Below are 57,342 nucleotides of genomic sequence, written 5' to 3'. Positions count from 1 at the left end.
CTTTGCCGCCCCCCTCGAGGCCAAATCCATTCGTTTTCGCGCCCGTTCCTTCGTCGCTTTCACATTGACTCCGGAAGATCCCTTGGCGGCCTGGCTGGAGGGGCTGGATCACTGGATTGGCAACTCGCCCGGCTATTTCGCCGGGCGGCCGGTGGTGCTTGATCTCAACACCTTGAAGCCCGATGTCGCCGCGATCGAATCGCTGGTCGACGTGCTTGGCCATCGCGGCATCCGCATCTACGCCATCGAGCTCGACGGCCACACCGCACTCGAGCCTAACCTGCCGCCGGTGCTGGTCGGCGCCAAGGAGGCGACGACGGATGGGTTGCTGCCCGGCCGTAAGGCGCGGGAGGATGTTTCCGGCATGTCAGAGGGCAAGGCCGAGGGCAGGGCGCCTGAAGCCGGCCCGGACAAGGACAAGGGCGGCAAGGCTGGCGCAAGCAAGGTGGACGAAAGCGAGCCGCAGCTTGCGCAGGAGGCTTCGGGCACGCTGATGATCAAGGCGCCGATCCGCTCCGGCCAGGCGATCGTGCATCCGCATGGCGATGTCATCGTGCTCGGCTCGGTCGCGTCCGGCTCGGAGATCATCGCGGCGGGCTCGATCCATGTCTACGGCACGCTGCGCGGGCGCGCTTCGGCGGGTGCGCTGGGCAACACGGGCGCGCGCATCTTCTGCCGCAAGAACGAGGCGGAGCTGCTGGCGGTCGACGGCTGGTACGTCACCGCCGAGGAGATGGAAGGCATTTCGCGCGGCAAGCCGGTGCAGGCGTTTCTCGACGGCGAGGGCCTGCGCGTCGCGACACTGAGCTGACATTCGACTGATATCGGGCGGCCGGGCCGCCCGCTAAGAACAACAAACCAACAACGGAGGCTTTTTTCATGGGCAAGGTAGTGGTGGTCACCTCGGGCAAGGGGGGCGTCGGCAAGACGACCTCGACGGCGGCCCTTGGTGCCGCGGTCGCCAAGACCGGCAAGAAGGTGGCGCTTGTCGACTTCGACGTCGGCCTGCGCAACCTCGACCTGATCATGGGCGCAGAACGCCGCGTGGTGTTCGACCTCGTCAACGTCATCCAAGGCACGGCGAAGCTGTCGCAGGCGCTGATCCGCGACAAGCGTGTGGAAACGCTGTTCCTGCTGCCGGCCTCGCAGACGCGCGACAAGGATGCGCTGACCGAGGAGGGCGTCGGCGAAGTCATCGACAAGCTGCGCTCGGTGTTCGACTACGTGTTCTGCGACAGCCCGGCCGGCATCGAGCGCGGCGCGCAGCTCGCCATGCGCTTTGCCGACGAGGCGGTCATCGTCACCAACCCGGAAGTGAGCTCGGTGCGCGATTCCGATCGCATCATCGGCCTGCTCGACGCCCGCACCATGAAGGCCGAGCAGGGCGAGCAGATCGCCAAGCACGTGCTGGTCACGCGCTATGACGCGGCGCGTGCCTCGCGCGGCGAAATGCTGTCCATCGACGACGTCTTGGAAATCCTGTCGGTGCCGCTGCTCGGCATCATTCCCGAGAGCCAGGATGTGCTGCGCGCCTCCAACCTCGGTTCGCCGGTGACGCTTTCGGAGCCGCTCAACACAGCGGCCCGCGCCTATCTCGACGCCGCCAGGCGGCTTGAGGGCGAGGAATTGCCTGTTATCGTGCCCTTCGAACGCAAGGGCTTCCTCGATCGTCTTTTGGGAAGGAGGGCGGCATGAACCTGCTCGACATCTTCAAGCGGCGCTCCAGCGCGCCGGTGGCGCGCGAGCGGCTGCAAGTGCTGCTCGCCTATGAGCGCCGCAACCGCAGCCAGCCCGATCTCGTCTCCATCCTGCGCGAGGAGATCATGGCCGTCATCGCCAAGCACGTGCAGATCGACCAGGATTACATCCAGGTCTCGATGGACCGCGGCGAGACCATGTCGACGCTGGAAATCGACATCCAGATCCCCAACAAGAGCGCCGTGCCGCTGGCCATGGCGGGGTGAGGCCAAGGTAGGGGAGCCGCGATCCTTCGCGCCCCCCTCTGTCCTGCCGGACATCTCCCCCACGGGTGGGGAGATTGGCAGTTTCGGCGCCCCACCTTTTCTTGCGACGCTGGCGATTGGCGAAAGCCCGCATGACGTCCAATCTCCCCCCGTGTGGGGGAGATGTCCGGCAGGACAGAGAGGGGCGCTGTCCCGCCGGCAGCACCAGCCTCGCACCCTCACATCGCGTCGCTCGCACCCATCCCACCCCAAATGTCCCAAATTAACTTCGTGCCAACGGGGGGCTTCCCCTGCGCAATTAGTGGATGTAGGCTATATTAGTAATTCGTTAAGTTCCCAGTTGAGGTGTGCGTAAGGGGAGTTCGGTCATGAACTTCAGAGGCCTGATCAAGCGTGCTGAAGAGGTAGATAAAGCAGTCCAGGACCTGCAGTTCGAATTGGCGGACCAGGATCTGCAGATCGAATTGGCGGACGCGCTGGATGCAAGTCTCGACGCCGAGGATCTGGCGTCGCCAAAGAGCGACGATGTCCCCGATCCCCCCGCAGGACCAGACGACCCGCCACCCGAGGCCAATGCGGCAAATGCGGATGGTGCGAACAACGCGGTCAGTACGGACGATACGGAAGGGTCCGAAACCGCGCCACGACTGACGCCCCATACCCAGACCCGACTGGCTGCATTGAGTGCCTTTGAAGGGCTCTTCCATGACGCCAGGGATTATCTGGAGGAGATCAACGACAAACTGTCGGAGATCGGGACCTCACACCATTTGACGCGCGAATTCCTCAACATCCTTCACAGCGACATTCTTCGCGCCAACGAGCTGGAGCTGGTAAATGCCGGCCTGGCCGCCGAACAAAGAACGCTGTCGGAAAAGCTGCACGACGCGGTGAGAAAGCTGCGCGAGCGTGAAGGCGCTTTCGACCTGCTGCAACAGCGCGAGACAAGCCTGGTTCAGGAGAGGGAGGCGCTTCGTGCGGCGGTTGCCGCGACAAGGCTGGAACTCGTGGAGACAGCCAATGCGAACGCAAAACGCGAGGCGGAGTTCGGCGACATCGCCAAGCGGCTGACCGGCAGAACGGTCGAGGCCAACAGGCGCCTGCGCGAGAGCAAGATGCTGCGGGAAAAGCATGTCAGCCTGTCGATCGAGCTCGACAAGGCGCTGAAGCGGGAATCCCAGGCGCGCCACAGGCTCGACGAACTCTCGACGATCCATGCCAGCGAAGCCGCGCGGCTTGCGGAACTGCTGGCCGCGCTCGGCAAGAGCGAGAAGGAGGAGATGCGGCTCCAGAAGTCGCTTGAGGCCGCACAGGCGAAGCTGTCGGAAACAACCGAAGCGGCCCGCATGATGGAAGGCGACAGGGAAGCCGAGCTGGCCCGCAGTCAGGCGGAAATACGCGGGTTGGGTTCGGAGATCCAGAATCTGCAATCGCGACTGGAGCAAACCTCGAACGAGAACAGCGACGCCGCCAGCGAGATCGCCAGGCTCAAGAGTGAATTGAACGACACCCTGGCCGAAAAGAAAATCGCCGATGAAAGATTGTCCGCTCTCACCAACGAGAACGAAAGCGACAAGACAAGCCTTTCGAAGTTGAACGCCAATCTTTCACAGCTTGCGCTGCAACAGGCATCGGAACAGATACAGTTCGATGTCCAGAGGCAGGAGTGCGAGGACCTCAGGGCCGAAATCGTGTCGCTCAATGCCCGGATCAAGGAGTTGCTGCCCTACGAGCGGCTCCACAAGGCCACCAACGGCAGACAGCGCGAGGGTGAGGTGGTCGAGATTGCCGGCGTGATGGCGGAGAAGGCACGGGCAACGGGCAGGCGGCGCACCCGCAGGACCCTTCGCGCGGCGACTTAGCTCGTCATTCCAAGGTTCTCCGCGACGTCGCTTCGCCGGCCGGAGGTGGCCTGGACGACAGCGCCACGAGGGGAGGCCGGCACCTCATCCGGAGAGTAAACCAATGGGGCACCGGCCAGGCGGATCGACAGGTCCGCCGCACAGGCAAGCTAGCGTGCCTCAACTCCGCAAGGCATTGGTGCGATCACGGAAGGTGTCAGCGGCAATCTCCTGGACTTCTGATTCGAACCATGCGGCGACCGCCCAGCCGGCAGGCCACGAACGCCTGCGGGAAGCGATCGCGTGGCCCTCGTTTTAATGCATGTCGTTGATCCAAAAACCGCTGCGCACTTTTGCGCGACATGCATCAGTCGAGCGGTTCGTGCTGGTAGAGCTCGTCCATGCTGAGCGATGCCAGGGCGCCGAAAGGTGCCTGCTTTTTCACCCGGCCGCCGCTGAGGATAACCACATCGTCGCAGAACGAGATGGTGCTGTGATGGTGGCTGATGACGATGGTCGTGCGGCGGCCGGCTCTCGACTTCAGGGTCTCGACGATTGCCGCTTCCGACAGCCCGTCCACCGCATTGGTGGCTTCGTCCAGGATGAGGAGATCGGGATCGCGCACCAGCGCCCTGGCCAATGCGATCCGCTGCCTCTGTCCCGCCGACAAATTGACACCCCTGTAGCCAACCAGCGTCTCGTAGCCCTGAGGCAGCCGTTCGATGAATTCATGCGCTTCGGCCAGTCTTGCTGCGCCCTCGGCGTCGCCGACTGTCGCCGCGTCCTGCCCGTAGGTTATGTTTTCAAAAATGGTGCCATCGACCAATTCCAGCTCCTGGCTGGCCAGGGCGATGTGCCGTCGCCACCGGCTGGCGTCGATCCGGTCGAGCGGCGATCCATCGACCAGAATCCTGCCGGTGTCCGGTTCCACAAAACGGCACAGGAGGTTGACGATCGTCGTCTTGCCGGCGCCCGAGCGGCCGATCAGCGCCGTCGAGCGGCCACTGCCGACTTCGAACGTCGCCGAATGCAGCACCACTTCACGCCGGTCCGTGCCGGAATAGGTGAAGGTCACATCCTCGAACCTGATGCCCTGGCGCAGACCGTGGAACGGCCCGTCGCCTTGCGGTGGTTGCGGCTTGCCAGTGGGATCCAGCATCCATGTCACCTCTTCGAGCGATCCGCTCAGGCCTTGCAGCTGGCTCCACGACCCTTGCAGGGCCCGCATATGCGGCTGCAGCCTGTAGAGCAGTATGACGAACGCGATGATCAGCGGGAAACTCACTTGCGCCAACCAGGCGCCGATCACCACCGCCAGGAACAGCATGGCGTGGAGAACCTCCGTCAGCGGCGGCAACGCTCCCTGGCGTACAAGCAGGGCGAAAGAGGCGCGGCGAACAGCATCGGACGCTGTATCGAATATCGCCTTCTCCCGGTTCTCCTGTCCGAAGATGCGGATCAGCCGTCCGGCATGCACAAGGTGGAGCATCTGCGAGGCGAGGTGGCCGTTGCGCGAAGCGACGCTGCGGCTGGGCTCCTTCAGATTGGCCGAGAGGATGGCGTGCGCGATCTGGACAATCGCCAGTCCGAGCGTGACCAGCAGCGTCATGCGCCACGAAAGCAGCAGCAGGAAAGCCAAGAGGATGATGGCGGCCGATGCGCTGACGATGGCCGACAGCATGATCTGGATCGCATCGGACGCCCGCCAGGATTCGTTGGAGATGATGTTGAGCAGCCGTCCCGGACTCTGCCGCAGGAAGAAGGGGTAACCGACCCGCAAGAGCTGCTCCGACAAGGCGCTGCGGATCGAATGACTTGCCTTGCCGGAGATGAAGGTCGTCAGCAGCGTGTTGGCGAAGGCGAAGACGTTCTTCAGGACGATCGAGCCGAGGATGGCGACCGAAATGGTGACAAGCCGGTCGCGTTCGCTCAAGCCCGATCCGACGTGCTGGAGGACAGCGGAGAAACCGGCCATTCCCGCCGCATCCCCGTGTCCCATGATGATGCCCAGCAACGGGATGATCAGGCCGATGCCGAACCCTTCGAGGGCAGCGCTGACCAGACCGAGAACCACCACGGCCGGAAGCAGTCGCAGTTGCCGCTTTCCGAACGCTCGGAACAGCATCGGCAGGCTTGGCGGTAGCAATGGCATTATAGCATTTCACCTCGCCTGGGCATTGGCTTGTTGATCTTGCCGCAGCGGCTCAGCCTGCGGCCGTCTCGCCAGCAGGAGAACCGCGAATCTGGCCGCGCCGAGCAAATTCATGGAGACGATCGGCCAGTGCGACAGGTTGAGTTCACGATCGAACGCAGGCCCGCCCGCCAATTCGCGAAAAGCCCCTCTTGCGGCCCAGTAGAAATGGCGAAGCAGCCAGGGCGCATGGCGAACATGCTTCAGGCAGAGCCCGCCATTGCCCAGGCTATAGTCGCGATGCAGCTTTTCGATGGCCTTGCGATCCCGCCGGCCGTGATGATGGAATATCGTCATGTCAGGCACATACTCGACCGGGATGCCGAGCAACATCGCTCGCACGAGGTAGTCGGTATCCTCGGCCGACCGCAATGGTCCGCCGGCGCCGAAGCGTTCGTCGAAATAGCCGATGCGGGCCGCGACATCGCGGTGCATCGTCATGTTGCAACCCAGCACAAAACCGCCGGGATGGACATCCGGTGTCAGCCGCTCGCGCACAAGCGACCGCTTGATGGTGAACGGCAAATCCCTGGGATCGCCAAGCTCGACACGGCCTCCCCGGATGAGCCATCGTTCCCCGGACGCATAATGTCGCTCCAGATCGCGCAAATAGTCGCAATGGACCGCGCAATCATCATCGACGAAGACCAGCACGTCGCCCCGCGCGCGCCTCAGCCCGGCGTTGCGGGCAGCCGCCAATCCTGGGCGCGGCTCGTAAACGGGCGTGAATGGAATGTCCGACAGTTCGGCGATGCTGGCGAGGCGTTCGGCCGTGCGGTCGCTCGAACCGTTGTCGACGACCACGAGTTCGGCCGCGAAGCCGGCATGTGCACGGCACGCGGCCTGCACCGACTTGATGCAGGCCTCCAGCACTGCGACACGATTGCGCGTGCAGATGATGAAGCTGACTTCCGGCGCCGAGCGTTCCGGGCGAGGACCGGCCGGAGCAAGGCCAAGCGCCGTCGAACGATCGCGCTGCAGGGGTTGGTGGGTTTTGACGATCATCCTTCAGCCCGCCTGATAAGGTGCCAAAACCGCCGCGGCGGGCGCGGATTTGAAGAAGTATGCCATGGCGTCCGCTTGCCTGCTGGCCGACAGCGAGGCAAGGCTGAGCCAGGGCGCCCAGGCGCCGGGCCGCAGTGCATATTGCTCGCGGCGCCGGATGACGTTCCACTTCGCGGTCCGCGTCAGCAATTCATGCGTCAGCGGAGGCTGCCTTTCGTCGGCTACGAGCTGGTAGAGGAAATAGAACAGGTTCAGCGCGCCGGCCTCGAAGCTCGGCCGGGTCCCGGCCGGCAGCGAGCGAATCTCCTCCTCCAGCGCGACGATGAAGTTGGCCGCGCGGGTAACCGTATCGTGGCTGACCGCATCGCCAATGTCGCGCAAGTCCCGCGTGGTTTGCGCCAGGCCCTCGCGCTCGAGGTTCTCGGCCACGATCCGCAAATGCGTCCTGCGCATCTCCTTGACGTGCCGGCTGGTCACGCTTGCCTGATGGACGCGGTACACGACCAGGTTCTCGGGCATCATGGCTGCCGGGTAACGGCCGGCCAGCCGCCTGAAAAGATCGAAATCCTCGGCGTGCCTGTAGGTCTGGTCGTAGTGGAGAACGCCGTCGTTGATGATCTTCCTGTTGTAGACCACCGTCGGGTGCATGAAGATCGTGAAGAACATCGCCAATATGGGGATGCGGCCGAACTGGAACACCGGATCGGGCTTGCCCCTGGCGATGCGGCCGCGGATCAACATGTCGACGCCGGCGCCGCAGAAGCCCAACTCGGGCCGCCGTTCAAACAGCGCCACCTGGCGCGACAAGCGCCAGGGATAGGCGACGTCGTCGGCGTCCATCCGCGCGACCAGCTCGCCCCGGGCGACCGCCAGCCCTTCGTTGAGCGTCGCGACGAGGCCGCGGTTTTCGCGCGAGATGATCGAGATGCGGCTGTCGGCCTCCCGGCATCGCTCGAGGATCTTGAGCGAATTGTCGGTTGAACCGTCATCGATCGCGATGATTTCCAGGCGGCCGTAATCCTGCCGCAGGATGCTTCCCAGTGCGGCGGCGAGATAGGGCCCGGCATTGTAGACCGGCAACAGGACGGAGACGAGCGGCGCGGCGGTCATTGTCTTGCATCCGTTCGCTGGAGGTCGAGCGATGGCGTCCGGCCATCGGGCGATCCGCCGGCCGCCCTCGCGAGCCAGCCGCCATGGCCGGCCTGCGCGGCATGGACGCGTGCGACATAGGGGAAGTGGCGCTTGAGGCTATTGAGCGGCCTTTCGAAAACCGCCCAGGAAATCGAGGCCACGACGATCGTGGCGGCGCTTGCAACCAGGAACCGCCCTGGCCCTTGCTCCGAGACGTTGAGCGGAATCCAGGGCTGCGACTTGACGGCGAGCGACAGCAATATCGGATGATAGAGATAAACGCCGTAGCTGATGCGGCCGAGACCAAGCAGTGGCGGCAGTTCGGCAAGCTTGCCGATTGTGCCGCCAAGGCCGCGCGAACAGGCGGCGACGATGACCATCAGCGGCACCAGGGGCAGGACTTGCCGCACCAGCCAATGGACCCATTCCAGGGTCGGATCGGCAGGCGCCGGGACAAACCACTCGATCATCAGGAATGCGGCCGCGAAGGCAGGCCAGCCGAGCCGCATCCATTGCGGCAGGCCGGCGCCCCTGGACCGCCAGCAGGCAAGCAGCGCCCCCGACGCCAGCGCATCCATGGACGCAGGCGGCAGCAGGTCGCGCGCCAGCGCCGGGGTGGCGGTGACCGGCCAATAGAAGCGATAGGCCAGCGACAGCGCGATGACGCCGATGCAGATCATCTCGAATCGACGGCGTGGGGCCAGCAGGACGACCAGCGGCCAGGCGAGATAGAACTGCTCCTCGATGCTCAAACTCCAGAAATGGCACAGCACCCAAGGGTTCCAGTCATTGCGCAGCGCATACCAGAAATTCGACAGATAAACCGCATGCCAGACCAGCGATCCCCTGGACTGGTCCAGGTCGACCAGCCAGACGAAACCCAGGACGGCAAAATAGGGCGGGAATATCCGCAGCGCGCGCCTGATGTAGAAGGATCGCAGCGCGGGGCCGGTTTCAAATTCGGCCGCCGAACGCGCTTCCAGGAGCAGGCGCGTGATCAGGAAGCCGCTCAGCACGAAGAACAGCCGCACGCCGATATGACCCCAGAAGGAAGATCCTCCCGCCGCGAAGAAATGGGAATACAACACCATCGTCACGGCGATGGCTCTCAGTGCATCCAGTTGGATGTCGCGGGCGTTTCCCATCAGCGGCTTCCGCCGGCGTTACGCCAGCCGGCCGTTTCGAGCGGCGGGCCAAGGCGGACGAGACCCGTCAGGGCGCCGGCACCGTCAAATCCGCGCCTTTCGAGTCCGATCGGGGCGAGTCCGATCGGGCCGGGCTCGAAATCGACGGACGGACAGCACAAGTTGGTCAACCTGGTGGGCTCCTCCACGGCGTATGTCCAGTCGCAAACGAGTCCCCCGGGGAATGGTTCGGCTATGGCATTGTGCGGCGCAACACAAAAAATCTACCCGGCTGAAATACTTATGTGAGCAAGCGCTAAAAATTGACATAACCGGTCATCTCTCGCCGGTTTTGGCGATTTTTCTCAGATTTTAAATCCTATGGTTTAAGTCGTGTCGATATTCCCGCTTCGGTTGATTGGGAATATGTCTTGGCCTATGGGAACAAGAAAGCCCTGGCTCTTTGGCAAATCACCGAAATTTCGCAATCTATATTTATACTATATGGATTCGATCATGTTTCCGCGGAGAAATTAGTCGAAGTCATTGGCTTGCGCGGTGCAGCATGGTCGCCGGATTTTCGTCGGTTGCCGCACGGCCCGCGGCTGAGCGGGGCTCTGCCGTGGGCCGCCAGCCCTCACACAGCCTCGAACACCACCGTCTGCTCCAGCCCGCCGCCCCGGCGGTTTTCCAGCGTCACCGTGCCGCCGTAGCGCTCGATGATTTCCTTGGCGATGGCGAGGCCGAGGCCGGCGCCCGGAATGGATTGCAGCCGGCCGGGGTCGACGCGGAAGAAGGGTTCGAACGCTTTGTTCAGCAGCTCCGGCGGAATCCCCGGCCCATGGTCGGAGATGGTCAGCACGGCGCGGTTGTTCGCCACGGCAAGGTCGATGCGGCACGCCTTGCCATGGGTGGCGGCGTTGACGATCAGATTGCGCAATGCGCGGCGCAGGCCGAGCGCGCCGGCCCGCACGCAAACCTTGTCCAGGTGCCCGATGGAGACGGGATGGCCGAGCGACACCATCTCGGCTTCGATATCGCGCACCGTCTTTTCCAGGTCGACCGGTTCGACGGCGTCCTGGTTCACCTCTTCGCGCACCAGGCGGATGGCGCTGTCGGCGATGCGGTCGAGCTCGTCGAGGTCGTGAAGCCATTTATCGCGCTCGTCGTCGAGGAACTCGGCGCGCAGCCGCATGCGCGTCATCGGCGTGCGCAGATCGTGGCCGGCGGCGGCGACCAGCCGCATGCGGCTTTCCATGGCGGTTCGCAGCCGCGACGAGAGCTGGTTCAGCGCATGCGCGGTGGCCTTGACCTCGGCCGAACCCACTTCCGGCACCGCCGCCAGCACGCCATCCGATCCGATCTTGGAGACGGCGGCCTCCAGCATCTCGAGCGGCCGGATCAGCACGGAGGTGAAATAGACCGACACCGCCGTGGCGCCGGCCACGATCAGCGAGATCCAGCCGGCCAGAACCAGCCATTCGCGCCGTGGCGGATTGATGTGGGGAACCTCCATGATCGCCCAGCGATTGTCGGGCAGGCGCACCGATGCAAGCTGGCCGGGTTCATCCGCCTTGTCGTTGACGACGGCCAGGACATCGAGGCCCCGGCGGCGCAATATGTCGTTGAGCATCGCCGTTTCCGCGCGATCCACCTTGCCGCCGGCCGGATGGTCGCTGAATTGCACCCGCAGGACGTCCGGGATCGGGCCGGGCAGAAGCCCCACCACCAGTTCCATCTGTTGGGCGACCCAGGGCACGGTCAATTCCGGAGGCGGCCCGCCGCCCCGAACGCTGATGACGGCGGCCGTCGCCAGGGCGACCACGCCGACGATCGAGGCGACCAGCAGCAGGATGAGGCGCCGGCGCAGCGAGTTCACGCCTGGCTCTCCACCGTGTCGACGCGCGCGGTGAGCTGGTAGCCGCCGTTGCGCACCGTCTTGAACAACGGCCCGTCACCGGTATCGCTGAATTTGCGGCGCAGCCGGCTCACCAGCACATCGACCGAACGTTCGAGCGGGTCGCGCTCGCGGCCTTGCGTCAGGTCGAGAAGCTGGTCGCGTGACAGCAACCGGCCGGGACGGTCGAGAAACACCTGCAGCAGGTCGAACTCGGCGCCGGTGAGGTCGACGGACACGCCTTGCGCGTCCGTCACCTTGCGGGTGTCCGGCTCCAGCCTGTAGCTGGCAAAGCGGTAGACACGGGCGCGCGGCGGCGCAGGCACTTCATCGGGCGTCGAACGCCTGAGCACGGCGCGGATGCGGGCGGTGAGCTCGCGCGGATTGAACGGCTTGCCGAGATAGTCGTCGGCGCCGAGTTCCAGGCCGATGATGCGGTCGACATCTTCCTTCAGCGCCGTCAGCAGGATGACCGGGATGTGCGGCTTGCGGTCGCGCAGGCTACGGCAGATATCGAGTCCCGAGCCGTCCGGCAGCATGACGTCGAGCACGATCAGGTCGAATTGGCCCTGGCCAAGCTTCTGTTCGCATTCGCGCCGGTCCGCCGCCGCCGAGACGCGAAAGCCCTGGCCGTCGAGATAGCGCTGGAGAAGCGTCCTGATCTCGCGGTCGTCGTCAACGACGAGGATATGGGGTTGTGACTGCATCATCGTGCCCTTGCCCGTGATTGTAGGGGCTTGGCCGCGATTATAGGGAGAGCCGCGCCCAAGCGGCATGGAAAATTGCAACTGAATGTTTCCGGCCGGCGCGTGGAAACATTCGGAAACAAATTGCCCTTTTGCGGAAACCTTCGGCAACACGCCGACGCGAAGCGGACAAACACGCTTCCTATCCTCTCATTTGTCCGAAGCATGAGAGAAAGGAACACCGTCATGCGAAGCAGACTTCTTGCGCTCGGCCTGTTTTCCATCGCCGCAATTCACCCCGTGCTGGCGGCACAGCCCGATCGGGGCCTCGGCGAGGCGCCACCGGTCATGGCAATGCAGGATGGACCCGACCATGGCCCAATGGCTTGGTTCGGCCAGAATGGGCCCGGACCGCATGGACCGATGCGGCATGGTCCGCAGGGTTTTGGCCCGCAGGGTTTTGGACCGCAAGCTTTTGGACCACAAGGTTTTGGCCCTCGCCGCATGGGGCCGCCGCCGGAATTCATGCTGGCGGCCCGGCTGGCCGCGCTCGAGACCCGCGTCGGCATCCGCACCGAACAGCTCGACGCCTGGCGCGACTATACCAGCGCGCTGCAGGCCGTGCTTTCGCCGCCGCGGTCCGACCATGGGCGGCCCGATGATCCTGATCGTCCCGGAGGTCCTGAAGCGAAGGTTCCCGACGCGGTGGGTCTCGGCGGCAAGCCTGATCCCTTCGCCTTCCAGGAAAAGCTGGCAGACGACGTCACTGCTCGCGCGGTCTCGGCCGGCAAGCTGAAGGAGGCGATCGCTGAACTGCGCGCTAAGCTGACGCCCGAACAGCTCGAACTCCTCGCTTCGGCGGAACCTCCGCATGGATCCCCCCCCGGTCCCTGGGACGGCTCGCCGAACGATGCAGCCGGCCCCAGAGGCCTGCCCAACGATGGCAGGCAGCTCCCGTCCCAGCCCGGGAACGACTGATAACCCTGACCGGCTGCACCGGCCGGTCCGGTACCCAACCCGTTCTCGGGCCGGCCGGTTCTTCAGGGATGGCGGCTCCGCCATCCCTCGTTTCAGTCCAATTCGAATCACGCATGGAAGCACGACAATGTGGGAAGCCATGATGATGCTGCGACTGCTCGCGTCCGCCAGTCCGAGATTGTCGCTCGGCCATGCCGGACGCGGCCTTCCGCTGTCCGAGCGCGCCATGCCGCTGGCCCTGCCGGTCGACACGCTGAAGGGCGCGATCCGCCTGAGCTTCGCCGCCTGGCGGCTGTCGCTTCCGCTTTCAGGTTCGCCAAACAGCCACGGAAACCATGACCGCAAGATCGCGTGAGACTCCGGCAAGGTGGTTGGCATGTCGCCGCTGATCGGCATAATGACGCGAAGGGGCATCGCGGCCGGCTATTCGATCCTCGGGTACGCTCCGGCCGCCGAGAAGGAGCGCGCGACATGAGCCGCTTCGAAGCATCGCTCGACGTTGCCCGTAAGTGCGCGCGGCTCATCGTCATGACATCGGCCGGCATGCCCTCGACCGAGCGGCCCGACGCCAACGCGCACGCAACTCCAAGGAAAGATCCAGGCCATGACTTTCAAGCCTAGCCAGTTTCGTTTGGCCAATCCACGCCGTCTCGCGCCCTGGGCCGCCATGCTCGCCGCTACCGTTCTGCTGGCCGCCTGCTCGCAGGAGACCAGCGCTCCCGCCGGCATGGGCGCGGCCGGCAAACCGGAAGTCGGTTTCGTCACCTTGCATCCGCAATCGGTCGCGATCACAGCCGAATTGTCGGGGCGCACGGCGGCCTCGCTGGTTGCCGAGGTGCGCCCGCAAGTGAACGGCATCATCCAGCAGCGCCTGTTCAAGGAGGGCAGCGAGGTTGCGGCGGGGCAGCCGCTCTACCTGATCGATCCGGCAAGCTACAAGGCGGCCTATGACAGCTCGGTCGCGGCGCAGCAGAAGGCGGAAGCGGCGGTGCCTACGGCGCAGGCCAAGTTCGATCGTTATGCCGGCCTGTTGAAGCAGAACGTCGTTTCCAAACAGGATTATGACGATGCCGCCGCTACGCTGGCGCAGGCCCAGGCCGATGTCGCCTCGGCCAAGGCGAGTGCCGAGACGGCGCGCATCAGCCTCGACCGCACCTCGATCACCGCGCCGATCGCCGGCCGCATCGACAAATCCACGCTGACGCCTGGAGCGCTGGTCACCGCCAACCAGGACACGGTGCTGACCACCATCCGCGCGCTCGATCCGATCAATGTCGATGTCACGCAATCGAGCACCAATCTGCTCAATCTGCGCCAGGCGATCTCGGAAGGGCGGCTGAAGTTCAGCGGCCCCAATGTCAGCGTCAAGCTGAAGCTCGAGAACGGCACCATCTACACGCAGACCGGCAAGCTGGAATTCGCCGGCGCCAATGTCGACCAGACCACCGGCACCTTCGCGCTGAGGGCCGAGTTCCCCAACCCCGACCGCCTGCTGCTGCCCGGCATGTATGTGCGCGCGCTGGTCGAGGAAGGTGTCGCCCAGAATAGTTTCTTGGTGCCGCAGCGCGCGGTCAGCCGCAACACCAAGGGCGAGGCGACGGCCATGGTCATCAATGCCGCGGGGAAGGTCGAGACGCGGGTGCTCGCAATGCGCAACAGCGTCGGCAACAACTGGCTGGTGGATTCGGGTGTCGGCGACGGCGATCGTGTCATCGTCGAGGGCATGCAGCTGGTGCGCCCCGGCGGCGATGCGACGGGTGTCGAAGTGACGATCGACGAGACGACCGGCGAGGTCAAGGATCGCGGGCAGACGTCGGCCATACCCGGCTCTTCCCAGACGGATAGCGGCAAGCAACCGGCGCCTGCCGCCGCGACCGGGAACTGAGCGATGTCCGTATTCTTCATCAATCGGCCGATCTTCGCCTGGGTGATCGCCATCGTGATCATGCTGGGCGGCCTCTTGGCGCTCACCTCGCTGCCGATCTCGCAATATCCGCAGATCGCGCCGACCACGGTCAACATCAGCGCCACCTATCCGGGCGCCGATGCGCAGACGGTGGAAAACTCGGTGACCAAGGTCATCGAGCAAGGCATGACCGGCATCGATAATCTCGACTACATGACAGCGACGTCGACCTCGACCGGTTCGGCCTCGATCACGCTGACCTTCACCACCGCAGCCGATCCCGACACCGCCCAGGTGCAGACGCAGAACAAGCTGCAGCTGGTGCAGTCGCAGCTGCCGCAGGTGGTGCAGAGCAATGGCATCACCGTTTCCAAATCCTCGACCGGCTTCCTGATGGTCATCGGCTTCGTCTCGACCGACGGCAAGATGAATTCGACCGATCTCGCCGACTATGTCGATGCCACCGTCAACGACACGCTGAAGCGCGTCGAGGGTGTCGGCTCGACGCAGCTGTTCGGTTCCGGCTATGCCATGCGCATCTGGCTCGACCCGGACCAGCTCGCCAAATATGCCTTGATGCCGAGCGACGTTGCTACCGCCATCGAAGCACAGAACACGCAGGTTTCGGCCGGCCAGCTCGGCGGCCTGCCCGCGCGCAAGGGCCAGCAGCTCAATGCCACCGTGACGGCCAAGAGCCGGCTGCAGACCGCCGAACAGTTCCGCAACATCATCCTGAAGAGCCAGACGGACGGCTCGCTGGTCCGATTGAATGACGTCGCCACCGTCGAACTCGGCGCCGAAAGCTATACGACGCAAGCCAACTACAATGGCAAGCCGGCGGCCGGCGTCGCCGTCAACCTGGCGACCGGCGCCAACGCCATCAACACCGCCGAGGCGGTGCGCTCGACGATCGCCCGGCTGAGCTCGACCTTCCCGCAAGGGGTCGAGGTCGTCTATCCCTACGACACCTCGCCCTTCGTGCGGCTGTCGATCGAGGAGGTGGTCAAGACGTTGGCCGAGGCGATCGTTCTGGTGTTCCTGGTGATGTTCATCTTCCTGCAGAATTTGCGCGCCACCATCATCCCGACGATCGCCGTGCCGGTGGTGCTGCTCGGCACGTTCGGCGTGCTGTCGCTGTTCGGCTATTCCGTCAACACGCTGACCATGTTCGCCATGGTGCTCGCCATCGGCCTTTTGGTCGACGACGCCATTGTCGTCGTCGAGAACGTCGAGCGCGTCATGCAGGAGGAAGGCCTGTCGCCGAAGGAGGCGACGCGCAAGTCGATGAAAGAAATCACGGGCGCTCTGATCGGCATCGCCACCGTGCTTTCGGCGGTGTTCGTGCCGATGGCTTTCTTCGGCGGTTCGACTGGCATCATCTACCGGCAATTCTCGGTGACCATCGTCTCTGCGATGGTGCTGTCCGTGCTGGTCGCACTGGTGCTGACGCCCGCACTGTGCGCCACGATCCTGCGGCCGCCTAAGGACCACGCGACACAGACGGGTCCATTCGGCTGGTTCAACCGTGTCTTCGATCGCGGCACAACAGCCTATCGCGACGGCTCGCACGGCATCATCAACCGGTCCTGGCGCTTTCTCGTCGTGTTCCTGGCCATCGTCGTCGCCGTGGGTTGGATGTTTGCACGGCTGCCAAGTTCGTTCCTGCCGGAAGAGGACCAGGGCATCCTGATCACCAGTGTGCAGCTGCCGGTCGGCGCGACGCAGGACCGCACCGAGCGCGTGCTGGCTGAAGTGACCGACCATTATCTCAAAGAGGAGAAAGATGCCGTCGATGGGGTGTTCACCGCTTCCGGCTTCGGCTTCGGCGGCGCCGGGCAGAACGTCGGCATCGCCTTCGTGCGGCTGAAGGATTTCGACCTGCGAAAATCGCCTGCCATGGCCGCACAGGCGATCGCAGGCCGCGCCATGGGTGCGTTCTCCAAGATCAGGGATGCGCAGGTCTTCGCGCTTGCCCCGCCCGCTATCCAGGGGTTCGGCAACACCAACGGCTTCGATTTCTATCTGCAGGACGTCAATGGCGCCGGCCATGACGCGCTGATCCAGACGCGCAACCAGCTGCTGGCCCTGGCCGGGCAGAGCAAGGTACTCGCCAACACAAGGCCCAACGGCCAGGAGGACCAGCCGCAATTCTCGGTCGACATCGACCAGGAAAAAGCCAGCGCGCTGGGCGTCAGCCTTGCCGACATCAACAACACGCTGTCGACCGCATGGGGCAGCGACTACGTCAACGATTTCATCGACCGCGGACGGGTGAAGCCTGTCTACCTGCAATCGGATCCGAATTTCCGCATGCAGCCGGAAGATCTGGGGAAATGGCAGGTCCGCAATGCCAACGGCGCCATGGTGCCGTTCTCGGCCTTCGCCTCCAGCCACTGGACATTCGGCTCGCCCAGGCTCGAACGCTACAATGGTTCGGCGGCGGTCGAGATCCAGGGCGCGGCGGCCACAGGCGTCAGCTCGGGTGCCGCGATGGACGAGATCGACAAGCTTGTCGCGCAGCTGCCCGCCGGATACTCCCACGAATGGACCGGGCTGTCGCATCAGGAGAAGCTGTCCGGCAACCAGGCGCTGTCGCTCTATGCGATCTCGGCGCTGGTCGTATTCCTGTGCCTGGCAGCACTTTATGAGAGCTGGTCGATCCCGTTCGCGGTCATGCTCTCGGTGCCGATCGGCATCTTCGGCGCGCTGCTGGCGGCGAGCCTGTTCGGCCAGTCCAACGACGTCTATTTCAAGGTCGGCCTGCTGACCACGATCGGTCTCGCCGCCAAGAACGCCATCCTCATCGTCGAGTTCGCCATCGAGCGGCAGACAGCCGGGATGGGGCTCATCGAGGCGACGCTGGAGGCAGCGCGACAGCGGCTGCGGCCGATCCTGATGACGTCGCTGGCCTTCATCCTCGGCGTGCTGCCGCTGGCGATTGCTAGTGGTGCTGGCTCCGGCGCGCAGAACTCAGTCGGCATCGGCGTCATGGGTGGCATGATCGCGGCGACCGTGATCGGCGTGTTCCTGGTGCCGCTGCTGTTCGTCACGGTGCGGCGCATCTTCAAGGGCAAGGTGGCAAAACAAGATACGGGCGAGACGCCGGTGACGGCCAACCAGCAATAAGGAAACTTCACATGACAGGTTTGGAACGTGGCTCGGTGGCCGCGGGGCGGCTCCTTGCGCCTATGCTCACCGCTGTCCTGGTTGCAGGATGCGTCGTCGGTCCGGATTATCAGGCGCCCATCCTGGCGATGCCGGCAAGCTGGAGCGGCCAGAAGCAGGCGAAGCCGGCCCAGCCGGCGCAGCTGTCGAGATGGTGGCAGCGGCTGCGCGATCCCGAGCTGAACACGCTGGTCGAGGAAGCTGTTGCCGGCAATCTCGATGTCGCCACCGCCAGGGCCAAGATCCGCGAGGCGCGCGCCAGTTATCGCCAGAGCACCGGCACGTTGCTGCCGTCGGTGGACGGCTCCGGCTCGGTGACCCGCAACAAGTCGGCCGAGACTACGTCAGGCTCGAACGCTACCTACAGCGAGTACCAGGCCGGCTTTGACGCCAGCTGGGAACTCGACCTGTTCGGCGCCAACCGCAGGGGCGTCGAGGCCGCGCGCTACGGGCTGGACGCCTCGCGGGAGGAGTTGCGCTCAACGCTTCTGACGCTGGTCGGCGACGTCGCGTCCACTTATGCCCAGGCGCGCGGCTATCAGGCGCGCGCCGCGCTCGCCAGGCGCTCCGCCGTATCGCAACGGCAGACCGCCGAACTCACCCGCACCATGGCGCAGGCGGGCACCGCAACCGCCGCCGATGTCGCCAAGGCGATGGGGCAGGCGGCGAGCACCGAAGCCGCGGTGCCGACACTGGAAGCAAGCTATGCCGAGGCCGTGCATCGTCTCTCGGTGCTGACCGGCCGCCCGCCGGCTGCACTCAGCGAGCGGCTGAAGCGCGGCGCGCCGATCCCGACGCCGCGCCTGCCGATCCCGACCGGCATTCCCGCCGATATCCTGCTGTCGCGTCCCGACGTGCGCATGGCGGAACGGCAATACGCGCAATACACCGCCAAGATCGGCCAGGCCGAGGCGGCCCGCTATCCCTCGGTCAGCCTGACCGGAGACATCAGCACGGCGGCGCTGAAGCTCGGCGACCTCGGCAAGAATTCGTCGATAGGCTGGTCGTTCGGGCCGACGCTCAGCGTGCCGATGTTCAATGCCGGCCAGCTCAAGGCGGCCGTCGAGGTCGCCAAGGCGCAGCGCGACCAATATTTCATCGCCTACCGGTCTTCGGTTCTGACTGCGCTCGAAGACGTGGAGAACGCGCTCGTGCTGTTGTCGCAGGAGCGCATCAGGATCGGCAGGCTGGCCTCTTCGGCGAAATCCTATGGCGATGCGGCACAGCTCGAAGGCACGCTCTACAAGGCCGGCGAGACCAGCCTTCTCGACGTGCTCGACGCCCAGCGTTCGCTCTACTCGGCCGAAGATTCGCTGCTGCAGAGCCGCGTCCTGCTGGCGACCAACTACATAGCCCTCAACAAGGCGCTTGGCGGCGGTTGGGACGGCGCGGTCGACAGCGCGAGGCCGGAGATCGTCGACGTCAAGGTGGGGCCAAGGATGGCGGCGAAACTGGCGGCGCGGTAACCGGCTCCCAGTTTCCTGGCCGTGCCCCAGCAGGCAGTTGCCCGCTGCCTCACGACAGGCAGGTCGGTTCGGCCTATCCCGATGCCGTCGACGCGGCTTGCGCCGAGCGGCAGGGAAGGGTGAAATTGAAATGACATCGACGCCGGTTGCCCGTCGCGAAGCCGCGCCCTTGCCCGTCGCGGCACTGATGGGCGCCATGGTGTCGATCCAGATCGGCGCCACCTTCGCCAAGAGTCTCTTCCCGCAGATAGGCGCGCAAGGCACGACGACGCTCAGGCTGGTCATCGGCGCGCTGATGCTGATCGCCGTGCTGCGGCCCTGGCAGATGCGGCCGTCGCGCGCCACCTTGCCGTGGCTGGTCGCTTATGGGGTGACGCTGTGTGCGCTCAACCTACTGTTTTATGCAGCACTTGCCAGGATCCCGCTCGGCGTCGCGGTGGCGCTGGAGTTCTCCGGGCCGCTTCTGGTGGCGACGCTGGCCTCGCGGCATGCCACCGACTTTGCCTGGATCGCGCTGGCGGTGGCGGGCATCGTGCTGTTGTCGCCCTTCGTTCATTCACTCGCACCGCTCGACCCGACCGGAGTGATGCTGGCGCTGGCGGCCGGCGGCTTCTGGGCGCTCTATATCGTGCTGGCCCAGAAGGCCGGCGCGGAACTGGGCTCGCGCACCACCGCCTACGGCATGGCCATCGCCGCGGTGCTGGTGCTGCCCTTCGGCGTGGCGCAAGCGGGAACCGCGCTGCTGGCGCCGTCGATCCTGGTCAGTGCCTTGCTCGTCGGCCTGTTTTCCAGCGCGCTGCCGTTCTGGCTGGAGATGGTGGCGCTGACCCGGATGCCGGCACGCATCTACGGCACGCTGACCTGCCTGGAGCCGGGACTGGGCGCGCTGGCCGGCTTCCTGTTCCTGCACGAGAGCCTGACCACCACGCAATGCGCCGGGATCGCAGCCGTCATTGCCGCGGCTTTCGGTGCTGCGGTCACGTCGAAGCCACCGGTGCCGTCGCCGGAGTAGGGGCGGGCGGTTTCATGGACCGCGCGGCGATGTCATTTCCGCCCGTCGTCAGAACTTGATACCGAGATCGACCTTGGCGCCCTGATCGATGCCGCCGCCGCCGAATTGCCCGGCATAGGACAGGCCGAGCGTGGCATTGGCAGCGAGATGCAGGTCGAGCCCAGCTTCGACAAGGGCCGCGTCCCTGGCGATCGGCACGCCGGCGATGGTGAAGAGATCGCCGCCGGCAAAGGCAAAGGTCGAGCTTGGCATGACATCACCGAAGGCATGGCGCCAGCCGAGCATGCCGCGCGCGGTGGCATTCACACCGCCGAGCGCAAAATCCGTCGAGCCGCGCAGGCCTAGCGTGGTGAAGGTGGCATCGGTGGTCGAGCCGGCACTGGTCAGCGCGGCAGCACCGCCCGTTTCGCTGAAGCCATCGGTGTGCACGCTGACATAGGCGAGGTTGGCGAAGGGCTCGAACTTGAATTGTCCGGCATCGGCCTTGTAAGCGAGCTCGCCGAAGACCTGCGCGGTGCCGGCATCGTAGTCGGCCGACAGCGCGTCGGCGAAACCGTTGAAAGCGACGGCGCGTTTGGTCGAGAGGCTGTTCCAGCTGTAGGCGGCGCCGGTGCGGAAAGCGATGGCGCCCCAGTTGGTGCCGCCATAGAGGCCGAGATGATAGCTGTCGGCGTCGCCGCTGGAGTTGCGATCGTCGGCATCAAGGTTCGAATGGCTGTAACCGCCGATCAGGCCGACGCGCCAGCTGCCGAGTTGGGTGTCGGCGCCGGCCAGCAGGCCGCCGGTCGAGCGGTCGAAGGCGGCGGCGTTGCCGTCGGAGTCCGTATTGCCCCAGGAACCAAAAGCCTGGCCCCAAACGGCGAAACGGTCGGTGTCGGCGGCGACCATTTCCGGGCCGCCCTCGCCATATGCCATGACGGGCAATGCGGCTGCGCCAACATCACCGAAGGCGGCGCGGATGCGGCTGGTGGCGGCGTCGCGGATGAAACGGCTGTCTTCCAGCAGCATGCCCTTGGCCGAGGCATGGATCTCGCCCGACAGCTGGTCGAAGGCATCTTGTGCGGCGGCTTCGCTCGGCAAAGCAAAGATAGCATCAAACAGCGGATTGCCACTGCCAAGGCCTTCGGCGCCGGTGCCGGTGGCGATCTGGTTGGGCGTCAGGCCGACCTGTGCGAAGGACTTTGCCTGCACCGCATCGAGATAGACATGCGTCGGGTCGTAACTGGCGGAGAGTCCGGTGAACGGTCCTAGCCCGCTGATCGTATAGGTGCCGGTAACGCCCATGTCGGCCTGCAGCACCGTGTAATGTGTGCCCGCCACGTAAGGTGCGGCGTCCGTCTTGATCACATCAAGGACCGCGCCGGCGGCGATCGTCGCCGTGCCCGTCGCGTGGATGAGATCGGACTGGCCGGTCGAGTTCAGTTCGACCTGGTAGATCGAGCCCGCCGCCTGGTCGAGATTGCCCGCGACATTGAGCGTGCCGATCGAATTGCCTGGCGCGATGATGCCGCCCGACTGCGCCACGATGCCGCCCACCGTGCCGTTGCCGCCCAGCGTGCCGCCCGTGATCGTCACCAGCGAGTTGGCCAGCGAACCGTTCACGGCCAGCCGTCCGCCGCTCACATTGGTCGCGCCGGTGAAGCCGCTCGAATCGGCGGTCAGGTTGGTGTTGCCGGCGATCTGGTTGATCGTGCCCAGTCCGCTGATGCCGGCATCGAACGCATAATTTGTATTGGTATGGTTGAAATTGAGCGCACCGGTGCCGAGGCCGAACTGCAACGTGGCCGAGCCGAGGACACCGGCGCCCGTCGCCGCGGCGCCTGCCGCGCCGCCGATGTTAAGCGTGCCGGTCGAGCCGGCCTGGCTGGCGATCACGGTAGCCAAGTCCACCAGAGCGGTGCCGTCGTTGGAGAGCGTCACCGAAGCCGTGCCGCTGACACCGATCACCAGCTCGCCGTGCATCTCCCACAGCGAAGTCGGGCCGTCGACCGTTGCCTGGCCCGTGGCATCGGCACCGATCGCCATGGCGGTGAGGCCGCCGGAGGCGATGCCGCCATTGGTGACGGCAAGAGTGCCGCTTCCGAGACCACCGAGCAACATGCCGTTCTTGTTGGTCCATTTCGAGCCCATGCCGTCGACGGCAACTGCACCTGTGGCCGTTGCTGACTGGCCGACAAAGACGTGATCGGCGTCCGCCGAACCTTCGTTGGAAATGGAAAGTGTCGCGTGACCGCTGCCGCCGACAGCAAGAAGATCATCGGTGCTCCAGGAGGATCCGGGCCCGTCTACCGTCACGGTCGCCGTGGCTGTATCGAATTCGCCAAGGCTCGCGGCCTGGTTGGCGACGAAGCCGCCATTGGTGATCTGGAGCGTACTGGCGCCCTTGAAGCCGACGAGCAGGTCGCCGGAATTCGTCCAGGTCGAACCCTGTCCATCGACCGAGACCTCGCCTTCCGAACCGATTTCGAGCGCGACATAGCCACTGGCGTTGCTGACAGCGCCGCCGTTTGAAATCGTCAGCGTGCCGCTGCCGCCGTAGCCAACAACGAGATTTCCGTTGTTCATCCAGGAGCCCGCGCTGTTGATCTCCGCAGTACCGATCGAGCCGGCTTCGTAGCCAAGGTAGCCCGAGTCATTGCTGACGTTGCCGCCATTCGAGACTGTCAGCGCGCCCTTGCTGGCACGGCCGACGTAGAGATTGCCGTTATTCGTCCACTTCGATCCGGTACCGTCGACAGCCACCGCGCCGGTCGAACCCACCGTATTGCTGATATAGCCCCAGTCATTGCTGACAACACCGCCGTTGGTGATCGATAAAGTGCCGTTGCCGAGATCGCCGACACCCAGGTTGGAGCTGTTGGTCCAGGTTGAGCCGGCACCGTCGACTGACACCATGCCGGTCGAGCCTGCCTTCGCGCCAATAGCCCCCCAGCTGTTGCTGACAGCGCCGCCTTGGATGATCTGCAGAGCGCCCTTGCCGAAATCGCCGACGATCAGCGATCCGCTGTTTGTCCAAGTCGAGTCGGCGACGATCACGATGCCGGTCGAGCCCGCCGACTTGCCGACATAGGCCCTGTCGTTGCTGACAGCGCCGCCGTTGCTGATCGCCAGAGTGCCGGTGCCGAAATCGCCGACAGCCAGGTTGGAACTGTTGGTCCAGGTCGAGCCGGCATTTTCGACGAACACGGTGCCGGTCGAGCCGGCATTCGCGCCAATAGCCCCCCCGCTGGAGCTGACGCCGCCGCCGTGGCTGATCGCCAGAATGCCGGTGCCGAAATCGCCGACACTCAGCGATCCGCTGTTTGTCCAGGTCGAGTTGTCGACGAACACCTTGCCGATCGAACCCGCCAAGGCGCCAACATAACCCGAAGCATTGCTGACCTTTCCGCTGCTCGAGATCATCAACGTGCCTGTCCCGTCGAGGCCGACGGACAAATTTCCGCTGTTGGTCCAGGTCGAACCTGCGCCGCCGACAAACGCCATGCCGGTCGAGCCCGCCGATTTGCCAACATAGGCCGCGTCGTTGCTGACTGCGCCGCCGTTGATGATTACCAGCTCGCCGTCGCCATCATAGCCGACATAGAGCGCTCCAATGTTTGTCCAGGCCGCATCATCGATCGTCACCGAACCGGTCGAACCTGAATATCGGCCAATATAGGCGCTGTCGCTGCTGACCTTGCCGCCGTTGGAAACCGTCAGCGCGCCAACGCCGGAACTGCCGACCGTGAGGCCATCAGTGTTAAGCCACGTCGAGCCGGCGCCATCGATCTTTACGACGCCTTGAGCGTTGCTGCCGCCGGCAACAATACCCACAACATCCGTCACGACACCGCCATTGAGGATATCGAGCGTAGCCAGCCCGAAACTACCAACCACCAGACTGCCGCTGGTCCACGAGGAACCGGCACCTGTTACGGTGCCATCAGAAGTCGAGTTATCCCCCCAGGATAAGAATGCTCGGTCGGTCGTCAACGTACCGCTCGAAATGACAAGGCTGCCGTCCGAAGAACCTGTAAAGCCAAGGTAAATATCGTCCGCAAAAGCACTGCCAGCGTTGATAACAGTCGGATTCGGTATCGTTGTGCTGATATATACAATATCGGCCGCCGTCGGGACCGACCCAGCGCTCCAGTTTCCGGCGGTAAACCAATCCGTGGAGGTGGTGCCGAACCAGAAATCGGCTGCTTTGGCGGCGATTGGCTGGCCAAGACCGACCAGAGCGGTCGACGTCAGCGCCAGATACTTCAACGCCTTTGCCTTGCGGCATCCAAATATATTCTGCAGCATTCAATCCCCTGACATGGCAGTCATTTCAGCCTAGGGCCGACATGTCACCGGAGCCCGGTTGTTGTCTTGGGCAGGACCGCACTGGAATTGGACTGGAGCGAGGTGCCGTGCTTTTTCCCTGCACTGTGGCAGTTTGGCGCCATCGATCTCGCGGGATCTCGGCTTTTAACAGTGAGGGAATCGGAAATCGGGTCGTGTTTCCGGTATCCGGATTCTACCTGGCGCTCGTTGGCGTGTAACCGAAGCGGCGGCGAAAGCAGCGGTTGAAATACGACACGTCGCTGAAGCCGCTGATCATGGCAATTTCGCTGACGCGCATCTCGCTATTCTGTCTCTGCGAAAGCATTTTGTGGGCGGTCTGCAGGCGCAGTTCGAGAACGCGCTCGGAAAAGCTGATACCCGTCTCCTGCAGGAGATCGTGAACATAGCGCGCCGACAAGCCGAGTTCTTGCGCGACGCCCTGCGCCGAGATGCCGGGGTTGGAAAAATTCTCGGCAATCTTTGCCAGCACCGCCTGCAGCCTGGCCGCCGGCAACCCGCGCAAGCCCGCCAATTCGGCAGGCTCGCCTTTGGCGCCTGTCACCAGGCCGATCAAATCGACGATCGTTTCCGTCGCGTGGGCGATCAGATCGGGCGAGACGAGAGGGCGGCCGGTTTCAAGGAGTTGGCAATAACGCTTGAGAAAATCGAGAGCTTCGTTCTCGGCGCCGATCTTCAACGCGAGCCTGTCATCGATCTGCGGGAAGGCCTGTGTCAGGACAGCGCGCGGGACCACAACGTTTGTCCAAACATTGCTGTCGGAACCGTTCATTTTCAGCGCCTCCGATGCCGTGACGAGGACCGCTTCTCCCTGTCCGACACCATAGTCGCGGCCAACCTGTGCCCCGGTCAGCAGCGTGTCGGATTTGTTGATCAGTAGGAGATAACCGTCGTTGCCGTCATCGGCGATATTGCTTGCCTTCCTCGTCGCATGCTTGATCGTTCCCGACATCTGGCCGAGAACCAGTGATCCGACAGCCGTGGCTTCGATCGCGGCTTGGAAAGGCAGGTTTTCCGATATGCCGTATTCGACCGACCATATTTCCGCGACATGGATATCTTGCCAGAGGGAAAATCGATCGCGGTCACTGAGATGCGACGGCAGTTGAGTCGATGAAAACACCGTCTTTCGCGACAATGGAACCCCCCGGTGACCACAACTTCAAAGAATATCGAACGAAATGTCTTCTAGTCCAGGACGGTTAATCATCTGGCGTTCAACTGATTGAATTGAACCCATAACCAAGTATAACATCGCATGGCGTCACCCGAAAGTATGACGCCGCAAAATCCTTCAAGTGAGATCGGCCTTTTGACAACGAGGCGCCGCCCGCCATCCATGGAAGTGGGCACGTGAAATGGAGGCGTGGTGGAGAGACTGAGCGGCGAAGTCCTTTCTTCGATCATTGGCGATATCTACGATTGCGTTTTGAACCCCGACGGCTGGGCCGGGGTAATGACCCGGATCACAGAGGCGGTCGACGCAGCCTACACGACCATCGCGCTTGCCAGCACTGCCGGAAATCATGGCCGCTTCGCGGCCCAATCGCCCTGGGATCCCGTGCAGATGCGCGTGCTCCAGGAGGATTATGACTTTGACGCAATTCCCGGGCTGAAGGCCGCGGTTGTCGGCGACATCGACACGCCCGTTGCGACGCTGTCGCATATGAGCGAAGCCGACCTCCAGCAGACGCCATTTTTCCAGAATTGGGCCAAACCGCAGGGATTGCGCGAAGCCTGCATCACCAAATTCGTCCATACGCCGGACCGGATCGGGCTCATGGGCTGCACCACGCGGGCCGACAGAGGAATCATATCAGCTGAAGAACAGCGCTTCCTGGCATTGCTCTCGCCGCACCTGCGCCGTGCGTCCTTGATTGGAGATCTGCTCGATCAGGCCCGCGTGACCGCCAATCTTTATCGCCAGGTGCTCGATCATCTCGCCGTGCCTGTCGTTCTTACCGGCGCCAACGGGGCAATCCTCCATGCCAATGGGGCTGCCGAACGGATGTTTTCGCTGCAAGGTCCCATTCTTTCCAGGAATGGCCTGCTCCAGGTGCAGAATTCGGCGGTGGCCCGCGCCCTGCTGGATGCAATCGCCAGTGCCGCGAGCGCGGATGCCTCGCTTGGCTCCCGCGGTATAGGCCTGCCCATTTCTGCCCCGGGTCAGCCGCCCGCCGTCGCCTACATATTGCCGTTGACCGAAGGAACCGCTCGCGCGGCTTTCCGGCCCGCCTGTGCCGCCGTCTTCGTTTCGACCACGACGTCTTCTTCTCCACTCCCGGAAGCCGTTCTCGCCACTCTCTTCGATCTTACGCCCGCGGAGGCGCGGGTCCTGCTGCGCATCGGCAGCGGATTGTCCGCGTCGAAGAGCGCGCTGGCGCTCGGTATCGGTGAAAACACCTTGAAGACCCACCTCAACCGCATCTTCGCCAAAACCGGCACGAGACGCCAAGCCGATCTCGTCAAACTCGTCTCGGATATAGGCACGCCGCTGGCAGCTCAGTGAAGGGCGCTGATATCGACGAGTCTCCGGACTTTGCCCTTCACATGTATTCTGAAGGTGCGGCAAGGATACTGTGCCTGCACGGGACAGTGCGCTTCTCTGCCTGCCGGCCAATCACTTTGGCAGCCCTCAGCCCCGCCACGGCGGCTCCGGCGCGAAGCGCTTGCCGATCCAGTCGGCGAAGGCGCGGGTCTTGGCGGCTTGTCCCTTGGTTGAGGGCGTGACGACATAGATCGCGCCTTCGTCGGCCAGCGTCCAGTCCTCCAGGATTGGCACCAACCGTCCGTCGGCGAGCTCGCGGCCGACCAGCCAGTCGGTGCTCATCATCAGGCCGACGCCTTGCACGGCGGCCTCGACCAGCACCTCGGCATCATCGGTGACCAACGGCCCGGAGACCTCGACGCGCACGCTCCGGCCCTCGCGGTCGGTCATCTCCCAGGCGGGAAAGGTCTGGAAACCGCTGAAGCCCAGGCAGGAATGTTCGAGCAGTGCCCGCGGTGTCTCCGGCCTGCCCCTTCGGGCGAGATAGGAGGGGGCGGCGCAGAGCAGCCGCCGCCGCGTCGCCACCTTGCGCGCCACCAGGCGCGAATCCTCCAGCGCGCCGAGCCGCACGGCGACGTCGAAATTCTCGGCGACCAGATCGGCGAAACGGTTGGAGAATTCGGCTTCGATGCGGACATCGGGAAATTCGGCAAGGAATTGAGGCAGCAGCGGCCCGATCCACATGCGCCCGAACGTGCCTGGCAGCGCCAACCTGAGCAGACCGCGCGGGCCGCCGCCGGCATGCGCCGACGCGGCAGCCTCGGCCTCGTCCACGGAGGCGAGGATGGCGCGCACCCGCACCAAGAATTCGGCGCCCGCTTCGGTCAGCGATACGCTGCGCGTCGTGCGACGGAGCAGCCTGACGCCCAGCCGCTCCTCCAGCGATTGCAGGCGCCGCGACAAGATGGTCGCGTCGCGCCCGACACGCGCCGCCGCCCTGGTGAAGGAACGCGCCTCGGCGATGGCCGCGAAGGCCGCCATTTCGGCAAGGGTCATCGACTCGTAGGATTGCTGCATAAATCACAGTACTGAAATGTGAAAAGCTAGGATTATCCAGACATATCGCATCAGATAGCTTCACTCAACCCATCAATCGTCCCACCGGAGTGAAACCATGAAAGCCATCGAACTGAGCCAACCCAGGCTGGACGCCTTCCGCGCCGCCACCATTGCCACCCCCGAACCGCAGCGCGGCGAGGTGCTGATCCGCCAGCGTGCGGCGAGCCTCAACTTTGTCGATGTCGCGGTGGCGAGCGGCAATTATCCCGGACCGAGCTTTCCGCTCGTCCCAGTCGCCGACGGCGCCGGCGAGATCGCCGCGCTGGGCGAGGGGGCTACGGGATTCGCCGTCGGCGATCGCGTCATCGTCCATGCCAAGCCACGCTGGATCGGTGGCCGGCCGCGGCCTTACGAGATGACGCAGATGCGCGGCGTCTCGCTGCCGGGGTCGCTGGCCGAATATGTCGCGCTGCCGGGCAATTCGGTCGTGCCGATGCCGGCGCATCTCTCCTTCGAGGCGGCGTCGACGCTGCCGATCGCCGGCACCACCGCCTGGAACGCCATCCGTGCCGCCGATGTCGGGCCGGGCTCGGTCGTCGTGCTGCTCGGCACCGGCGGCGTCTCGATTTTCACTTTGCAGCTTGCGAAAGCCGCCGGCGCCACCGTCGTCATCACCTCGTCGTCGGACGAGAAGCTGGAGCGGGCGAAGGCACTGGGCGCCGATCATCTCATCAACTATCGCGCGACGCCCGACTGGGACGGCAAGGTGCTGGAACTGACCGGCGGCCTCGGCGCCGACCTTGTCGTCGAGACCGGCGGCACCGCCACCTTCGCCCGCGCCGTCAACGCCACCGCGCCTGGCGGAACGCTGTTCACTATCGGCTTCGTCACCGGCGCCGAGGCCACCATCAACCTGCTGCCGATCATCATCAAGGCATTGAAGGTGGTCGGCAACAACACCGGATCGGTGTCCGACCTTCGCGACGCCGCCCGCGCCATCGGTGCGGCCAGGATCGAGCCGGTCGTCGACAAGGTGTTTTCGCAGAACGAAGCGGTCGAAGCCTACACACACATGGCCGCCGGCGGCCTGCACTTCGGCAAGCTAGTGTTCGGGTTGGAGTGGTAGGGAAGCGGATAATCTCCCCCGCAAGGGCAGGGCTATCGCATATGGAACTCCTGAGATGTCTGCGCGGCACGGACCCCCACCCCTAACCCCTCCCCACAAGGGGGAGGGAGACTTCCGTTGCCGCTGACCTAGGCGAATCGCTGTCTTTCGGCGCCAAAGAAGAAATAAAGGCACGCGGCAGCGTTCCCTCCCCCTTGTGGGGAGGGTTAGGGTGGGGGTCTTCTTCGCAAGAATCCATATGCGATAGCCCTGCCCACAAGAGGGAGATCACGCTCTCACCCTCAGATCAGCTTCTCCAGCGTGATCGGCAAATCCCGAACCCGTTTGCCCGTCGCATGAAACACCGCGTTGGCGATCGCGGGGGCGACGCCGACGATCGCCAGTTCACCCACGCCCTTGCCGCCGAGCACCGAGGAGTGCAGGTCGGGGACGCCGACCGAGATCACCTCGATGTCGGGAATGTCGGCATTGGTCGGCACCAGGTAATCGGCGAGGTTGTTATTGACAATGCGGCCATGGCGGCGGTCGACGATGCCTTCTTCGAGCAGCGCCTGACCGATGCCCATGATGATGCCGCCCTTCCACTGGCTTTCGGCGAGCTTCGGGTTGTAGAGCCGACCCGAATCCAGCGCCGACACCACGCGCGACACGCGCACCGTGCCGAAATCCTCGTCGACGCGCACCTCGATGAAGTGCGCGCACCAGCTATGGCGGGAGTAGTCGCCCTCGGTGTGCGGCAGCGCCATGGCGATGGTGGTGTAGTTCTTGTAGCGATCCTCTGGCGTCGAGTTGGCCGGCATGGTGTCTCCGGTGGCTTCGATGTGGTCGCGGCCGACGCTTGTGAGCAACTCGGCGATCGAGACATCGGGGCCGTCGCCGCGCGGCGACGCGATGCGGCCGTTGGCGACCACCAAAGTGTTCGCCTGCAGCGCGTGGAAGGGCGAGCGTGGATCGCTGATCGCCAGCCCGATCAGCTGGTCGAGCGCCGAGGTCGCCGCCTTATGGACAGCGCCGGTCATTACACCGGCCAGCCGCGACCCGCCGGCGACGCCGGCGCGGGGAAAGCGCGAGTCACCGAGCTTCACCACGACATGATCGGCCGGCACGCCGACCGTTTCGGCGGCGGTCTGCACCAGGATGGTGTAGGTGCCCTGGCCCATGTCGATCGAGGAGCTTTCGACCTCGACCGAGCCGTCGGCCAGGATGCGCACGATCGCCTCGCCATAGGCGCGCCGCACCGGATAGGTGCCGGCGGCGACGCCCCAGCCGATCAGCTGGTTGCCGTCGCGCATCGAGCGCGGTTCGGGCGTGCGCCTGGACCAGCCAAAGCGTTCCGCGCCGGTGGCAAAAGCCTCGCGCAACTGCCTGGTCGACCAGGCTTTTTTCGCTTCCGGATCCTGCTCGGCATAGTTTCTCAGCCGGATTTCCAGCGGATCGATGCCGACCTCGTAGGCGAGTTCGTCAATGGCGCTCTCGATGCCGAAGGCAGAGGGGTTTTCGCCCGGCGCGCGCATGGCGCCCGGCACCACTGAATTGACCCGCACGACGTTCTGCTTAGAGGAGAAATTCGGCGTCGCGTACATGATCGAGGTGACCGATCCGAGCGGCTCGACCCACATGCCGTCCATCGACGTCTCGTTAATGCCGCGATGCACGATCGACTGGATTTTTCCTTGCCGGTCGGCGCCGATCGTCACCGTCTGGCGCGTCGCCGCGCGGCCACCGTAACCGGTGAAGGTCTGCGGCCGTGTCATCACCAGCCGCACTGGCCGGCCGAGCATTTTGGCGGCACATGCCGCCACCGCGCCATGGCTGAGCGCCAGCGCCTTGGAGCCGAAGCCGCCGCCAATATAGGGCGAGACCAGGCGCACATTTTCGAACGGCACGCCGAACCATTCGGCATAGGTGCGCGCCATGCCGTCCAGCCACTGGCTCGGCTCCCAAACGGTGAGCTGATCGCCCTCCCAGCGGGCGATCAGGCCATGCGGCTCCATCGGCGCCTGGTATTCGCGCGGCGTGTTGTAGGCGGCGCAGATGCGCACCGGGGCCGAGGCGAAGGCGGCTTGCGCGTCGCCCCATTCCTTGGTCATGGCGTCGATCGGGATGCCGTCGCCGGCCTTGCCGTCGCTGAGGTCGACGATGGAAGGCGTCTCGTCATAGCTGACCTTGACCAATGCCGCCGCCGCAACCGCCTGCTCGAAGGTCTCGGCGACGACAGCGGCGACATGCTGGCCCGAAAAGGTGATGTCGCGCGCCAGCGGGCAATAGGGCTTGTCCGGCGGCGGCGTGCCGAACCAGTCCGCCGCTGTCCTCAGGCTGATGATGGTGTCAGGCGTCAGCACTTGCAGCACGCCAGATGCCGCCTGCGCCTCCGCGGTGTCGATCGAGCGCACCTTACCCGATGCAATCGTGCTTTCGACCAGCACGGCATAGGCGAGGCCTTCGAGCTGTTGCTCGACGGCGTATTTGGCGGCACCGGTGACCTTGGCCGGGCCGTCGACGCGCGACAGCCGGCCGCCGACGGCTTGCGCCAGCGCGCCGTCGGACGCGTCGCCATGTCTGATGTTGTGAACGGTCATGCCGTCTCTCCCATTTTGAGGATGGCGCGCGCGACGACACGCGGCGCCAGTTCAATCTTGTAATGGTTGGCGCCATGGTCGACGGCGCCTTCGATCGCGAGCAGGCTGGCAGCGCGGACAGCATCTGGTTCCAGCACCTTGCCCTTCAGCGCGTCCTCCACGGCTCGCGCCCGCCAGGGTTTGGTCGCGACGCCGCCAAGCGCGACGCGCAGGTCACGGACGGTGCGCCCATCGGCCTCGAACTCGATGCCGACGGCGGCACTCGCCGCGGCAAACTCATAGGATTGCCGATCGCGGATCTTCAGATAGGTCGAACGCCGGGCAGAGGCCGAGCCGGGGATCTCGATGGCGGTGATCATCTCGCCCGGTTCGATCGCGTGTTCCCTGTTCGGCGTGGTGCCGGGCAGCAGGAAAAAATCGTCCGCCGGGACCTGGCGATCGCCGAGATGCACGATCGCGTCGAAGGCGACAAGCGCCACGGCGAGGTCACCCGGATACATGGCGATGCAGGCTTCGCTGATGCCGAGTACCGCATGGCCCCTTGTGACGCCGCCGATGGCCGAACAGCCGCTGCCGGGTTCCCGCTTGTTGCAGGCGGGGAAATTCGCCGGATCGCGGAAGTAAGGACAGCGCGTGCGCTGCATCAGATTGCCGCCGATGGTCGCCATGTTGCGGATCTGTGCGGAAGCCGCCTGCCACAGCGCTTCCGAGACGGCTGGGAAGCGGCTCTTGATGCCGTCGTGGTCGGCGACGTGGCTCATCCTGGCGAGCGCGCCGATGATGGCGCCGCGCTCGTTCACCTCGATGCCGTTCAGCCCCGTGAGATGGGTGATGTCGACCAGCGTCTCGGGCTCGGCGACGCCGCATTTGGCGAGGTCGATGAGCGTGGTGCCGCCGGCGAACAGCATGGCACCGGGCATGGCGGCTGCCCGTCTTGCCGCATCGACCGAGCCGGCGCGCAGATAGGAAAAATCCTTCATGATGCGACCTCCAATGCAGCCTGGCGAACGGCGGCGACAATGTGCGGATAAGCGCCGCAGCGGCAGAGATTGCCGGCCATGTATTCGCGAATCTCGTCATCCGAGCCGGCATGGCCTTCGCGGATGCAGGCCACCGCCGACATGATCTGGCCGGGCGTGCAATAGCCGCACTGGAAGGCGTCCTGTTCGAGGAAGGCAGCCTGCACGGGATGCATTTCGCCCTCCCGTGCAAGCCCCTCTATGGCGGTGACGGTGCGGCCCTCGACTTGCGCGGCCAGGGTCAGGCAGGCCAGCACGCGCTCGCCATCGACATGCACGGTGCAGGCACCGCACTGGCCGTGGTCGCAGCCCTTCTTGGTGCCGGTCAGGCCGAGCCGATCGCGCAAGGCGTCGAGCAGCGTGACGCGCGGCTCGAGTTGCAGCTCGTGATGGTGGCCATTGATATCGAGATGGACGGGGATTGTGGTTTTGGTCATGGGCGTCTGGCTCCAGTTGCTTGACGCGGATGGGAAGGAATGGGCAGGCGATGGCTAATCTCCCCCCTTGAGGGGGAGATGCCCGGCAGGGCAGAGGGGTTCGGTTCGACCGGGTGCAACCTCCTGCGACGAATGAAGGTTAGCGCTCTATGTGAGGCGACCCCCTCTGTCGCCTTCGGCGACATCTCCCCCTCGAGGGGGGAGATAACGCTCTTCGCGGCCTTCGCCAGTCTCCAGTGACCTTGCGGCTTCGAAAGACGTGACATACGGGGTTTCCTGCTTATATGATAAAGGTACTCCACTAAATCGGAGGCGCCTCCGTTTATTTACGTGGGGGTTGACCCGATTGGGTTCAAGCCCCCTGACACGATGTGGAGAAAAAAATTGGCCGCCGAGCCGCCCGCCATCGCTGAAGACAAGACCGTCGCCGAAGACGGGGCCCCAGAGGCAAAGCCGCTGCGTGCCGATGCGCAGCGCAATCGCGACCGGCTGGTCGAGGTGGCGGCATCCGTCTTTGCGGAGCGCGGTATCGATGCCTCGCTGGAAGAGATCGCGCGCCAGGCCGGCGTTGGCATCGGCACGCTCTACAGGCATTTCCCGACACGCGAGCATCTCGTCGAAGTGGTCTACCGGCGCGAGGTGGAGGCGCTGTGCGCGGCCGCCGGGGAGCTTGCCGAAAAACACCAATCCGATATCGCGCTGGAACAGTGGATGCAGCGCTTCGTCGATTATATCGCCACCAAGCGCGGCCTGGCGACCAGCCTGCGCATCCTGCTCAACACCAATTCGAGGCTGTTCTCCGACACGTCCGGCCGGGTCTCGCAGGCCCTGCGGCAACTGGTCGAGAGGGCGGTAGCCGACGGCACCATCCGTGGCGACGTCGACGCGTCCGATGTGCTGCACGCACTGTCCGGCATCTACTCGGCGCCGGACACGCCGGAGTGGCGCGACCGTTCGCGCCGGCTGGTCAAGCTCTTGATGGACGGATTGCGGTTTGGGGCTGTAAAGGGACGGTGAGGGCGGCCGGATTGCGGCCGCGCACAACCAGACCTGTCCATGATTTGAGGGGCATCCGATGTATGTAGGCCGTTCCTACAAGGTGATAGATTTCGCGCTCTGGTCGCGGCGCAGCGTCATCTACATGGTGGTGGTAAGCGGGCTGGCCGTGGCGGCGTACCGTCTTCCGGGAATTGCCGGCTTCTCGGTGCCATGGTCGGTCGTGCTCGTGCTCGGCACCACTGTGTCACTCGTTGCCGGATTCAAGAATTCGCAGGTGTTCACCCGCAGCAGTGACGCGCTGCAGGCCTTTACGCAAATTACGGCCAGCAGCCGGTTGTGGTCCAATTTCTGCAGGGACTTCATCGATGCACCGACGGCGAAGCAACTCATCTACCGCCATATCGCCTGGATGACCGCACTACGGTTCTCTCTGCGCCGGCCGATGCCGTGGGAATCCATGGCGCGAGCCGCCAATGTCGAATACCGACGGCGCTACCGCATCCATGAGGATGCGAGTTCGGTCGACGGCGAGCTGCGTCCGCTGTTGGCCGAACAGGCCGAGGACGTGCTGAAGTCACCTCAGCCGGCGATAGCCCTGTTGGAAATGCAGTCGGTCCAGGTCAATGCGTTGTTCAAGGACGCAAAAATCCCTCCGCAGATCTATGTCGAACTTATCAAGCTGATCCGCGATTTCCATGATCAGCAGGCGCGCTGCGACCGCATCAAGAACAATCCCTATCCCCGGCAATACGCCATCGTGAGCTCCATGTTCGTCATGATCTTCTGCACCCTGCTGCCGTTCGGCGTCGTTCCGGTCTTTGCCGACATGGGCAAACTGGGCGGCATGCTCGGCCCGATCGCGATCTGGCTGACGATCCCGTTCAGCACGCTCCTCGGCTGGGCCTATATGTCGCTCGACCAGGTCGGCGAAAGCAGCGCCAATCCGTTCGAAGGCAATGCCAACGACGTTCCGATCTCGCAGATCTGCCGCGACATCGAGATCGAGCTGCGCGGCGGGCTTGGGGAGCTTGATCTTCCCAAGCCCTTGCTGCCGGTTAATGACATCGCGACCTGAAGCGCTTCGTTGCGGCAATCTATGTGATGCTGGAGATCCCGCCTCCGCCTCTCAGCCTAACGAGTCTCCGACCTGTGGGATGTCTAAAATTGAGGCGGCGCGATGGACCTATCGGACCTGCCGGCCGGAGATCACCCGCAGCCAGGGCGCCAGATGGAAGGCGCTCATCAGGAGATACATCGCGGCCATGCCGGTGAGTGGCGAGGAGCCCATGCACAGCATGGCCGCATCGCCGCTGAAGATGCAGGTAAGCAGCGCCATGACGGCGAAGGTCGGGGCTGCGGCAAGGCATAGCCAATCGGCGATGCTGAGCGTGGACGCATTGATGTTTTCGGGGATCGCTTCGCTGGTGGCTGTATGGATATCGAGCATGGTCTTTTTCCCTGATGGTTGTGCCGTACCGAGGGCAGAACTTGGGTTCCTCGCCCCACGAGAGTGGGGAGAGGTGGCTCGGCGGAGCCGAGACGGAGAGGGGGAAAGCGCCCTACGAAAGCCCCTCTCCGGCCGCTACGCGGCCACCTCTCCCCGCCTTTGGCGGGGCGAGGAACCCAAGCTGGGGCATGCGCCGAGCGCTCTCGCCAAATCCTTACTGGTCCTTGTCCCGGAACGCGGCTTCGCCGGCGGCCGACACTTGTTCCCATGTCTTGTCGGGCCCGGCGTCGTAATTGTCGTGCCAGTTCCACCAGGAGTAGAGCGGGGTTTGCGGATAGCCTTCCGGCGAGTCCTCCCAGATCTCCTGGCGGCCGAGCGGCGTCGCGTCGAGATAACTCCAGACGGTGCCCATAGCCTCGTCGCCGCGGCTGTTGATGAAGTAGGTGCGGAAGATGCGGTCGCCATCGCGGATGAACACGTTGTGGCCATGCCATTCGTCGACACCGAAGTCTTTGTCGAAACTGTCGGTGATGGTGTACCAGGGCATGTCCCAGCCCATCCGCTGCTTCAGCCGGGCGATGTCGGCCTGCGGGGCGCGCGAGGCGTAGACGAGCGTGGTGTTGCGTGCGTTGAGATGGGCGAGGTGGCCGACCTGATCGGCGCCGAGCGAACAGCCGCGGCAGGCATGCTCGGGCCAGCCGAACACGCCGGGCTCGAAGAAGGCGCGGTAGACGATCAACTGCCGGCGGCCTTCGAACAGATCGAGCAGGCTCGCCTTGCCATTCGGTCCCTCGAACACATAGTCCTTGTCGACTTCCATCCACGGCATGCGTCGGCGCTCGGCGGCCAGCGCATCCTTGGCGCGCAGCGTGGCCTTCTCCTTCACCAGCATCTTCTCGCGGGCGGCTTCCCAGTCCTGCCTTGAAACGATCGGCGGGGTCTTCATTGCGGTCTGCTTGGTCATTGGTCGTCTCCTTTGCCAGTCTGTTGTCGCGCCGTTGCGACGTGTGGTTGCTTGCTGTGAGCTGGAATAGGGCGGTCAAGCGCGGGGGTGGGAGTTACAAGTGTGACGGGATTTGAAAGAGCCGGCCCGCAGCAGGGGTGGCGCATCCGCTCAGTGCCCTCGACAGTGTCATTCATCGCGTGGTTCTCCCTTGTTGTGCCGCTGCCGATACGGCTTGCTGGTTGGCGGCCATGACTTAAGTTAGGGCGCTGAGCGCTGGGGTGGGAGTTACAAGTGTGACGGGATTTGAATGGACTCGCTGATCACCGCGGCGGCACTGGCGCTGGCTGGGGGCGATCCGCTCGGCGCGCTGGATCGTGTCGCCTTGCGCGAAGACCCGCCGGCGCTGGCGCTGCGTGGCATCGCCATGGCGCAGCTCGGCGATCTCGATCGTGCCAAGGCGCTGCTGCGGCGGGCCACGCGTGCCTTCGGCCCGAAAGAGGCGGTGGCGCGCGCCAGATGCGTCGTCGCCGAGGCCGAGATCGCTCTGGTGTCGCGTGATCTGGGATGGCCGCACAAGGCGCTCGACGCGGCGCGGGCGACGCTGGAAAAGCACGGCGACCGGTTGAACGCCGCGCATGCCGGTCACCTCAAGGTACGGCGCCTGCTTTTGATCGGCCGTCTCGACGAGGCCGAAGGCGTGCTGGCCGGACTCGATCCGATGCCGCTTCCGCCGGCCTCGCGAGCCGCGCACGAGCTCGCCGTCGCCGGCATCGCGATGCGGCGCCTCAAGACGAAGCCGGCGCGCAGGGCACTGGAGTGGGCCCGCCACGCCGCCCGCCGCGCCGGCATTGCGGGCCTGATCGCAGAGGTAGACAGCGCTTTCCTGACGCTGGACACGCCGGCGGCGCGGCTGATCGCCGGTGGTGAGCAGCGCCCCTTGCTGCTCGAGGATGTCGAGGCGCTGCAGGCGTCGCCGGCGCTGGTGATCGATAGCTTCCGCTATGTCGTGCGCCAGCAGGAAACAAGCGTCTCGCTGGCAACGCGCCCTGTGCTTTTTGCGCTGGCACGCACGCTCGCCGAAGCGTGGCCGGCGGATGTGTCGAGGGCAACACTGATCGCGCAAGCCTTTGGCGGCAGGCACGCCGATGAATCGCATCGGGCGCGGCTACGGGTCGAGATCGGCCGGCTGCGCGCCGAACTGCGGGGGCTGGCCGACATCGGCGCGACCAGCCAAGGCTTCGCGCTGGCACCGCGCGAGGCGCGCGAGGTGGTGGTGCTGGCGCGGCCGATCGAGGAGCGGCACGCGACGGTGCTGGCCTTCCTAGCCGATGGTGAATCCTGGGCAAGTTCGGCGCTGGCGCTGGCGCTTGGCACCGGCCAGCGCAGCGTGCAGCGGGCGCTGGAGCAGCTTGGCGAGGCCGGCAAGGTGCAGTTTTTCGGGCACGGACGGGCGCGGCGTTGGATGACGCCGCCGGTGGCCGGATTCACGACGACCTTGTTACTCCCGTCCCCGCTGCCGAGTGGTTAGTAAGGGACATCGGACCATCTCAGTGAGGATCAAGACATGAAACATTCAGCGGCCGAAGTCCTGCGCGAGTACGGACCCTTTCCGGGGGTGGAGAGGGTGCACGGAGTGAGTTTTGACGGCGACAATGTCTGGTTTGCCTCGGGCGAGAAGCTGAACGCCTTCGATCCGGAAAGCGGGCAGGTGCTGCGCTCGATCGATGTCGCCGCGCATGCCGGCACCGCCTATGATGGCCACTATTTCTTCCAGCTTGCCAACGACCTGATACAGAAGATCGATCCGGATACCGGCCGGGTGCTGGCCACCATTCCAGCACCCGGCGGTGGCGCCGATTCCGGGCTGACCTGGGCCGAAGGGACGCTTTGGGTAGGGCAATACCGCGAGCGCAGGATTCACCAGATCGACCCCGAGACCGGGGCAATCCTGCGCACCATCGAATCCAACCGCTTCGTCACAGGCGTTACCTGGGTCGATGGCGAGCTGTGGCACGCCACCTGGGAAGGCGACCAGAGCGATTTGCGCCGCGTCGATCCGCAGTCAGGCAAGGTTCTGGAAAAGCTCGACATGCCGGCCGGCATAGGGGTATCCGGGCTTGAATCCGATGGCGGCGACCGCCTCTTCTGCGGCAGCACCTCCGCCGGCGTGGTGCGGGCTGTGCGCCGGCCGCGGTGAGGCCGAATCTTCCGACCAAAGATCAGGACGGTGGATCGCTCGCGGCAAATTTATCCGCGGCCGTCTGGCCGTCGCCCCCTGTGGAACCTAGATAGGGCGTGCGCCGGGCGGGCCGCCTGGACCATCTTTGCAAGGGATCCGCATCATGTCTGAACAGCTCACCATGCCTGAGAAGATTGCGTTGAACGACGGCTTCGCCATTCCCCAGCTCGGTCTTGGTGTGTGGCAGGTCGATCAGGACATCACGGCGCAAGTGGTGGGTTGGGGGATCGAGGCCGGCTATCGGCTGATCGACACCGCGGAAGGCTATCAGAACGAGGAAGGGGTCGGAGAGGCGATTCGAAGCGCCGGCGTGCCGCGTGGCGAGCTGTTCATCACCTCGAAACTGCGCAACGGCGCGCACCAGCGCGATGCGGCTTTGCGCGCCTTTGACGAGACGATGGAGAAGCTCGGCGTTGAACAAATCGACCTGTTCCTGATCCACTGGCCCGTGCCCAGCCAGGACAAATATGTCGAGGCCTGGAAGACGCTGGTTGAACTCCGGCAGGCCGGCCGCATCAAGTCGATCGGCGTTTCGAATTTCAATCAGGACCATCTGGAGCGGATCATCGCAGAGACCGGCGTGACGCCCGTCGTCAACCAGATCGAACTGCACCCCCAGTTCCAGCAGCGCGGCATCCGGGACTTTCATGCCAGGCATGACATCCGCATCGAAAGCTGGAGCCCGCTGGGCAGCGGCCGGCTGCTGAGCGATCCGACCATTGGCGGCATTGCCAGGAAGCATGGTAAGTCCGCGGCGCAGACGATCATTCGCTGGCATCTCCAGGAGGGACTGATCGTCATTCCAAAGTCGATCCGCAGGGATCGCATCGCCGCCAATTTCGATGTCTTCGATTTCGAGTTGGATGCACAGGATTTGCAGACGATCCGGGGCATGGATTCGCCCGATGGCCGCAACGGGCCGAACCCGGCCACGGCCGCGTTTTTATTCTGAGGTGACCTCTAGGAGCCGACGGTGATGCCGCCAATCTCCCCCCAAGTGGGGGAGATGTCCGGCAGGACAGAGGGGGGCGTTGGCCCGCCAACATATCAGGGCATGTCAGCCAAACCTGCCGCGATGACAATATGTTGGCAGACATTGTCGATGTCGCGGATGACATCGTCATTCCAGAAGCGAAGGACGGTCCAGCCAGCCTGTTCCAGGCGCTTCGTCCTCAGGGTGTCGGCCATCGCAGGATCGGCGTCGCCGTGCTGAACCCCATCGACCTCCACGACGAGCTTTTTGCCCGAGCAAGCAAAGTCGGCGATGTAGCTTGCGATTGGAAATTGCCTGCGGAAGCCAAGAGGCATGGCTGTTTGTGGCGAACGCTGGCGCTCTACGGCGCCCCCCTCTGTCCTGCCGGACATCTCCCCCACAAGGGGGGAGATTGGCCGTTTGGCCGCTTTCGCCAATCTTCAGCCGTTCTCGCTCAAATCCCCGAGCCATCCAACTGCTGGGCGTCTTCGCCTTCCCACGGCGCCGGCATGGACGCGCGGCTGAGATTGGCTGTCGGCAGCGGCATCCAGCATTTCAGTTCCGGTTCGGCGTATTCGATGACGCGCCCTGGCGAAGAGTCCGACGCGCGCCAGCCTTCCGAGGCGAATTGGTCAGCGCGTGACCAATAGGCGAGGTCGACTTCCGCCGGCCCCTGTTCGGATGGGCGCACCGTGACCAGGATACGGCTCCCATCCCTCGGCGCCGTTGACATGTGGCGCCACCGTTCGGGTTCGTCCATCACATTCCTCCTCGCACCTGCAGCGTTGGGTGGAGTGTCGCCTCGCGGTCCGAAGGGGTCAACCCAAAGTTTGCGCCATGGAGCGGGTCCATACGATGTGAGGGCAGGATGGGGGACCACGCCAAATTGGCGACCGACATATACTGTGAAAGAAACTTGAAAACGTCGGTCGCCAGGGGCGGAGTTGGGACGCACCACGTTGGGGACGCGATGCGAGGTCAGGCTAGGCGGATGCTTGGTATCTGCAATCGGAACGCCGGATGATGGTGAACCACTGGTTACTATCCACAGGGTTCGCCCGACAGATCGCGTCAGGGCAACTGTGCGCAACGCGGAACTGACGGCCATGCGTGCTCGACGGGCTGTGACCCAGTTGATAAGCCCGTCTGCGAAAGGAGCCTTGAGTCGAAATGACCGTTGCGATCGAGATGGGACACACGACCGCCGGCGCCCCGGCGAACCTGGATCTCGAGGAACTGCTGGCCACCCGGCTTTTGGTGCAGGGCAATTCGGGCTCCGGCAAATCGCATCTTTTGCGCCGGCTCCTGGAGCAGAGCGCGCCCTGGGTGCAGCAGACCATCATCGACCCCGAAGGTGACTTCGTCTCACTGGGCGACCGTTACGGCCATCTGGTCATCGATGCCGAGCAACATACCGAGCGTGGCCTGCAGGCGGCCGGCGAGCGCGCACGCATCCATCGCGTTTCCACGGTGCTCAATCTCGAAGGGCTCGATGCCGAGAACCAGATGCGGCGCGCCGCCGCCTTCCTCGGCGGGCTGTTCGAGGTCGCCCGCGACCACTGGTACCCGATGCTGGTCGTCGTGGACGAGGCGCAGCTGTTCGCGCCGGCGGTGGCCGGCGAAGTGTCGGACGAAGCGCGCAAGCTCTCGCTTGGCGCCATGACCAATTTGATGTGCCGTGGCCGCAAGCGCGGGCTGGCCGGCATCATCGCCACCCAGCGGCTGGCCAAGCTCGCCAAGAATGTCGCCGCCGAGGCGTCCAATTTCCTCATGGGCCGCACCTTCCTCGATATCGACATGGCGCGCGCCGCCGATCTTCTGGGCATGGAACGGCGCCAGGCGGAGGCGTTTCGCGACCTGGAGCGCGGGCAGTTCATGGCATTGGGGCCAGCGCTGTCGCGCCGTCCGCTGGGGCTTCGCATCGGCCCGACCGACACCAGCCCGCGCAACGGCACGCCGCGGCTGATGGCGATGCCGGAGGCGGCGCTGGAGGATGCACGGGCGATCATTCTGGCCGCTCCGCCGCCCGATACCGCGCGGCCGCAGCGGAGGACGGCGTCGCCGGACCTGCTCGACCAGCTGATGGCGGCGAAGTCGGCGGCGCTGGAAATCCGCCCCGAACCGGTGGAGCCGCAAATCAGCGCCGAGGATCTGGCGGAGCGTCGCGAGCGCGTCGACCGTGTGCTGCGCGCCATCCTGGCGCAGCCCGACGCGGGCTTTCGCGTCATCGGCGTGCTCTATCAAGAATTCGTGGTCCGCTGCCGCATCGAGGGCCTCGCCTCGGTCGTGCCCGACCTGCCGGAGTTCCGCCGCATGCTGACGCGCGCCCGCGCCGGCCTCGGCTCCGATATGGCGGCAGGCGATGACGCCTGGCAGGATGTCTCGGTGCGCGCTTCGCTGCTACCCGACGACATGCAGGGCGTGTTCATGATGATCGCGCGTGCGGCGAAGGAAGGCTGGCCGTGCCCGAGCGACGCCGCGATTGCCCGCGCCTACGGCTCCCACTCGTTGCGCCGCGCCCGGCGGCTCCTGACCTATATCGAGGAGCAGGGGCTCATCGTCTGCCAGCTCGACGGGGTAGGCAGGCGCACCGTGACGTTGGTTGAGCTGGCCTGGGCCACGGCCCCGGGCGACCCCAATGCCGAGGAAATGGAGCAGGGGAGCCTGGCGTTGTGAGGAGACGCGCTTTGGGGTAGGCCATTGCGTGTCGTTTCCAAAGCCGGCCGACCGGAGAGCTTTTCAAAGGATGCTAATTTCTGATGCGATCTGGAAGCAAGCTCGCAGGATGCTGCAGATGGTCCTCTTCACCGCTCCTCGACAATCCGCAAATACGCCGCCGTCACGAACAGCACGATCAGTCCGAACAGGATCCGCCTTGCCCCCTCCGGCATCTGCAGGATGGTCAGCAAGGTCGTCAGCACGGTCAGGATCAGCGCGCCGATGATGGTGCCAGTGTAGCCGCCGCGGCCGCCGAAGATGGAGGTGCCGCCGATGACGGCGGCGGCCACCGAGGGCAGCACCAGCGGTTCGGCGAGCGAGAGCGATGGGGCCTTGATCAGGCCGATATAGAGCAGGCCGGTGATGCCGGCGAGCACGCTGGAGATGATGTAGAGCGCGGTGATGACCTGCCAGTATTGCACGCCGGACAGGCGCGTTGCGCGTTCATTGTCGCCGACAGCGTAGAGCAGGCGGCCGAAGCCGGTGCGGGCGAGCGTGAACACGATCAGCGCCGCCAGCGGCACGAACAGCAGCAGCGCGTTGGGGATGCCCCAGGTCAGGCCGGTGCCGAGCCAGGCGAGGAAGTCGGGGATTTTCGCACCCGACGCAATCACCGTGCGCTGGTAAACCTGCAGGCAGCCGGTGCCGATAAGGCTGGTGCCCAGCGTCATGATCAGCGGGTGGACGCGAAAGACGCCGACACCGATGCCGTTGACGAAGCCGATCAGCACCGCCGGCATCATCGCCAGCAGGAAGGCTACCGACGGGTCCTGGTTGACGACTTGCGTGGCCATGATGAAGGCGCTCATCGTCGCCACCGTACCGACCGAAAGGTCGATGCCGCCGGTCAGCATGGTCATGGTCTGGCAGCCGGCGAGGATCGCCAGGGGGATGGCGAACTTGATGGTGTTAGCGATCCAGCGCTCGTTGACGATGCCGGGACGCAGGATCTGCAGGATCACCACCAGGATGACGAGCAGGATGATCAGCGGGATCAGCGGCCGGTCGGCCATGAAGCGCTTTACGCGGCGGCCGAAGGGGACGGGAGTGATCGCGGTGGTGCTCATGGGGTGGGTCCGGTTCGCGATGGGGTGGGGCAGGGGGTGTTCTGGGAGGATAGCGCTCTACGGCGCCCCCCTCTGTCCTGCCGGACATCTCCCCCACTTGTGGGGAGATCGGATGTCATCACGGCCTTCGCCGATCTCCTACGTTGCAGAAAAGAGCGGGGCGCCAAAGCTGCCAATCTCCCCACAAGTGGGGGAGATGGCCGGCAGGCCAGAGGGGGGCGCCGTAGAGCGCTACGCTCCATTTCATGCTCCCTCATCATTGCCGCCCCCGCATCGTAATAAACGCGCCGAACATCACCACGGCGACCATGATGGCGCCTTCGATGATGGCGGTGACGTTGGGGTCGATGGCAAGCAGCGTCAGGTCGGTGCGCACCAGCCGCAGCACGAAGACGGCGACGATGGGGCCGAGCAGTCCGCCCTTGCCGCCCCCGAGCGCCACGCCGCCCAGCACCACCGCCGCAACGCTGGCCAGCAGATAGGGGCCGGGGATGGGCGCGCCGATGCCGGTGCTCATGGTCAGCGCCAGCCCACCCATGGCAGCAAACAGGCCCGACAATGCATAGGCGATGATACGGGTGCGCTTGACCGGCACACCGCTGCGGAACGCCGCCAGCTCGCTCGAGCCGATGGCGTAAATAGAGAGGCCAAGGCGCGAACGCCTGAGCGGTATCCAGATGATGCAAAGGCACACGACCAGCACGAGCAGCGCCTTGGGCAGCCAGGCGTCGATGGCGTCGGGCAGGCCGGGTATCGGCACAGTGCCCGAGATCAACCCCTTCAGCCATTCGGCGGCCCCGCCGCCCGGCGCGTCGAGCACCAGAAGGGCAGCGCCCTGCAGCACGAACAGGGTCGCGAGCGTGACGACGATGTCGGGTACGCGGGTGACGACGATCAGCATGCCGTTGACGGCCCCGAGCACGAAACCCATGGCGAGCACGAAGGGTACCACGAACAGTGCGTATTCCTCCGAGGCGCCCGCCATCATCGAGGCAGCGGTGACGCTGGTCAGCGCCATCATGGCGGCGACCGACAGGTCGATGCCACCGGCGATGACGACCACGGTCTGCGCGGCCACCGCAAAGGCGTAAGGCAAAACCGCCCGCGCGAGCGAACCGAAATCGCCGCTGCCATAGGCCGGCTGGATCAGCTTTGTGATGATGAACAGGGCGAAGAGGAGAGCGAACAGGCCGGCGACCCAGCCCTGGCGGCGCAGGAAGTGGGTCATGCGTTCGTCCCCAAAGACGGGGATTGGGGATCAGCCAAAATGCCGATATCCGCCTTGGCGCCGCGCGGCAGGCCGTAGGCGGCGCGCATCAGTGCCGGCTCATCGGCTTCCTCGACCGGGAAGATGTCGACGACGCGGCCGCCGAAGATGACGATGACGCGGTCGCAGACACGCTGCACCTCTTCCAGTTCGGAGGTGTAGAACAGCACCGACTTGCCGTGGCCGGCAAGCTCGCGCACCAATTTATAGATCTCCTGCTTGGTGCCGACATCGATGCCGCGCGTCGGGTCGAAGCACAGGATGGTGCGGGCGTCCGCGGCGATCCAGCGGGCGATGGTCACCTTTTGCTGGTTGCCGCCGGACAGGCGCTGCACCTCGCCTTGCGCGCGGGTGTCGATCTGCAGCCGTTCGATGGCGCTGACCACTTTTGCGCGCTCCTGGCGCATGTTGATCGGCCCCCAGTTGCGGAGCGCGGCACTGAAGGGCAGCGCGATGTTCTCGCGCACCGAGCGCTGCATGGCGAGCGCCTCGGCGCGGTCGCCCGGCACATAGGCGATGCCGGCGCGGATGGCGTCGATCGGGTGCGAGAACTTTGCCGGCTGGCCATCGACTTCGATTGTGCCGCCCGATGGTCGGATCGAGCCGGCCAGGGCTGCGAACAATTCGTCCTGGCCCTGGCCTTCGAGTGCAACGACGCCGGCGACCTCGCCGTCGTCCAGATCGAAGGAGACGTCGTTGAGCTTGGTGCCGACGCGCAGATTGCGCACGGAGAGCCGCGGCCGGGCAAGGGCGGGCGCTGCCTTCTGGGCGGCGCTGCGGGCGGCGACATGAGTCTTGACGATGCGGGTGCCGAGCATCAACTCGACGATCTTCTCCTCGACGCCGGGCACGATGTCGACGACGCCGACGGTCTCGCCGTCGCGCAGCACGGTGGCACGGTTGCAAAGCGCCGAGATTTCGACGAAGCGGTGCGAAATGAAGATCACGGCGCGGCCGCTGTCGCCTTGGCGGCGCACCACCTCCAGCACCTTTTCGGCGAGATTGGCGGGCAGCGCCGCGGTCATCTCGTCGAGCAGCAGCACGTCGGGCTCGACGGCCAGTGCGCGCGCCAGGTCGAGCACGCGCAGCACGGCCAGCGGAATGTCGCGCGCGGTATCGCGGATATCGAGGTCGGGAATGCCGAGTTCGCGCACCCAGGCGCGGAACGGCTCGACCGGCGTGCCGGTCAGCCGCAGATTGGAAAGCACGTCGAGATCGGGGATCAGTGACGGCTCCTGGTAGACGGGCAGCAGCCCGGCGCGGCGTGCGGCGGCGGGCGAGCGTATGTCGCGCGCCTCGCCACGGATCAGGATACGCCCGGCATTGGCGGAGATGGCGCCGGTCAGGATCTTCACCAGCGTCGACTTGCCGGCGCCATTGGCGCCCATCAAGGCGTGCACCTCGCCCGGCAGGACGGAGAGCGACGCGTTGCGAAGCGCTGCAACGGCGCCGTAGTTCTTGGCGACGCCTGACGCGTCGAGGAGAGGGTTGCTGGTCAAATGGTTGGGTCTCGTTCCAAGCTATTCAAATATTTTGGAGCCAACTCTTTGATGGCTGGCGCTCTATGAGGCCCCCCTCTGTCCTGCCGGACATCTCCCCCTCAAGGGGGGAGATTGGCGGTTCCGCCGGTGGCGCTCTTCTTTGCAATGTTGGCGATTGACCAAAGCATCGATGAAGGCCGATCTCCCCCCTTGAGGGGGAGATGTCCGGCAGGACAGAGGGGGGCGCCGTAGAGCGCTATCTGTGTAACGAGGACGGCAGTTCGCCGTCCTCGTGAGTTCATTCAAACCCAGCTCTACTCGCCCGGGCCCTTGCACGCCACGATCTGTTCCTTGGTGTACGTCGTCCAGTCCGGGATCGAGATCGAGACCGGCCATTCGGGGCTCAGCGACGGATCGGCGGCGGCCTTCAGCTTGGCCTTGCCTTCCTCGGTGGCGTTCTCCCACAGCTGCGGCTCGACCAGCACGGTCTGCTGGGCCGGCTTCTTGCCGTCGAGGATCTGCAGGGCGAGCGTGACACCCGCACCGCCGATCGAGCCGGGGTTGGTCACTGCCGCACCGACGAGGTCCTTGACCGAGCTCAGCTGGCCGACGAAGCCGGCATTGTCGGCGCCGACCACCGGCACCAGCGGCGCCTGCGATTCGACCAGCGCGTCGACGATGACGTTGTCGATGCCGGACGTCCACACGCCGTTGATCGGCGTGCCGGTGGCGAGGAAGGACAGCATCTGCTGCTTGGCCTGGTCCTGCTGCCAGCCGGTAAAGACTTCCTGCGCGACCTTCACATCAGGGAATTCGGCCAGCGCTTTCTTGAAGCCCTTGTCCCGATCGCTGTCGGCGGAAGCGCCGGCCGCGCCACGCATGTAGAACACGTCGCCCTTGCCGCCCATCTGGCCGAACAGCCATTTGGCGCCGAGATAGGCGTACTGTTCCTGGTTGTTGGAGATGATGTAGGCCGACGGCTCGGTGACCGCCTGGTCGACGGCAACGACGACGATGCCGGCCTTGGTGGCTTCCTCGAGACCCGCCTTGATGCCGGCCGGATCGGCCGGGTTGACGACGATGGCGTCGACCTTGGCGCTGATCAGGTTGCGGATGTCTTCCAGCTGGCCGGCGGAATCCGTGTTTCGGTGGGCGATGTTGAGCTTGGCGACCTCGCCGGAAGCCAGCGCCTGCGCCTTCATGGCGCAGACCATCTCCTCGCGCCAGCCATTGCCCTGCACGGTGTTGGAAATACCGATCGTGTATTTGCCCGCGGCGGACGAGACGCCCACCGAGGCCAGCAAGGCAGCACCCGCAAGCAGCGGGACCATGCTCAGGATTTTCTTCATTTCAGACTTCCTCCACATTGTTTTTCAGTTCAGTTCCAAGCCGTTAAACCGGGTCGCGTAGAAAAGAGATTCAGGCGGCGCGTCTTAAGTTCTTGTCTTTTTATGCCACCCGCTTTCCGGCGACATGCATTTCCGCCGTCATTTGACGAAGGGGCGCAGCACGTCGCGGGCGAGCAGGAATCCCCGCTTGACCTGATCATCGCTGCCTTCAAATCGTCTGTCCTCGTGCTCGATGATGACCGATCCGTCATAGCCGGCGCGGTAGAGGCCGGAGAAGAAGCCGCTCCAGTCGACATCGCCGAGCCCCGGCATGCGCGGCACTTGCCAGCCTATGCCGGAAGACAGGATTCCGCGCTCGTACAAACCATCATGATCAATCATCAGATCCTTGGCATGGACATGCAGCATGTAGGGACCGAATTCCCTGATGAAACGAACTTGGTCGATCATCTGCCAGACCAGATGCGACGGGTCGAAATTCATGCCGACATCGCCGCCCCAGGTTTCGAGGATGCGGCGCCAGACCTGCGGCGAATAGGCGATGTTGTGCCCGCCCGGCCACTCGTCATAGCTGAAGATCATCGGGCAGTTCTCGAAGGCGAGCTTGACGCCGTGATCGCGCGCATAAGCGACGATCTCGGGCCAGACCTTGAGAGCCTCCTGCCAGTTGACGTCGACGGTCTTCGAGGCATCACCACCGCAGAAGGTGTTGACCAAGGGCACGCCCATATTGGCGGCCAGCACGATCACCTTCTTCAGATGGCTGATGACAGCTTCGCGGTGGGCGGCATCGGGGTGCAGCGGGTTGGGGTAGTAGCCGAGGCCGGAGACCGTGAGGTTCTTTTCCGCCAGTGAGGCGACGATCTCTTTCGCCTGCGCAGCGGAAGTCGATGCGGCGTCGATGTGGCTGGTGCCGGCATAGCGGCGGCTGGCGCCCGATGATTTCGGCCAGCAGGCGATTTCCAGCGCCTCGAAGCCAGCCGCGCTTGCCCAGTCGGCGACCTTGCCAAGCGGCGTCTCCGCGAACGGTGCGGTGAGCACTCCAAGTTTCATACTGCCTCCCTTGGTCGCGAATTCACGACCGGCTTGTACTATGCAGATCGAGCCGGCCGCTTCAACCGTGTGGTGTCGGCTTGTTTCAGATTGCGCCTGACGGTTGCCATCGGATTGTCCGAAAGCAGGCCGCCAAGTGCTGATGTTACGGCCCTGCGGAACGTCTCGTTCGCGGCAAGGCTGGGGTCGAAAATCGTATCGATGGCGAGGATGCCGGAAGCCAGCGCCTGCGCATCGTCGCCGGTTGTGTCGGCGATCGCAGCAACCTGGCCGGCATAGGGGTCCGATACCGGCCAGCGTTTGCCGAATCGCGCCGAGGCCTGGGTCAGATAAGCCATCCAGCCGGCGACCGGTACCGAGAGCAGGTCGATGCTTGCGCCCTGGCTCAGGCGGTCGCGGATAGGGTTGAGCAGGCGCTGGACGATCTTCTGCGAGCCGTCGGTGGCGATCTGGTGGTTGCGGTGGCGGATCGCGGTGTTGCGCAAGCGGCCGAGGCTCTGCTCGACATAGGCCAGTGGCTCCATGCCTGGCACCGGCGTCAGCGTCGGCAGCGTTTCCTCGACAAGCATGCGCCTGATGAAGGCTGCCAGCAGCGGGTCGGCGATGGCGTCCGAGGTGTGTTCGAACCCGGCCAGCACGCCGAGCGTGGCGAGCGTCGTCTGGGCGCCGTTGAGCACCCGCATCTTGAGATGCTCGAACGGCATGACGTCGTCGACGAAGCTGGCCCCGACGAGATCCCAGCGCGGCATGCGGCCGGCGAATCTCTGCTCGATCACCCATTGCCGGAACGGCTCGCCGACGGCAACGGCGGCATCGCGGTAGCCGAACCGCTGTTCGACGCTGTCGAGGTCATCTTGCATGACTGCCGGAGCGATGCGGTCGACCATGGCCGAGGGGAAGGCGGCGTTGGCTTCGATCCACTGGGCGATATCATTGCCGCGCCGTTCAGCAAAAGTCCGCACGACATTGGCCAGGATCACACCGTTGGTAGGGATGTTGTCGCAGGAGAGCAGCGTCAACGGCCGGGCGTGCGTGGCCCGGCGCAGCTCCAGCGCCTTCGCGAGGATGCCGGGGACGCTGCGTGGCGTCTGCGGGTTGGCGAGGTCATGGACGATGTCGGGATGGTCGAGGTCGAGTTCGCCGCTCGACGGAATGTGGCAATAGCCCTTCTCGGTGACGGTCATGGTCACCAGGTCGATGTCGGGCGCGGACAGCACGTCTAGCGCCGGTGCTGCACTCGCCTGGCTGTCGACCACCCTGATGATGCTGCCGATGACGCGAGCCTCGATGTGGCTGTTGTCGCGGATCAGCCTGGTATAGAGCCCACTTTGCCGGCCAAGCGTGTCGGCGAGGCTGGGTGGGCGGATGTTGATGCCGATCACGCCCCAGCGGTCGAACTGGATCGACAAGAGGTCATCGGTGTACTCCGCCTGGTGGCAGCGGTGAAAGGCGCCGACGCCGAGATGCGCCATGCCAGGCGCGAGAGCTGTACGGTCGTAAGCCGGCGCCTGGACAGCCGCAGGAAGCCTCTCCAGCAACGCTGGGCTGAGCGTTTCGTTCACCTGTTCGCCCCGATCACCCACTGTTCCTGGTCGATCAGCGTCCCGGTCATCGGCCCGGCCGCGTCGGAAAGCAGGAAGACGGCGAGGTTCGCGATATCGCTCGTCGAGAACAGGCGGCCGAAAGGCTGCGAGGCGTTGGCAGCATCGAGCCAGCCCGGGCCGTTGCCCAACGTGTCGGCCTGCATGGCGCGTTCGGCCGGCGTATCGGTCCAGCCGACATTGATGCCGTTGACGCGGATGCGGTCGAAGCGGTGGGCGTTGGCGGCATTCTTGGTCAGCGTGGCCAGCGCGCCCTTGCTGGCGGAATAGACGGCGAGCTCCGGCGAGCCGCAATGGGCGTTGATCGACAGGATGTTGACGATCGCGCCGCCCTGGCCGCGCTTCTTCATGTCGGCGATGGCCGCCTGCATGAGGAAGAACGGTGCGCGGGCGTTGACCGCGAACAGCGACGCCCAGTCGTCAAGGCTGGCGTCGAGGATGGAGGCGCGGTCGGTCAGGCCGGCGGCGTTGACGAGAGCGTCGATGCGGCCGAAATGGGAGACGCAAAACTCCACCAATCGGGCTGGCGCGGCAGGGTCCGAGAGGTCTGCGGGGACAATGACCGTTGGAGTGCCCATTCTCGAAATTGCTGCAGCAGCCTCGGCGCCACGCAGTTTGTCGCGACCGGTAATCACCAGTCCCTCTGCACCGGAACGCGCCAGCGTCTCGGCGATGGCGCGGCCGATGCCTTGCGTCGAGCCGGTGACCAGCGCCACCTTACCGTTGAGTTGAAGCTCCATTCCTCCTCCCGGAACAAAGTTTCTATTTTTAGAAATATGGAACGCTAATTCCCGATAGTCAATTGTGCCAGCGGCGTCTTATTTGCTGCGGCGGGCGACGACGCCATGGACCAGCGCCATGCCGACGGCGAGCGACGCGGCCAACGAGCGGAAGCCGGCGAAGTCGGATTCCACCACTTCCAGCCAGCTGTCCGACAGCCGGACCAGCGGACTGAAGGTGCTGTCGGTGATGGTGACGATGCGCGCCTTGCGTTCATGCGCCACCGCGACGAGGTCGGGCGTGATCGAATTGTAGGGGCTGAAGGAGACCGCCAGCACGGCATCTCCTTTGCCGATGCAGCCGACCTGGTCGATTGCAGTGGAGCCGACATTGTCGACCAGCAAATTGCGCACACCTTGTTGTGACAGCGTTAGCGACAGGTAAGTGGTGACGGGGAAGGCACGTTTGGAGCCGATGACATAGATCAGGTCGGCCGCCGCCAGCAGCGCCACCATCTTCTCGAAACTCTCGACGTCGAAGCCGCTCTCGATGCGGCCGAGCGACGCCTGCGAGGCGCCGACCATACCGTGCAGGAAATGCAGATTGGGTTCGGCCTCGGTTCGCTGCTCGCCGCGTCCTTCCGGCCAGGATCCCTTGACGTGATCCTTGAACAGGCCCTGGAAATCGGAAAAGCCGGAGTAACCGAAGATCTGGGCAAAGCGTACCAGCGTCGAGGGCTGCACGCCTGCCTGTGCCGCGACCTGCGCTATGGTGCCGAGCGCGACATCGCTCGGGTGCTGCCACAGGAAGATCGCGACCTGACGCAGCCGCTTGGGGAAATGCACGGTGCCGGACGACAGCACCGCGCGCAGCTCCTCATAGGTCTGCGGCTGGATATAGCCGAGAGCGGCAAGCGAGCGTCCGCGCTTGCGGGTCGCCGCCTCGTCGGTGCTGGATCGTCCGGATGCCTTGCCTGCCCCACTCATGATTTCAGGCTAGCGTGGCACGATCGTTTTACAATATGGAAATTGGAAATTGTGTTCGAAAGCAGTAGGGATTTGGTAGGGCGGTTGGTAGATTGGAACCGCCGGGCCGTCGTGGTGCGTAGGGTTGGCGAAGCCTTCTCAACGTCGTCATCCTAGGGCGAAGCAGGAGCGGAGCTCCGTCGCGGAGACCCTAGGATGCATGCCGTGACTGCTGTCGAGGAATGCAGCGGAAGAGAAGATTCTTCACCGTAGGATCGCTCTGACGTCACGGCATGGATCCTGGGGTCTGCGCTGCGTCGCTACGCTCCTTGCTCCGCCCCAGGATGACGAAGCGATAGGTGAGGAGTGTGAAACATGGTCTATGCAACATCGGATGGATCGACACGCCAGCGTTTGAGGGTCGGCATGGTCGGTGGCGGCCGCAATGCTTTCATCGGCGCCGTGCACCGACTGGCCATGCGCCTTGACGACCAGATCGCGCTGGTGGCCGGCGCGCTATCCTCCGACCCGGAGAACGCCGCGGCCTCGGCCGCCGAGATCGGCATCGCGCCGGAGCGCAGCTATGCCGACTATCGCGTGATGGCAAAGGCAGAAGCCGCGCGGCCGGATGGCATTGAGGCGGTGGTTATCGTCACCCCCAACCATCTGCATGCGCCGATCGCCACGGCTTTTCTCGAGGCAGGCATCGACGTGATCTGCGACAAGCCGCTGTCGACGACATTGGGCGAGGCCGAAGCGCTGGTGGCGCTCGCGAAGGCGAAAAACCGCCGCTTCGTCGTCACCCTCAACAACACCGGCTACGCCATGGTGCGCCAGGCGCGCGAGATGGTGGCGGCTGGCGAGCTTGGACGCATCGTGTCCGTGCATGGTTCGTATATCCAGGACTGGCTGACCAAGCCGATCGACGCCGAGGGCCAGAAGCAGGCGGAGTGGCGCACCGATCCGGCGCGCGCTGGGCAGTCGGCGGTGCTGGCCGACATCGGCGTGCATGCCTTCAACCTGGCAAGCTATATCTCGGGCTGCGAGGCCGAGGCGGTGTCGGCCGATCTGTTCACCGCCGTGCCCGGACGCCGGCTCGACGACAATGCGCATGTGCTGCTGCGCTGGACAGGCGGGGCGCGCGGCACGATCCTGGCCAGCCAGACGTCGCCCGGCCACTACAATGATCTGTCCGTGCGCGTCTATGGCGACAGAGCCGGGCTCGAATGGTCAGGCGCACGACCGGAAGAACTGCGCTTTTCCCGCTATGGCGAGGAAACCCGCACGCTGGTGCGCGGCGGGCATGGCTCGACCGAAGAGAGCCGGCGCGTGTCGCGCATGCCGGCGGCGCATCCCGAAGGCTATATCGAGGCCTTCGCCAATTTCTATCGCGACGCCGCCGACATCATTCGCGCCCATCGGTCGGACGAGGTCGTGGATGCAGCCCGCGCCGCACAGGTGCCCGATGTCGTCGACGGCGCACGCGGTGTGAAATTTGTCGCGGCGGCAGTGGAGTCGAATGCGGCGGGTGGCGCGTGGACGGCTGCAAGGTTTGCGGGATAGCCTTGTCACCGGCATCGCGCCCGACGAAACGAGGGCGCGCTGCTACCCGCATGGCCAAGCATACTCTAATGGATGGCGATGATGCCGTCGACGGCGCGCCATTCCGACGGCCGGATGAGCCGGTGGTGGGCGACGCGGACCGAGTGGAGCGGGCCGTCGAGTTCGCGCTCCCAATAATGGAGAAAGCCCTTGAGTTCGGGAAATGCCGGGGCGAGATCATAGTCCTGCCAGACATAGAGTTGGAGCAGGCTCGGATGGTCGGGCAGATGATAGTGGATTTCAGCCGTCGTCAGGCCATAGCCTTCCATTTGCAGGCGGAATTCGCTGCTGACTGTATCTGCCATGTGCTTCTCCTTCGTCTATCTCCGTTCAGGGCAACATGCAGCCTATCGACATGTGGTTGAACTCGTCTGGCCGGGAACGGCGAAAAGTTCCGTCGGCCCATGGATGTCGTCCGTCTCTAGAATAATAATTCCTCGAGAAGGTCAGCGGTTCCGGCTGCTCAGTGCCACGATCTCTGATGATCTTGTTTGACCACGGTGGAAATTCAAGCTGAAAATCGCTCCGCCAATGCGAAATTGCCACGCCATAACGGGGTGTTAGCGCTCTTGCTGGTCGAGTGCTAAAATTTTTTCGCCGGGCTCTTGAAACCGGAAACCGGCAAAACTAGTTCGATATGCGCCGCGATGCCTGATGAAGGGTCGCAGCGTTCCGCACCGGTCCGATATTGCCGGTTCGGTGCGGAGGAACCTCAAAAATCTGTTTGCCCATGAGGAGAGCGACATGGCGTTCCGTCCGTTGCATGACCGTATTCTGGTCCGCCGCATCGAAGCCGAGGAGAAGACCTCCGGCGGCATCATCATCCCCGACACCGCCAAGGAAAAACCGCAGGAAGGCGAAGTGCTCGCCGTAGGCCCCGGCGCACGCGACGACAGCGGCAAGCTTGTCGAACTCGACGTCAAGGTCGGCGACCGCATCCTGTTCGGCAAATGGTCCGGCACCGAGATTAAACTCGACGGCAAGGACCTGCTCATCATGAAGGAAAGCGATGTGATGGGCGTGATCGATGTGATCGCCGAAGTGAAGAAGGCCGCCTGACGGCTGCCTGGATGAAGGAGTAATCTAATGGCTGCCAAAGAGGTGAAATTCCATACCGAGGCGCGCGAGAAGATGCTGCGCGGCGTCGACATTCTCGCCAACGCGGTGAAGGTGACACTCGGCCCCAAGGGGCGCAACGTCGTCATCGACAAGTCGTTCGGCGCTCCGCGCATCACCAAGGACGGTGTGACGGTGGCAAAGGAGATCGAGCTCGAGGACAAGTTCGAGAACATGGGTGCGCAGATGGTGCGCGAAGTGGCGTCCAGGACCAGCGACATTGCCGGCGACGGCACCACGACGGCGACCGTGCTTGCGCAGGCCATCGTCAAGGAAGGTGCCAAGGCCGTGGCCTCGGGCATGAACCCGATGGATTTGAAGCGCGGCATCGACAAGGCGGTGGAGGCGGTGGTGGCCGAACTGAAGGCCAATGCCCGCAACGTGACCAGGAACGACGAAATTGCGCAAGTCGGCACCATTTCGGCCAATGGCGATGCTGAGATCGGCCGCTTCCTCGCCCAGGCGATGGAAAAGGTCGGCAATGAAGGGGTGATCACGGTCGAAGAAGCCAAGACCGCCGAGACCGAACTCGAAGTTGTCGAAGGCATGCAGTTCGACCGCGGATATCTCAGTCCCTATTTCATCACCAACCAGGACAAGATGCGCGTGGAGCTCGAGGAGCCCTATGTGCTGATCCACGAGAAGAAGCTCTCCAACCTGCAGGCGATGCTGCCCGTGCTCGAAGCCGCGGTGCAGTCTTCCAAGCCGCTGCTGATCATCGCCGAGGACGTCGAGGGCGAGGCGCTTGCCACACTGGTCGTCAACAAGCTGCGCGGCGGCCTCAAGGTCGCGGCCGTCAAGGCGCCAGGCTTCGGCGACCGTCGCAAGGCCATGCTGGAAGACATCGCCATTCTCACCGGCGGCACCGCGATCAGCGAGGATCTCGGCATCAAGCTGGAGAATGTCACGCTGCAGATGCTGGGTCGCGCCAAGAAGGTGGTGATCGAGAAGGAGAACACCACGATTGTCGACGGCGTCGGGCGCAAGGAAGAGATCCAGGGCCGCATTGCCCAGATCAAGGCGCAAATCGAGGAGACGACCTCCGACTACGACCGCGAGAAGCTGCAGGAGCGGCTGGCCAAACTCGCCGGCGGCGTCGCGGTGATCCGGGTCGGCGGCTCGACCGAGGTCGAAGTCAAGGAGCGCAAGGACCGCGTCGACGACGCGCTGCACGCGACCCGCGCTGCGGTGGAGGAGGGCGTGCTGCCCGGCGGTGGCGTTGCGTTGCTGAGGGCCGCCAAGGCGCTCGATGCCGTGCAGACCGACAATGCGGACCAGCGAACCGGGGTCGAGATCGTGCGCCGCGCCATCGAAACGCCGGTCCGCCAGATCGCCGAGAATGCAGGCGCGGAGGGCTCGATTATCGTCGGCAAGCTGCGCGAGAGGAGCGAGTTCGGCTGGGGTTGGAACGCCCAGACCAACGAATTCGGCGATCTCTACGGCCAGGGCGTGATCGATCCGGCGAAAGTGGTGCGCGCAGCTCTTCAGGACGCGGCATCGGTCGCCGGCCTGCTCGTGACTACCGAAGCGATGGTGGCCGAGAAACCGAAGAAGGAAGCCGCCACCCCGGCCATGCCGGCCGGCGCCGGTATGGACTTCTGAGGTCGCGGCCAATCAGCCCGCTCCCTGCGGGGAGCGGGCATCAGTCGAAAAAAGTGGAGGCAAACATGGACGCAACGGCTGGCCTCGGATCCGTACCGGCGCCGACGCATCAGGCAAAGGAATTCCTGGCCTACGAGACCGAATGCAGGAGCGCGCTGCAGCCGCTGCTGGCAGGGCTGCTCGACATGGCCGAAGCCGCCGGCTGGAACCGGCGCACTGCGGCGTCGACGCTGATGTTCCTTGCCGCGCAGCAGGTGTCGGCGGCCACCGAGGCGTCCGTCGGCGGTTGAATTGGCGATCGCCGTTTAGCGATCTTCGTTCTGTAGCATGCGACGGGAAACATTGCTGTTGTGGAGGTGGAGACGTGATTGCGGGCCGGTTGCGTGAATGCCTGAAAATACTGAGATGGGAGGCGGGCGACCTGGCGGCCGAACTTGGCCGTCCGCAAAGCGAGGTCGCGTCCTGGCTTGATGGCCGCAATCCGTCTCCGCTCGCCGTCGTCGCTTGGCTGGAGGCGCTGGTGAAGGCGCACAGGGCGCTGCCGGCGCCAGGCCGATGCGTTCCGTCGATCGGCGCGGCCAATGTCGGGCCGGCCAAGCTCGAACTGACCGGATCGAGCCTGCCAGGACCGAACTGGGCGGCGATCCGGGCGCGATCGGCGGCGCCGAAACGGCTATTCAATCCTCGATACAAGACGTCTAGCCCGGATATCTCACACAGTTGAAGTGCATCGGGGCTCCGAATCAAGGAAAATGCTTCTGCGACAAAGACTTACCTTGAGCAGAGGTATTCCCCGA

At 64.5% G+C, this 57,342-nt stretch carries 49 protein-coding genes (1 of these 49 only partly in view); 24 read left to right on the top strand and 25 right to left on the bottom strand.

Annotated features, from left to right (window positions below; all coding sequences use genetic code 11):
• From minC to NKI38_RS23360, 4 genes are all read left to right on the top strand, one after another.
• Positions 1-811, top strand: partial view of a septum site-determining protein MinC gene (gene minC / locus NKI38_RS23375; protein ID WP_352661243.1) — the 3' portion only. Its footprint begins 5 nt before the window's first position; 811 of the gene's 816 nt are visible here — the last part of the coding sequence; the start codon falls outside the window, past its left edge; its stop codon occupies positions 809-811.
• A 68-nt stretch (positions 812-879) separates the two neighbouring features.
• Entirely contained in the window at positions 880-1,695 is an 816-nt protein-coding gene (gene minD / locus NKI38_RS23370) for a septum site-determining protein MinD (RefSeq protein WP_352661240.1), read from the top strand.
• Entirely contained in the window at positions 1,692-1,964 is a 273-nt protein-coding gene (minE, locus tag NKI38_RS23365) for a cell division topological specificity factor MinE (protein ID WP_352486085.1), read from the top strand. Before minD ends, minE begins: the two co-directional genes overlap by 4 nt.
• 368 nt (positions 1,965-2,332) lie before the next feature.
• Positions 2,333-3,826, top strand: a complete 1,494-nt coding sequence (locus NKI38_RS23360; RefSeq protein ID WP_352661237.1) for a coiled-coil domain-containing protein — start codon at positions 2,333-2,335, stop codon at positions 3,824-3,826.
• Positions 3,827-4,172: 346 nt separating this feature from the next.
• On the opposite strand, the gene NKI38_RS23355 is transcribed toward NKI38_RS23360, so the two are convergent.
• From NKI38_RS23355 to NKI38_RS23330, 6 genes are all read right to left on the bottom strand, one after another.
• Positions 4,173-5,957 carry an ABC transporter ATP-binding protein gene (locus tag NKI38_RS23355; protein ID WP_352661234.1) on the bottom strand — a complete coding sequence of 595 codons (1,785 nt, stop codon included), beginning with the start codon at positions 5,955-5,957 and terminating at the stop codon, positions 4,173-4,175.
• A gap of 9 nt (positions 5,958-5,966) precedes the next feature.
• Complete coding sequence (locus tag NKI38_RS23350) at positions 5,967-7,001, bottom strand: glycosyltransferase family 2 protein (RefSeq protein ID WP_352661231.1); 1,035 nt, start codon at positions 6,999-7,001, stop codon at positions 5,967-5,969.
• A gap of 3 nt (positions 7,002-7,004) precedes the next feature.
• Positions 7,005-8,111: a glycosyltransferase family 2 protein gene (locus NKI38_RS23345; RefSeq protein WP_352661228.1), complete on the bottom strand. Its 1,107-nt coding sequence runs from the start codon at positions 8,109-8,111 to the stop codon at positions 7,005-7,007.
• Complete coding sequence (locus tag NKI38_RS23340) at positions 8,108-9,277, bottom strand: acyltransferase family protein (RefSeq protein WP_352661225.1); 1,170 nt, start codon at positions 9,275-9,277, stop codon at positions 8,108-8,110. The genes NKI38_RS23345 and NKI38_RS23340 overlap by 4 nt, the downstream gene beginning before the upstream one ends.
• 616 nt (positions 9,278-9,893) lie before the next feature.
• Positions 9,894-11,135: an ATP-binding protein gene (locus NKI38_RS23335; protein WP_352661222.1), complete on the bottom strand. Its 1,242-nt coding sequence runs from the start codon at positions 11,133-11,135 to the stop codon at positions 9,894-9,896.
• Positions 11,132-11,860, bottom strand: coding sequence for a response regulator (locus NKI38_RS23330; RefSeq protein ID WP_352661256.1), 729 nt, complete (start codon positions 11,858-11,860; stop codon positions 11,132-11,134). The genes NKI38_RS23335 and NKI38_RS23330 overlap by 4 nt, the downstream gene beginning before the upstream one ends.
• A gap of 225 nt (positions 11,861-12,085) precedes the next feature.
• On the opposite strand from NKI38_RS23330, the gene NKI38_RS23325 reads away from it, so the two are divergent.
• The 7 genes from NKI38_RS23325 (at position 12,086) to NKI38_RS23295 (ending at position 20,366) form a co-directional block, all read left to right on the top strand.
• Positions 12,086-12,817: a hypothetical protein gene (locus NKI38_RS23325; protein ID WP_352661219.1), complete on the top strand. Its 732-nt coding sequence runs from the start codon at positions 12,086-12,088 to the stop codon at positions 12,815-12,817.
• Positions 12,818-12,944: 127 nt separating this feature from the next.
• Entirely contained in the window at positions 12,945-13,172 is a 228-nt protein-coding gene (locus NKI38_RS23320; RefSeq protein ID WP_352661217.1) for a hypothetical protein, read from the top strand.
• Between the two features lie 116 nt (positions 13,173-13,288).
• Positions 13,289-13,438 (top strand): hypothetical protein, encoded by a 150-nt coding sequence (locus NKI38_RS23315; protein WP_352661214.1) that lies wholly within the window; start codon positions 13,289-13,291, stop codon positions 13,436-13,438.
• Complete coding sequence (locus NKI38_RS23310) at positions 13,422-14,702, top strand: efflux RND transporter periplasmic adaptor subunit (RefSeq protein ID WP_502899361.1); 1,281 nt, start codon at positions 13,422-13,424, stop codon at positions 14,700-14,702. The genes NKI38_RS23315 and NKI38_RS23310 overlap by 17 nt, the downstream gene beginning before the upstream one ends.
• A gap of 3 nt (positions 14,703-14,705) precedes the next feature.
• Positions 14,706-17,849: an efflux RND transporter permease subunit gene (locus NKI38_RS23305; RefSeq protein WP_352661211.1), complete on the top strand. Its 3,144-nt coding sequence runs from the start codon at positions 14,706-14,708 to the stop codon at positions 17,847-17,849.
• A gap of 11 nt (positions 17,850-17,860) precedes the next feature.
• Positions 17,861-19,354, top strand: coding sequence for an efflux transporter outer membrane subunit (locus NKI38_RS23300; RefSeq protein ID WP_352661208.1), 1,494 nt, complete (start codon positions 17,861-17,863; stop codon positions 19,352-19,354).
• 130 nt (positions 19,355-19,484) lie between these two features.
• Positions 19,485-20,366 carry an EamA family transporter gene (locus tag NKI38_RS23295; RefSeq protein ID WP_352661205.1) on the top strand — a complete coding sequence of 294 codons (882 nt, stop codon included), beginning with the start codon at positions 19,485-19,487 and terminating at the stop codon, positions 20,364-20,366.
• Positions 20,367-20,414: 48 nt separating this feature from the next.
• Here the strand turns inward: NKI38_RS23295 and NKI38_RS23290 are convergent, their stop codons facing one another.
• Positions 20,415-24,653 carry an autotransporter outer membrane beta-barrel domain-containing protein gene (locus tag NKI38_RS23290; RefSeq protein WP_352661202.1) on the bottom strand — a complete coding sequence of 1,413 codons (4,239 nt, stop codon included), beginning with the start codon at positions 24,651-24,653 and terminating at the stop codon, positions 20,415-20,417.
• Positions 24,654-24,867: 214 nt separating this feature from the next.
• A complete protein-coding gene (locus tag NKI38_RS23285; RefSeq protein ID WP_352661199.1) occupies positions 24,868-25,815 on the bottom strand; it encodes an AraC family transcriptional regulator in 948 nt (315 codons plus the stop codon).
• Positions 25,816-26,061: 246 nt separating this feature from the next.
• Here NKI38_RS23285 and NKI38_RS23280 point away from each other — a divergent pair, with 246 nt between their 5' ends.
• Positions 26,062-27,201: a helix-turn-helix transcriptional regulator gene (locus NKI38_RS23280; protein WP_352661196.1), complete on the top strand. Its 1,140-nt coding sequence runs from the start codon at positions 26,062-26,064 to the stop codon at positions 27,199-27,201.
• Positions 27,202-27,327: 126 nt separating this feature from the next.
• On the opposite strand, the gene NKI38_RS23275 is transcribed toward NKI38_RS23280, so the two are convergent.
• Positions 27,328-28,257, bottom strand: coding sequence for a LysR family transcriptional regulator (locus tag NKI38_RS23275; RefSeq protein ID WP_352661193.1), 930 nt, complete (start codon positions 28,255-28,257; stop codon positions 27,328-27,330).
• 97 nt (positions 28,258-28,354) lie between these two features.
• Between NKI38_RS23275 and NKI38_RS23270 the strand changes: the two genes are divergently transcribed.
• The gene (locus NKI38_RS23270) at positions 28,355-29,365 is read left to right on the top strand and encodes a zinc-dependent alcohol dehydrogenase family protein (RefSeq protein ID WP_352661191.1); all 1,011 of its coding nucleotides are present in this window, start codon (positions 28,355-28,357) and stop codon (positions 29,363-29,365) included.
• Between the two features lie 281 nt (positions 29,366-29,646).
• Here NKI38_RS23270 and NKI38_RS23265 read toward each other — a convergent pair whose 3' ends face one another.
• The 3 genes from NKI38_RS23265 to NKI38_RS23255 are packed head-to-tail and all read right to left on the bottom strand — an operon-like array spanning position 29,647 to position 33,400.
• A complete protein-coding gene (locus NKI38_RS23265; protein ID WP_352661188.1) occupies positions 29,647-31,944 on the bottom strand; it encodes a xanthine dehydrogenase family protein molybdopterin-binding subunit in 2,298 nt (765 codons plus the stop codon).
• Entirely contained in the window at positions 31,941-32,924 is a 984-nt protein-coding gene (locus NKI38_RS23260; RefSeq protein ID WP_352661185.1) for an FAD binding domain-containing protein, read from the bottom strand. Before NKI38_RS23260 ends, NKI38_RS23265 begins: the two co-directional genes overlap by 4 nt.
• A complete protein-coding gene (locus tag NKI38_RS23255) occupies positions 32,921-33,400 on the bottom strand; it encodes a (2Fe-2S)-binding protein (protein ID WP_352661182.1) in 480 nt (159 codons plus the stop codon). The genes NKI38_RS23260 and NKI38_RS23255 overlap by 4 nt, the downstream gene beginning before the upstream one ends.
• A gap of 384 nt (positions 33,401-33,784) precedes the next feature.
• On the opposite strand from NKI38_RS23255, the gene NKI38_RS23250 reads away from it, so the two are divergent.
• On the top strand, positions 33,785-34,417 hold the full coding sequence (locus tag NKI38_RS23250; RefSeq protein WP_352661177.1) for a TetR/AcrR family transcriptional regulator: 633 nt from the start codon (positions 33,785-33,787) through the stop codon (positions 34,415-34,417).
• A 58-nt stretch (positions 34,418-34,475) separates the two neighbouring features.
• Positions 34,476-35,474: a bestrophin family protein gene (locus NKI38_RS23245; protein WP_352661174.1), complete on the top strand. Its 999-nt coding sequence runs from the start codon at positions 34,476-34,478 to the stop codon at positions 35,472-35,474.
• Positions 35,475-35,582: 108 nt separating this feature from the next.
• On the opposite strand, the gene NKI38_RS23240 is transcribed toward NKI38_RS23245, so the two are convergent.
• Complete coding sequence (locus tag NKI38_RS23240; protein ID WP_352635907.1) at positions 35,583-35,846, bottom strand: hypothetical protein; 264 nt, start codon at positions 35,844-35,846, stop codon at positions 35,583-35,585.
• Positions 35,847-36,060: 214 nt separating this feature from the next.
• Positions 36,061-36,810 carry a DUF899 domain-containing protein gene (locus NKI38_RS23235; RefSeq protein ID WP_352661171.1) on the bottom strand — a complete coding sequence of 250 codons (750 nt, stop codon included), beginning with the start codon at positions 36,808-36,810 and terminating at the stop codon, positions 36,061-36,063.
• A gap of 289 nt (positions 36,811-37,099) precedes the next feature.
• Here NKI38_RS23235 and NKI38_RS23230 point away from each other — a divergent pair, with 289 nt between their 5' ends.
• The 3 genes from NKI38_RS23230 to NKI38_RS23220 all read left to right on the top strand — a co-directional run bounded on the left by NKI38_RS23230 (position 37,100) and on the right by NKI38_RS23220 (position 39,983).
• On the top strand, positions 37,100-38,320 hold the full coding sequence (locus NKI38_RS23230) for a helix-turn-helix domain-containing protein (protein ID WP_352661168.1): 1,221 nt from the start codon (positions 37,100-37,102) through the stop codon (positions 38,318-38,320).
• Between the two features lie 36 nt (positions 38,321-38,356).
• Positions 38,357-38,989 carry a Vgb family protein gene (locus tag NKI38_RS23225; protein WP_352661165.1) on the top strand — a complete coding sequence of 211 codons (633 nt, stop codon included), beginning with the start codon at positions 38,357-38,359 and terminating at the stop codon, positions 38,987-38,989.
• 145 nt (positions 38,990-39,134) lie between these two features.
• Positions 39,135-39,983, top strand: a complete 849-nt coding sequence (locus NKI38_RS23220; RefSeq protein ID WP_352661162.1) for an aldo/keto reductase — start codon at positions 39,135-39,137, stop codon at positions 39,981-39,983.
• 95 nt (positions 39,984-40,078) lie between these two features.
• Here NKI38_RS23220 and NKI38_RS23215 read toward each other — a convergent pair whose 3' ends face one another.
• On the bottom strand, positions 40,079-40,396 hold the full coding sequence (locus tag NKI38_RS23215) for an endonuclease domain-containing protein (RefSeq protein WP_352661159.1): 318 nt from the start codon (positions 40,394-40,396) through the stop codon (positions 40,079-40,081).
• Between the two features lie 62 nt (positions 40,397-40,458).
• Positions 40,459-40,764: a hypothetical protein gene (locus NKI38_RS23210; protein ID WP_023761099.1), complete on the bottom strand. Its 306-nt coding sequence runs from the start codon at positions 40,762-40,764 to the stop codon at positions 40,459-40,461.
• Between the two features lie 410 nt (positions 40,765-41,174).
• Here NKI38_RS23210 and NKI38_RS23205 point away from each other — a divergent pair, with 410 nt between their 5' ends.
• Positions 41,175-42,680, top strand: a complete 1,506-nt coding sequence (locus NKI38_RS23205) for a helicase HerA domain-containing protein (protein ID WP_352661155.1) — start codon at positions 41,175-41,177, stop codon at positions 42,678-42,680.
• 128 nt (positions 42,681-42,808) lie between these two features.
• Here NKI38_RS23205 and NKI38_RS23200 read toward each other — a convergent pair whose 3' ends face one another.
• The 8 genes from NKI38_RS23200 to NKI38_RS23165 form a co-directional block, all read right to left on the bottom strand.
• A complete protein-coding gene (locus NKI38_RS23200; protein ID WP_352661152.1) occupies positions 42,809-43,789 on the bottom strand; it encodes an ABC transporter permease in 981 nt (326 codons plus the stop codon).
• A gap of 256 nt (positions 43,790-44,045) precedes the next feature.
• Entirely contained in the window at positions 44,046-45,017 is a 972-nt protein-coding gene (locus tag NKI38_RS23195; protein WP_352661149.1) for an ABC transporter permease, read from the bottom strand.
• Positions 45,014-46,555, bottom strand: a complete 1,542-nt coding sequence (locus tag NKI38_RS23190; protein WP_352661146.1) for a sugar ABC transporter ATP-binding protein — start codon at positions 46,553-46,555, stop codon at positions 45,014-45,016. Before NKI38_RS23190 ends, NKI38_RS23195 begins: the two co-directional genes overlap by 4 nt.
• Positions 46,556-46,851: 296 nt before the next feature.
• Complete coding sequence (locus NKI38_RS23185; RefSeq protein WP_352661143.1) at positions 46,852-47,886, bottom strand: ABC transporter substrate-binding protein; 1,035 nt, start codon at positions 47,884-47,886, stop codon at positions 46,852-46,854.
• 138 nt (positions 47,887-48,024) lie between these two features.
• Positions 48,025-48,939, bottom strand: a complete 915-nt coding sequence (locus NKI38_RS23180; protein ID WP_352661140.1) for a sugar phosphate isomerase/epimerase family protein — start codon at positions 48,937-48,939, stop codon at positions 48,025-48,027.
• 38 nt (positions 48,940-48,977) lie between these two features.
• Positions 48,978-50,501, bottom strand: coding sequence for a mannitol dehydrogenase family protein (locus NKI38_RS23175; RefSeq protein ID WP_352661138.1), 1,524 nt, complete (start codon positions 50,499-50,501; stop codon positions 48,978-48,980).
• A complete protein-coding gene (locus NKI38_RS23170; protein ID WP_352661135.1) occupies positions 50,498-51,280 on the bottom strand; it encodes an SDR family oxidoreductase in 783 nt (260 codons plus the stop codon). Before NKI38_RS23170 ends, NKI38_RS23175 begins: the two co-directional genes overlap by 4 nt.
• 78 nt (positions 51,281-51,358) lie before the next feature.
• Positions 51,359-52,246: a MurR/RpiR family transcriptional regulator gene (locus NKI38_RS23165; protein WP_352661132.1), complete on the bottom strand. Its 888-nt coding sequence runs from the start codon at positions 52,244-52,246 to the stop codon at positions 51,359-51,361.
• Between the two features lie 354 nt (positions 52,247-52,600).
• Between NKI38_RS23165 and NKI38_RS23160 the strand changes: the two genes are divergently transcribed.
• A complete protein-coding gene (locus NKI38_RS23160) occupies positions 52,601-53,788 on the top strand; it encodes a Gfo/Idh/MocA family protein (RefSeq protein WP_352661129.1) in 1,188 nt (395 codons plus the stop codon).
• Between the two features lie 65 nt (positions 53,789-53,853).
• On the opposite strand, the gene NKI38_RS23155 is transcribed toward NKI38_RS23160, so the two are convergent.
• The gene (locus NKI38_RS23155; RefSeq protein ID WP_352661126.1) at positions 53,854-54,132 is read right to left on the bottom strand and encodes an usg protein; all 279 of its coding nucleotides are present in this window, start codon (positions 54,130-54,132) and stop codon (positions 53,854-53,856) included.
• Positions 54,133-54,571: 439 nt separating this feature from the next.
• On the opposite strand from NKI38_RS23155, the gene groES reads away from it, so the two are divergent.
• The 4 genes from groES to NKI38_RS23135 all read left to right on the top strand — a co-directional run bounded on the left by groES (position 54,572) and on the right by NKI38_RS23135 (position 57,269).
• Positions 54,572-54,886: a co-chaperone GroES gene (gene groES / locus NKI38_RS23150; protein ID WP_352661251.1), complete on the top strand. Its 315-nt coding sequence runs from the start codon at positions 54,572-54,574 to the stop codon at positions 54,884-54,886.
• A gap of 27 nt (positions 54,887-54,913) precedes the next feature.
• Complete coding sequence (gene groL, locus NKI38_RS23145) at positions 54,914-56,545, top strand: chaperonin GroEL (RefSeq protein WP_352661123.1); 1,632 nt, start codon at positions 54,914-54,916, stop codon at positions 56,543-56,545.
• 65 nt (positions 56,546-56,610) lie between these two features.
• Positions 56,611-56,835 (top strand): hypothetical protein, encoded by a 225-nt coding sequence (locus NKI38_RS23140; protein ID WP_352661120.1) that lies wholly within the window; start codon positions 56,611-56,613, stop codon positions 56,833-56,835.
• 74 nt (positions 56,836-56,909) lie between these two features.
• Positions 56,910-57,269 carry a hypothetical protein gene (locus NKI38_RS23135; protein WP_352661117.1) on the top strand — a complete coding sequence of 120 codons (360 nt, stop codon included), beginning with the start codon at positions 56,910-56,912 and terminating at the stop codon, positions 57,267-57,269.
• Positions 57,270-57,342 lie beyond the last annotated feature (73 nt).

This window comes from Mesorhizobium sp. M0621 (genome assembly GCF_040320745.1).
Lineage (GTDB): Bacteria > Pseudomonadota > Alphaproteobacteria > Rhizobiales > Rhizobiaceae > Mesorhizobium.
The sequence above is the reverse complement of the archived record's forward strand: the minus strand, read 5'-3'. Positions and strand labels throughout refer to the sequence as shown.

What these genes read in the sequence shown, in the direction of transcription:
- minD (WP_352661240.1), top strand. Translation starts at nt 880, where the DNA reads ATGGGCAAGGTAGTGGTGGTCACCTCGGGCAAGGGGGGCGTCGGCAAG.
- minE (WP_352486085.1), top strand. Translation starts at nt 1,692, where the DNA reads ATGAACCTGCTCGACATCTTCAAGCGGCGCTCCAGCGCGCCGGTGGCG.
- NKI38_RS23360 (WP_352661237.1), top strand. Translation starts at nt 2,333, where the DNA reads ATGAACTTCAGAGGCCTGATCAAGCGTGCTGAAGAGGTAGATAAAGCA.
- NKI38_RS23355 (WP_352661234.1), bottom strand. Translation starts at nt 5,957, where the DNA reads ATGCCATTGCTACCGCCAAGCCTGCCGATGCTGTTCCGAGCGTTCGGA.
- NKI38_RS23350 (WP_352661231.1), bottom strand. Translation starts at nt 7,001, where the DNA reads ATGATCGTCAAAACCCACCAACCCCTGCAGCGCGATCGTTCGACGGCG.
- NKI38_RS23345 (WP_352661228.1), bottom strand. Translation starts at nt 8,111, where the DNA reads ATGACCGCCGCGCCGCTCGTCTCCGTCCTGTTGCCGGTCTACAATGCC.
- NKI38_RS23340 (WP_352661225.1), bottom strand. Translation starts at nt 9,277, where the DNA reads ATGGGAAACGCCCGCGACATCCAACTGGATGCACTGAGAGCCATCGCC.
- NKI38_RS23330 (WP_352661256.1), bottom strand. Translation starts at nt 11,860, where the DNA reads ATGCAGTCACAACCCCATATCCTCGTCGTTGACGACGACCGCGAGATC.
- NKI38_RS23325 (WP_352661219.1), top strand. Translation starts at nt 12,086, where the DNA reads ATGCGAAGCAGACTTCTTGCGCTCGGCCTGTTTTCCATCGCCGCAATT.
- NKI38_RS23320 (WP_352661217.1), top strand. Translation starts at nt 12,945, where the DNA reads ATGTGGGAAGCCATGATGATGCTGCGACTGCTCGCGTCCGCCAGTCCG.
- NKI38_RS23315 (WP_352661214.1), top strand. Translation starts at nt 13,289, where the DNA reads ATGAGCCGCTTCGAAGCATCGCTCGACGTTGCCCGTAAGTGCGCGCGG.
- NKI38_RS23310 (WP_502899361.1), top strand. Translation starts at nt 13,422, where the DNA reads ATGACTTTCAAGCCTAGCCAGTTTCGTTTGGCCAATCCACGCCGTCTC.
- NKI38_RS23305 (WP_352661211.1), top strand. Translation starts at nt 14,706, where the DNA reads ATGTCCGTATTCTTCATCAATCGGCCGATCTTCGCCTGGGTGATCGCC.
- NKI38_RS23300 (WP_352661208.1), top strand. Translation starts at nt 17,861, where the DNA reads ATGACAGGTTTGGAACGTGGCTCGGTGGCCGCGGGGCGGCTCCTTGCG.
- NKI38_RS23295 (WP_352661205.1), top strand. Translation starts at nt 19,485, where the DNA reads ATGACATCGACGCCGGTTGCCCGTCGCGAAGCCGCGCCCTTGCCCGTC.
- NKI38_RS23290 (WP_352661202.1), bottom strand. Translation starts at nt 24,653, where the DNA reads ATGCTGCAGAATATATTTGGATGCCGCAAGGCAAAGGCGTTGAAGTAT.
- NKI38_RS23275 (WP_352661193.1), bottom strand. Translation starts at nt 28,257, where the DNA reads ATGCAGCAATCCTACGAGTCGATGACCCTTGCCGAAATGGCGGCCTTC.
- NKI38_RS23270 (WP_352661191.1), top strand. Translation starts at nt 28,355, where the DNA reads ATGAAAGCCATCGAACTGAGCCAACCCAGGCTGGACGCCTTCCGCGCC.
- NKI38_RS23265 (WP_352661188.1), bottom strand. Translation starts at nt 31,944, where the DNA reads ATGACCGTTCACAACATCAGACATGGCGACGCGTCCGACGGCGCGCTG.
- NKI38_RS23260 (WP_352661185.1), bottom strand. Translation starts at nt 32,924, where the DNA reads ATGAAGGATTTTTCCTATCTGCGCGCCGGCTCGGTCGATGCGGCAAGA.
- NKI38_RS23255 (WP_352661182.1), bottom strand. Translation starts at nt 33,400, where the DNA reads ATGACCAAAACCACAATCCCCGTCCATCTCGATATCAATGGCCACCAT.
- NKI38_RS23245 (WP_352661174.1), top strand. Translation starts at nt 34,476, where the DNA reads ATGTATGTAGGCCGTTCCTACAAGGTGATAGATTTCGCGCTCTGGTCG.
- NKI38_RS23240 (WP_352635907.1), bottom strand. Translation starts at nt 35,846, where the DNA reads ATGCTCGATATCCATACAGCCACCAGCGAAGCGATCCCCGAAAACATC.
- NKI38_RS23235 (WP_352661171.1), bottom strand. Translation starts at nt 36,810, where the DNA reads ATGACCAAGCAGACCGCAATGAAGACCCCGCCGATCGTTTCAAGGCAG.
- NKI38_RS23230 (WP_352661168.1), top strand. Translation starts at nt 37,100, where the DNA reads ATGGACTCGCTGATCACCGCGGCGGCACTGGCGCTGGCTGGGGGCGAT.
- NKI38_RS23225 (WP_352661165.1), top strand. Translation starts at nt 38,357, where the DNA reads ATGAAACATTCAGCGGCCGAAGTCCTGCGCGAGTACGGACCCTTTCCG.
- NKI38_RS23220 (WP_352661162.1), top strand. Translation starts at nt 39,135, where the DNA reads ATGTCTGAACAGCTCACCATGCCTGAGAAGATTGCGTTGAACGACGGC.
- NKI38_RS23215 (WP_352661159.1), bottom strand. Translation starts at nt 40,396, where the DNA reads ATGTCCGGCAGGACAGAGGGGGGCGCCGTAGAGCGCCAGCGTTCGCCA.
- NKI38_RS23210 (WP_023761099.1), bottom strand. Translation starts at nt 40,764, where the DNA reads ATGGACGAACCCGAACGGTGGCGCCACATGTCAACGGCGCCGAGGGAT.
- NKI38_RS23205 (WP_352661155.1), top strand. Translation starts at nt 41,175, where the DNA reads ATGACCGTTGCGATCGAGATGGGACACACGACCGCCGGCGCCCCGGCG.
- NKI38_RS23200 (WP_352661152.1), bottom strand. Translation starts at nt 43,789, where the DNA reads ATGAGCACCACCGCGATCACTCCCGTCCCCTTCGGCCGCCGCGTAAAG.
- NKI38_RS23195 (WP_352661149.1), bottom strand. Translation starts at nt 45,017, where the DNA reads ATGACCCACTTCCTGCGCCGCCAGGGCTGGGTCGCCGGCCTGTTCGCT.
- NKI38_RS23185 (WP_352661143.1), bottom strand. Translation starts at nt 47,886, where the DNA reads ATGAAGAAAATCCTGAGCATGGTCCCGCTGCTTGCGGGTGCTGCCTTG.
- NKI38_RS23180 (WP_352661140.1), bottom strand. Translation starts at nt 48,939, where the DNA reads ATGAAACTTGGAGTGCTCACCGCACCGTTCGCGGAGACGCCGCTTGGC.
- NKI38_RS23170 (WP_352661135.1), bottom strand. Translation starts at nt 51,280, where the DNA reads ATGGAGCTTCAACTCAACGGTAAGGTGGCGCTGGTCACCGGCTCGACG.
- NKI38_RS23165 (WP_352661132.1), bottom strand. Translation starts at nt 52,246, where the DNA reads ATGAGTGGGGCAGGCAAGGCATCCGGACGATCCAGCACCGACGAGGCG.
- NKI38_RS23160 (WP_352661129.1), top strand. Translation starts at nt 52,601, where the DNA reads ATGGTCTATGCAACATCGGATGGATCGACACGCCAGCGTTTGAGGGTC.
- NKI38_RS23155 (WP_352661126.1), bottom strand. Translation starts at nt 54,132, where the DNA reads ATGGCAGATACAGTCAGCAGCGAATTCCGCCTGCAAATGGAAGGCTAT.
- groES (WP_352661251.1), top strand. Translation starts at nt 54,572, where the DNA reads ATGGCGTTCCGTCCGTTGCATGACCGTATTCTGGTCCGCCGCATCGAA.
- groL (WP_352661123.1), top strand. Translation starts at nt 54,914, where the DNA reads ATGGCTGCCAAAGAGGTGAAATTCCATACCGAGGCGCGCGAGAAGATG.
- NKI38_RS23140 (WP_352661120.1), top strand. Translation starts at nt 56,611, where the DNA reads ATGGACGCAACGGCTGGCCTCGGATCCGTACCGGCGCCGACGCATCAG.